Origin of the sequence: Histophilus somni (assembly GCF_014202395.1) — a bacterium.
GTDB lineage: Bacteria > Pseudomonadota > Gammaproteobacteria > Enterobacterales > Pasteurellaceae > Histophilus > Histophilus somni.
Genome location: NZ_JACHGQ010000011.1, coordinates 1 through 57671, shown reverse-complemented (window position 1 = coordinate 57671; position 57671 = coordinate 1). Strand labels below are relative to the sequence as shown.

41 protein-coding genes, 4 tRNA genes and 2 riboswitches (1 of these 47 running past the window's edge) are annotated in these 57671 nt (G+C 36.7%); of the genes, 29 read left to right on the top strand and 16 right to left on the bottom strand.

Annotation, left to right across the window (positions count from 1 at the left end):
* The 5 genes from hemH to ribA all read right to left on the bottom strand — a co-directional run.
* Window positions 1–848, bottom strand: the 5' portion of a protein-coding gene (gene hemH / locus HNR69_RS07835) for a ferrochelatase (RefSeq protein ID WP_167591114.1). The gene continues 112 nt to the left of window position 1, outside the view; 848 of the gene's 960 nt are visible here — the first part of the coding sequence; it begins with the start codon at window positions 846–848; the stop codon falls past the left edge of the window.
* An 11-nt stretch (window positions 849–859) separates the two neighbouring features.
* A complete protein-coding gene (locus HNR69_RS07830; RefSeq protein WP_081376600.1) occupies window positions 860–1411 on the bottom strand; it encodes an HdeD family acid-resistance protein in 552 nt (183 codons plus the stop codon).
* A gap of 58 nt (window positions 1412–1469) precedes the next feature.
* The gene (locus HNR69_RS07825; protein WP_075294347.1) at window positions 1470–1892 is read right to left on the bottom strand and encodes a hotdog fold thioesterase; all 423 of its coding nucleotides are present in this window, start codon (window positions 1890–1892) and stop codon (window positions 1470–1472) included.
* 16 nt (window positions 1893–1908) lie between these two features.
* The gene (ydiJ, locus tag HNR69_RS07820; RefSeq protein ID WP_075294348.1) at window positions 1909–5004 is read right to left on the bottom strand and encodes a D-2-hydroxyglutarate dehydrogenase YdiJ; all 3096 of its coding nucleotides are present in this window, start codon (window positions 5002–5004) and stop codon (window positions 1909–1911) included.
* Window positions 5005–5156: 152 nt separating this feature from the next.
* Window positions 5157–5807 (bottom strand): GTP cyclohydrolase II, encoded by a 651-nt coding sequence (ribA, locus tag HNR69_RS07815; protein WP_075294349.1) that lies wholly within the window; start codon window positions 5805–5807, stop codon window positions 5157–5159.
* A gap of 92 nt (window positions 5808–5899) precedes the next feature.
* On the opposite strand from ribA, the gene HNR69_RS07810 reads away from it, so the two are divergent.
* The 3 genes from HNR69_RS07810 to HNR69_RS07800 all read left to right on the top strand — a co-directional run bounded on the left by HNR69_RS07810 (window position 5900) and on the right by HNR69_RS07800 (window position 9201).
* Window positions 5900–6637, top strand: a complete 738-nt coding sequence (locus HNR69_RS07810; protein WP_075294350.1) for a phosphatase PAP2 family protein — start codon at window positions 5900–5902, stop codon at window positions 6635–6637.
* 35 nt (window positions 6638–6672) lie between these two features.
* Window positions 6673–7590, top strand: a complete 918-nt coding sequence (gene nagK, locus HNR69_RS07805) for an N-acetylglucosamine kinase (RefSeq protein ID WP_012340658.1) — start codon at window positions 6673–6675, stop codon at window positions 7588–7590.
* Window positions 7591–7761: 171 nt separating this feature from the next.
* The gene (locus tag HNR69_RS07800; RefSeq protein ID WP_075294351.1) at window positions 7762–9201 is read left to right on the top strand and encodes an alanine/glycine:cation symporter family protein; all 1440 of its coding nucleotides are present in this window, start codon (window positions 7762–7764) and stop codon (window positions 9199–9201) included.
* A gap of 73 nt (window positions 9202–9274) precedes the next feature.
* On the opposite strand, the gene znuB is transcribed toward HNR69_RS07800, so the two are convergent.
* Window positions 9275–10060, bottom strand: coding sequence for a zinc ABC transporter permease subunit ZnuB (znuB, locus tag HNR69_RS07795; protein ID WP_012340656.1), 786 nt, complete (start codon window positions 10058–10060; stop codon window positions 9275–9277).
* 9 nt (window positions 10061–10069) lie between these two features.
* A complete protein-coding gene (gene znuC, locus HNR69_RS07790; protein WP_075294352.1) occupies window positions 10070–10864 on the bottom strand; it encodes a zinc ABC transporter ATP-binding protein ZnuC in 795 nt (264 codons plus the stop codon).
* 191 nt (window positions 10865–11055) lie between these two features.
* Between znuC and mepM the strand changes: the two genes are divergently transcribed.
* From mepM to cysB, 4 genes are all read left to right on the top strand, one after another.
* The gene (gene mepM / locus HNR69_RS07785) at window positions 11056–12429 is read left to right on the top strand and encodes a murein DD-endopeptidase MepM (RefSeq protein WP_462345223.1); all 1374 of its coding nucleotides are present in this window, start codon (window positions 11056–11058) and stop codon (window positions 12427–12429) included.
* Window positions 12430–12571: 142 nt separating this feature from the next.
* Window positions 12572–13600 carry a porin OmpA gene (gene ompA, locus HNR69_RS07780; RefSeq protein WP_135026485.1) on the top strand — a complete coding sequence of 343 codons (1029 nt, stop codon included), beginning with the start codon at window positions 12572–12574 and terminating at the stop codon, window positions 13598–13600.
* Between the two features lie 101 nt (window positions 13601–13701).
* A complete protein-coding gene (grxD, locus tag HNR69_RS07775) occupies window positions 13702–14028 on the top strand; it encodes a Grx4 family monothiol glutaredoxin (RefSeq protein WP_012340652.1) in 327 nt (108 codons plus the stop codon).
* Between the two features lie 61 nt (window positions 14029–14089).
* Complete coding sequence (gene cysB, locus HNR69_RS07770; protein WP_012340651.1) at window positions 14090–15061, top strand: HTH-type transcriptional regulator CysB; 972 nt, start codon at window positions 14090–14092, stop codon at window positions 15059–15061.
* Between the two features lie 50 nt (window positions 15062–15111).
* Here the strand turns inward: cysB and purR are convergent, their stop codons facing one another.
* Complete coding sequence (gene purR / locus HNR69_RS07765) at window positions 15112–16113, bottom strand: HTH-type transcriptional repressor PurR (RefSeq protein WP_075294355.1); 1002 nt, start codon at window positions 16111–16113, stop codon at window positions 15112–15114.
* Window positions 16114–16261: 148 nt separating this feature from the next.
* A riboswitch (molybdenum cofactor riboswitch) is annotated at window positions 16262–16396 on the top strand.
* Between purR and moaA the strand changes: the two genes are divergently transcribed.
* The 6 genes from moaA to nagA all read left to right on the top strand — a co-directional run bounded on the left by moaA (window position 16385) and on the right by nagA (window position 20806).
* Window positions 16385–17401: a GTP 3',8-cyclase MoaA gene (gene moaA / locus HNR69_RS07760; RefSeq protein ID WP_075294373.1), complete on the top strand. Its 1017-nt coding sequence runs from the start codon at window positions 16385–16387 to the stop codon at window positions 17399–17401. (Overlaps the previous riboswitch by 12 nt.)
* A gap of 9 nt (window positions 17402–17410) precedes the next feature.
* On the top strand, window positions 17411–17887 hold the full coding sequence (gene moaC, locus HNR69_RS07755; protein ID WP_075294356.1) for a cyclic pyranopterin monophosphate synthase MoaC: 477 nt from the start codon (window positions 17411–17413) through the stop codon (window positions 17885–17887).
* A 21-nt stretch (window positions 17888–17908) separates the two neighbouring features.
* Window positions 17909–18154: a molybdopterin synthase sulfur carrier subunit gene (moaD, locus tag HNR69_RS07750; protein ID WP_075294357.1), complete on the top strand. Its 246-nt coding sequence runs from the start codon at window positions 17909–17911 to the stop codon at window positions 18152–18154.
* Window positions 18155–18607, top strand: coding sequence for a molybdopterin synthase catalytic subunit MoaE (gene moaE / locus HNR69_RS07745; RefSeq protein WP_075294358.1), 453 nt, complete (start codon window positions 18155–18157; stop codon window positions 18605–18607).
* A 231-nt stretch (window positions 18608–18838) separates the two neighbouring features.
* Window positions 18839–19645 carry a glucosamine-6-phosphate deaminase gene (gene nagB, locus HNR69_RS07740; RefSeq protein ID WP_012340645.1) on the top strand — a complete coding sequence of 269 codons (807 nt, stop codon included), beginning with the start codon at window positions 18839–18841 and terminating at the stop codon, window positions 19643–19645.
* Window positions 19646–19657: 12 nt separating this feature from the next.
* A complete protein-coding gene (gene nagA / locus HNR69_RS07735) occupies window positions 19658–20806 on the top strand; it encodes an N-acetylglucosamine-6-phosphate deacetylase (protein ID WP_012340644.1) in 1149 nt (382 codons plus the stop codon).
* Window positions 20807–20903: 97 nt separating this feature from the next.
* Here nagA and folK read toward each other — a convergent pair whose 3' ends face one another.
* The 3 genes from folK to dksA form a co-directional block, all read right to left on the bottom strand.
* Entirely contained in the window at window positions 20904–21380 is a 477-nt protein-coding gene (gene folK / locus HNR69_RS07730; protein WP_012340643.1) for a 2-amino-4-hydroxy-6-hydroxymethyldihydropteridine diphosphokinase, read from the bottom strand.
* Entirely contained in the window at window positions 21377–22750 is a 1374-nt protein-coding gene (gene pcnB / locus HNR69_RS07725; RefSeq protein ID WP_232451468.1) for a polynucleotide adenylyltransferase PcnB, read from the bottom strand. The genes folK and pcnB overlap by 4 nt, the downstream gene beginning before the upstream one ends.
* Window positions 22751–23051: 301 nt before the next feature.
* Complete coding sequence (gene dksA, locus HNR69_RS07720; RefSeq protein WP_012340641.1) at window positions 23052–23489, bottom strand: RNA polymerase-binding protein DksA; 438 nt, start codon at window positions 23487–23489, stop codon at window positions 23052–23054.
* 298 nt (window positions 23490–23787) lie between these two features.
* Between dksA and HNR69_RS07715 the strand changes: the two genes are divergently transcribed.
* The 8 genes from HNR69_RS07715 (at window position 23788) to HNR69_RS07680 (ending at window position 32316) form a co-directional block, all read left to right on the top strand.
* Complete coding sequence (locus HNR69_RS07715) at window positions 23788–26214, top strand: DNA internalization-related competence protein ComEC/Rec2 (protein ID WP_075294360.1); 2427 nt, start codon at window positions 23788–23790, stop codon at window positions 26212–26214.
* Between the two features lie 51 nt (window positions 26215–26265).
* Window positions 26266–28014 carry a lipid A ABC transporter ATP-binding protein/permease MsbA gene (gene msbA / locus HNR69_RS07710; protein ID WP_041605303.1) on the top strand — a complete coding sequence of 583 codons (1749 nt, stop codon included), beginning with the start codon at window positions 26266–26268 and terminating at the stop codon, window positions 28012–28014.
* Between the two features lie 46 nt (window positions 28015–28060).
* A complete protein-coding gene (gene rlmKL, locus HNR69_RS07705) occupies window positions 28061–30217 on the top strand; it encodes a bifunctional 23S rRNA (guanine(2069)-N(7))-methyltransferase RlmK/23S rRNA (guanine(2445)-N(2))-methyltransferase RlmL (RefSeq protein WP_075294361.1) in 2157 nt (718 codons plus the stop codon).
* 160 nt (window positions 30218–30377) lie between these two features.
* Window positions 30378–30454, top strand: a tRNA-Met gene (locus HNR69_RS07700).
* 5 nt (window positions 30455–30459) lie between these two features.
* Window positions 30460–30544: transfer RNA gene (locus HNR69_RS07695), tRNA-Leu, on the top strand.
* Window positions 30545–30571: 27 nt separating this feature from the next.
* Window positions 30572–30646 (top strand) — tRNA-Gln (locus HNR69_RS07690).
* A gap of 46 nt (window positions 30647–30692) precedes the next feature.
* Window positions 30693–30767 (top strand) — tRNA-Gln (locus tag HNR69_RS07685).
* 283 nt (window positions 30768–31050) lie between these two features.
* A complete protein-coding gene (locus tag HNR69_RS07680; RefSeq protein WP_075294362.1) occupies window positions 31051–32316 on the top strand; it encodes an NRAMP family divalent metal transporter in 1266 nt (421 codons plus the stop codon).
* Between the two features lie 101 nt (window positions 32317–32417).
* Here HNR69_RS07680 and msrQ read toward each other — a convergent pair whose 3' ends face one another.
* The gene (msrQ, locus tag HNR69_RS07675) at window positions 32418–33017 is read right to left on the bottom strand and encodes a protein-methionine-sulfoxide reductase heme-binding subunit MsrQ (protein WP_075294363.1); all 600 of its coding nucleotides are present in this window, start codon (window positions 33015–33017) and stop codon (window positions 32418–32420) included.
* Window positions 33017–33970 (bottom strand): protein-methionine-sulfoxide reductase catalytic subunit MsrP, encoded by a 954-nt coding sequence (msrP, locus tag HNR69_RS07670; RefSeq protein WP_075294364.1) that lies wholly within the window; start codon window positions 33968–33970, stop codon window positions 33017–33019. Before msrP ends, msrQ begins: the two co-directional genes overlap by 1 nt.
* A gap of 79 nt (window positions 33971–34049) precedes the next feature.
* Here msrP and HNR69_RS07665 point away from each other — a divergent pair, with 79 nt between their 5' ends.
* Both HNR69_RS07665 and HNR69_RS07660 read left to right on the top strand, forming a co-directional pair.
* Window positions 34050–34628 carry a sigma-70 family RNA polymerase sigma factor gene (locus HNR69_RS07665; RefSeq protein WP_075294365.1) on the top strand — a complete coding sequence of 193 codons (579 nt, stop codon included), beginning with the start codon at window positions 34050–34052 and terminating at the stop codon, window positions 34626–34628.
* Window positions 34629–34802: an anti-sigma factor family protein gene (locus HNR69_RS07660; RefSeq protein WP_011609170.1), complete on the top strand. Its 174-nt coding sequence runs from the start codon at window positions 34629–34631 to the stop codon at window positions 34800–34802.
* 23 nt (window positions 34803–34825) lie between these two features.
* Here HNR69_RS07660 and priC read toward each other — a convergent pair whose 3' ends face one another.
* Both priC and HNR69_RS07650 read right to left on the bottom strand, forming a co-directional pair.
* A complete protein-coding gene (gene priC / locus HNR69_RS07655; RefSeq protein WP_075294366.1) occupies window positions 34826–35419 on the bottom strand; it encodes a primosomal replication protein PriC in 594 nt (197 codons plus the stop codon).
* A 47-nt stretch (window positions 35420–35466) separates the two neighbouring features.
* Window positions 35467–36825: a Na+/H+ antiporter family protein gene (locus HNR69_RS07650; protein ID WP_075294367.1), complete on the bottom strand. Its 1359-nt coding sequence runs from the start codon at window positions 36823–36825 to the stop codon at window positions 35467–35469.
* A 343-nt stretch (window positions 36826–37168) separates the two neighbouring features.
* Here HNR69_RS07650 and HNR69_RS07645 point away from each other — a divergent pair, with 343 nt between their 5' ends.
* The 6 genes from HNR69_RS07645 (at window position 37169) to bioB (ending at window position 55658) form a co-directional block, all read left to right on the top strand.
* Window positions 37169–38929, top strand: a complete 1761-nt coding sequence (locus tag HNR69_RS07645) for a ShlB/FhaC/HecB family hemolysin secretion/activation protein (RefSeq protein ID WP_075294368.1) — start codon at window positions 37169–37171, stop codon at window positions 38927–38929.
* Between the two features lie 24 nt (window positions 38930–38953).
* A complete protein-coding gene (locus HNR69_RS07640) occupies window positions 38954–50845 on the top strand; it encodes a YopT-type cysteine protease domain-containing protein (protein ID WP_135026487.1) in 11892 nt (3963 codons plus the stop codon).
* A 383-nt stretch (window positions 50846–51228) separates the two neighbouring features.
* A riboswitch (TPP riboswitch) is annotated at window positions 51229–51319 on the top strand.
* 64 nt (window positions 51320–51383) lie between these two features.
* Window positions 51384–52400, top strand: a complete 1017-nt coding sequence (gene thiB, locus HNR69_RS07635; RefSeq protein ID WP_011609167.1) for a thiamine ABC transporter substrate binding subunit — start codon at window positions 51384–51386, stop codon at window positions 52398–52400.
* Window position 52401: 1 nt separating this feature from the next.
* Entirely contained in the window at window positions 52402–54006 is a 1605-nt protein-coding gene (thiP, locus tag HNR69_RS07630; RefSeq protein WP_075294370.1) for a thiamine/thiamine pyrophosphate ABC transporter permease ThiP, read from the top strand.
* Window positions 53999–54643 carry a thiamine ABC transporter ATP-binding protein gene (gene thiQ / locus HNR69_RS07625; protein ID WP_011609165.1) on the top strand — a complete coding sequence of 215 codons (645 nt, stop codon included), beginning with the start codon at window positions 53999–54001 and terminating at the stop codon, window positions 54641–54643. The genes thiP and thiQ overlap by 8 nt, the downstream gene beginning before the upstream one ends.
* A gap of 31 nt (window positions 54644–54674) precedes the next feature.
* Window positions 54675–55658 carry a biotin synthase BioB gene (gene bioB, locus HNR69_RS07620; RefSeq protein ID WP_075294371.1) on the top strand — a complete coding sequence of 328 codons (984 nt, stop codon included), beginning with the start codon at window positions 54675–54677 and terminating at the stop codon, window positions 55656–55658.
* A gap of 128 nt (window positions 55659–55786) precedes the next feature.
* Here the strand turns inward: bioB and HNR69_RS07615 are convergent.
* A partial coding sequence (locus HNR69_RS07615; RefSeq protein WP_183405664.1) for a YadA-like family protein occupies window positions 55787–57671 on the bottom strand: 1885 nt, incomplete at its 5' end.

The window sequence follows — 57671 nt, the reverse complement described above, 5'->3', positions numbered from 1 at the left end:
TTTTCTTCATTAATTTCTTCGATTGTTTCTAAACAATCTGCGGAAAATCCGGGACAAACCACGGCAACTTTTTGTATATTTCGTTGATAAATATTTTCCAACACTTTATCCGTATAAGGTTGCAACCATTCTTCTTTTCCGAATCTTGATTGGAACGTCATTTGCCACTGATTTTCACGCAAGCCTAAACGTTCTACTACAGCTAAAACTGTTTCATGACAATGTTTACGATAATAATCTCCTTCATTTTCATAGCGTAACGGTATGCCATGAAAAGAAAAAATTAAGTATTCATCCGGTTTGTGTTTAGTGTTAATACTATTTACCAGTGCCTCGATATAATCTTCATGTAAATGGTATGAATGAATAAACTGAAAAGGCACAATGTTGCGTTGTTTTTTTAATGCCTGTGCAAAAGCATCAAAGACAGCACCGGTAGTTGTACTGCTATATTGTGGGAAAAGGGGTAACAAGATGATTTCATTCACGTGCTTTTTCAATAGTTTTTCAACCGCACTTTCCATTGACGGGTTTCCATACGTCATTGCAATTTCTACTGTTGCATTAATACGGTGTTCATCGAAGTGGGATTGTAACGCTTGCTTTTGCTGATTGGAAATGACAAGTAAAGGAGAACCTTTATCTGTCCAAACGGTTTGATATATTTTGGCGACCCGAGCTGATCGGCGAGGCAAAATAATGCTTTTAAGTAACGGATACCAACGCCATTTAGGTAGATCCACTACACGTGGATCAGTCAAAAATTGCCATAAATAGCGAGATAATGCTTTAGGAGTAGGTTCATCGGGTGTACCTAAATTGGCAAGAATAATACCGATTTTTTTCATTCGGTGGCCCTCTATTTCTCTTTCATCAGTTGAACGGTTAGGAGTTGAATCCCGTTGGTTACTACTGCCAATCCCAACAATAGATTGAGTGCCAATATAGCTCTGAGAGGTTCTACTGAAATGGATAAGCCAAAAAATACGAGAAAAATCCCCAGCACAATGCCTACCCATTTTGCTGCATCTTTTTGTTTGGCGGCATAATATATACCGACAATCCCCTCAAATATAAACCAAAAGGCGACTAAATAAAATACAAGTGTATTGGTAAATGAAGGGTTGGTTAAGAATATCACGCCAAGAATCATTAAGACGATGCCAGCGGCTAATTCTGTTTTATCAAATGGTTGGGTATTTTTATGTGATTTATAACATTTAAAGAGGGAAAATAACCCCCTGAGCAAAACTGCCCATGCAAGGTACGAAATAATTGTCAATAAAGTCAATAAGGGACTGTTTAATATAAATATCCCCACTAAAATAAGCCCTATGCCTAGCACTACGCCGAGTATTTTATTGTCTTTTTTCACTATATAACTTCCTAAATTATTATCTTGTGATGTCAATGGTAAATCATGCGTTGTGGATTGGTGTTAATAGCCAACGAGCAACGTTATTTAATTGTTAATTAATTGCTATCACACTTAATGTTAGTCTTGAGCTACAACAAATTTTCCGTTCTTCATCGTAAAGATTGATTTGCCAAACGTGAATATTTTTTCCTATCCGAATTGGTGTTGCTCTCGCCGTAACTTTTCCTCTTGTAGCAGGGCGTAAATGGCTTGCATTGATTTCTGCACCAAGTACCGCTTGATTTTCATCAACACAACAAAAACCTGCCGCTGACCCTACTGTTTCGGCTAATGCACAGGATATACCGCCGTGTAAATATCCCATAGGTTGAGTTGTTCTATGATCTATGGGGAGAGTTGCTTCAAGCCAATCATCACCTTGAGCAGTGAATTCTATACCTAAATGTGCAACGGCACAATTGGCGGTTAATTGGTTAAGCTGGTCTAATGTGTAGTTTTTTTTCCAAATTTTCATAACAAGTTCTTTCTATTTAAATAATTGATAATAGGGCTTGAATAGGATGCTTAGGTTGCCAATGGAGCATACGTTTAACTTGACTGCGACAAGAATACCCCGTAGCTAAACAATAATCAGGATTTTTTCCTTGTAATTTTTTAGCCCAGGATAAATGGTAAATTTCTTTTGACATCTCTAGGTGCTGAATTTCATGCCCAAACGTTCCCGCCATACCGCAACAACCAACATTTTTTGTTTGTAATTCTTGTCCAAAAGCTGAAAAAATTTGCTGCCATTCTTTTGCACTGTTCGGTAGTGTAGTACTTTCCGTACAATGTGGAAATAAATACCATTTTTGTTGACTTTCTTTATTAAAAGTGCAGTTATTTTTTTGCATAATTTGTGTAAGTTTATGCTCAAGTTTCCCTGAACTTAATTCTTGTTTCAACCACTCATGAGCAGTGATAACATTAAAATCTCCTCTTTCATCACCGAGAATTTCTTTATATTCATCACGATAAGAAAGAACAATGGCAGGATCAACACCGACCAGAGATAAACCGAGTTTACTTATCTTATTGAGGAAGTCCGCTTGATTTTTTGCAGTTTTGGCAAAACGTGCTAGGAATCCTTTTATATGCATTGCTTTACCATTAGGTTTAAAAGGAAGAACAATCGCTTTGTAACCTAATTTTTGACAGAGTGCTACAAAATCAGCGACGACTTTTGCATCGTAAAAAGAGGTAAACGGATCTTGAACAATCAATAAAATATTTTGTTTTTCTACCGCACTTAGATTTTCCAGTTGCTCCAATGAATAACCTTGATAATTTATTTCAACTAACTGTTGTTGCAAAGAGGGAACAGACAATGAGGGTAAATCAGTCATCCCTAGCAGATTTTCAGCCAAAGATTGAGTGAGTTTAGCCGTTGTAAAAAAGTTGAAAAATTTCGGTGCTTTTGCCATTAAAGGTGCCATCATTTCTACATTTGCAACCACATAATCTTTCAATGGGCGTAAATAGCGGTTATGGTAAAAATAGAAAAACTTGGCACGAAAGCTGGGCACATCAATTTTAATTGGACATTGCGTAGCACAAGCCTTACAGGCTAAACAAGTATTCATAGCCTCTTTAACTTCGTGAGAAAAATCGTATTCCCCTTGTTTTTGGGCAACCGTATTGCGAATTTTTTTGACAAGATCTGTTAATTTCACTTCGACTTTACGAAAATTCAGCTGTTCAGGCGAGATATTTTCATTTGCCATCAAACGCAACCATTCACGAATTATTGCTGCACGCCCTTTGGGCGAAAATAGCCGGTTTTTGCTGACTTTCATAGACGGACACATGGCACTGTGAACATCAAAGTTAAAGCATAATCCGTTACCATTACAATTCATCGCACCGGAAAATTCCTCTCGCATTTGAATGGGAATTTGACGATCTTGATCTGCTCGCATTGGCGACAAAATGGAGTAGAGTTCTTGTTCAGAATAAAGTGCGGTACAAATTTTACCCGGATTTAAACGATTATTCGGATCGAATAAAAATTTAATGTAGCGTAATTCTTGCCATAATTCCGGAGTAAAGAATTTTTCACCGTATTGTGAACGCATTCCTTTTCCATGTTCTCCCCAAATTAAGCCACCATATTTTTTTGTTAAATCTGCTACTTGATCAGAAATAGTTTTGAATAGCAAAACTTGTTCTTTATTACATAAATCTAAAGCGGGGCGTACATGTAGAACACCTGCATCGACATGTCCAAACATACCGTAATCTAGGTGATGTTTATCTAATAATTGACGAAACTCACTAATATAGTTGGCTAGATTTTCAGGCGGTACGCAACTGTCTTCCACAAAAGGAATAGGTTTTTTATTGCCTTTGCTATTACCTAATAAGCCCACCGCTTTTTTTCGCATAGCATAAATTCGTTCGATGGAAGGAAGATCTGAGCAAACTTGATAACCGATAATGTTATCTTGTTGTTGAGCTATTTTATCGTCTAACAGTTGGCATAAGTGAGATACTTGTTTTTGAATTAAGGTGAGGTCGTTTCCTGCATATTCAACGATATTTAAACCTAAAATTGGGTTTTCTTTTTCTTCCGTAAGTAATTCATGTACAGAATGCCAAATAATATCTTGTTTGGCTAGATTCAGTACTTTGCTATCAATGGTTTCAACGGATAATGCTTCAACCGCCAGCATGAAAGGTGCATTGCGTAATGCTGCATCGAAAGAGCTATATTTGATGTTGATTAAAGTGCGGTATTGAGGAATAGGTTTTAAGTCTAAAACCGCTTCGCAAATAAAAGCTAATGAACCTTCAGATCCGGTTAAAATACGACTAAGATTAAATTCGCTTTGATCTTCGGTAAATACATTTTTTAAATCATAGCCGGTTAAAAAACGGTTTAATTGAGGCAAATCAGTGAGAATTTGTGAGCGTTTTTGTTGACAGCGTTGAAAGATTTCTTGATGAAGTTTTTGTCCTGTTGATGATAAATGCTGAATATTTTGTAAAAGTTCATCAGATTTGACCGCACTTGTTTCTAAAATTTCTCCATTCATTAAGACAGATTTTAGCGCTAGTACATGATCTGAAGTTTTACCATATTTTAGAGAGCCTTGTCCGGAAGCATCAGTATTAATCATTCCGCCAATAGTAGCTCGATTACTGGTAGAAAGTTCCGGTGAAAAAAACAACCCGTAGGGTTTTAAAAATTGATTGAGCTGATCTTTAACAACACCGGCTTGTACACGAACCCACCGTTGCTCCACATTGAGTTCCAAGATCTTTGTCATATAACGAGAAAGATCAACGATGATATTATGGTTAATTGCTTGACCATTGGTTCCTGTACCGCCGCCTCTTGGCGTAAAGGTAAGAGATTGGAAATTTTTTTGTTGAGCCAGCTTTGTAAGGCATACCACATCGTTTGTTGTTTTAGGAAATAAAATAGCTTGTGGAAGTTGTTGATAAACACTGTTATCGGTTGCTAAACTTAAACGTTCTGCATAATTTGTCGCTATATCACCTTCAAAATGTTGCGTTTTTAATTTTTCCAAATAGGCAGAAACTAAAGGATCAAGTTGAGGAATATCTTTTAATCTAGGGAGCATTATCTTACCTATATTTGTTCGTAACCGTTGTATCGGGTTAAAAATGCAAAATGGATTTTAACACAGAATTAAGTGAGAAAGATTAAATAGAAAAATAAATTATTGGACAACTTAGTTAAAAATATAGGTTGGGGAATGCCAACCTATGAAAATTATTTTTTCGGAATTTCTTCTTGGCAATGCGGACAAGTGATTAAATGTGGTTCATTATTATGCACAATAAAGTGTCCCATTTTTTTTGCTTTCGTATCTAGATATTCTGTGTTATAGCGGTTTTCACCTACATTCAATGGCACTCGCTCCACAATATTGATACCGGATTTTTTCATGGTTTCAATTTTATTCGGATTATTTGTGAGCAGACGTACTTGTTTCACCCCCAGTAATGCAAAAATGTCGGCACAAACCGAAAAGTTGCGTTCATCAGCAGCAAAACCTAAAGCAAGGTTCGCCTCAATCGTATCCAATCCTTGATCTTGCAAAGCGTAAGCTCGAATTTTATTAATTAGTCCAATACCACGCCCTTCTTCACGATGATAAATCAATACTCCTCGTCCTGCTTCGCTGATTTGGCGTAATGCGGTCGCCAGTTGGAAACCGCAATCACATTTTAAGCTATGTAAAGCGTCGCCGGTTAAACATTCTGAATGGATACGTGCAAGAACAGGTTTATCATCATTAATATTGCCCATTACAAGAGCAACATGTTCTTTTTGAGTATCTGGAAACTCAAAGCCGACAATACGGAAAATTCCGAACTCGGTGGGTAATTTAGCTTCAGCAACTAACTGAATTTTGGACATAATAAAATACCTATACTTATTTTTAGCTTTTTATAACTTGATAATGTTAAAATGTAAGAGCCTTATGTAAGTTCATTTTATGAGTTATCAAGATGTTAAAACGTTTTTCATTATATACTTTATTACTTTGCGTTGTACCAATTTTTACTTACTTCATTGATTGGCACTGGCAATCTAATGAAGTTGCCTCGCTTGATTATTTTTTATATTTTTTAACAGAAACGGGTAGCACACCTTATGCAATTATCACTTGTATTGCATTTGCTTTATTTTATTTCGTTGCAATTCGGGATAAAAAACAGGCAATATGGGCAATTGTGATTATGGCATGTTCAGTTATTTTGACTCAAGGCATTAAGAGCGGTTTAAAAACAATGTTTTCTGAACCTCGTCCTTTTGTGCAAGAAATAGTGCAGAATTCAGACATGAGTACAGATGATTTTTATGCACAAAAACGCCATGAGCGGAAAAAAATGGTGTATCAATATTATCAAGAAACAAAGACAAAACAGACCGCACCTGATTGGCTGATCGAACATCATGCTAATGAAACAGGTTATTCTTTCCCTTCCGGACATACAATGTTTGCGGCAACTTGGTTGCTATTAGTTGTTGGATTTGCACAATTACTTGGTCATCGCAACCCTAAAATTAAATTGTTAGTACCTGTTGTAACTGTGTGGGCGGTGTTAATGTTGGTGAGTCGATTACGCTTAGGTATGCATTATCCTATTGATCTATTGGCTTCTATTTTAATCGCTTGGTTTGTGCATTTGATTATATTTGCTTATTTACAAAGAAAAGATATTTTTGTTTTTGACAAGATATAAAAGTGCGGTTGGTATTGGTTATATTTGGAGGATTTATGTATTACGGATTTGATATTGGTGGCACAAAAATTGAGCTTGCTGTATTTAATGAAAAATTGGAGAAACGTTATTCCGAAAGAGTGGATACACCCAAAGACAGTTATGATGAATGGTTAAATGTCATTACCCATTTAGTGCAAAAAGCCGATGAAAAATTTGCCTGTAAAGGTACAGTTGGCATCGGCGTTCCCGGATTTGTTAATCAGGAAACCGGTATTGCAGAGATTACAAATATTCGTGTTGCTGACAATAAACCTATTTTAAAAGATCTATCTGAGCGTTTAGGTAGAGAAGTGCGGGCGGAAAATGATGCAAATTGCTTTGCCTTGTCAGAGGCTTGGGATAAAGATAACCAGCAATATCCTGTCGTATTAGGTTTGATTCTAGGTACCGGTTTTGGCGGCGGTTTGGTATTTAACGGCAAAGTCCATTCCGGGCAAAGCGGTATGGCGGGCGAATTGGGGCATTTGCAACTTAATTATCACGCCTTGAAATTGTTAGGTTGGGATAAAGCACCTATTTATGAATGCGGTTGTGGCAATAAAGCATGCTTGGATACTTACTTATCCGGTCGTGGTTTTGAAATGTTGTATCGTGATCTACAAGGAAAGGCGTTATCCGCTAAAGAAATTATTCGGTGCTTTTATGACAAAGACGAAAGTGCGGTTAAATTTGTTGAACTTTTTATTGAGCTGTGTGCGATTTCAATTGGCAATATTATTACCGCACTTGATCCGCATGTGATTATCTTAGGAGGAGGCTTGTCCAACTTTGATTATTTATATGAAGCATTACCTAAAGCATTACCGCAGCATTTAATGCGTACAGCGAAAGTACCGTTAATTAAAAAAGCAAAATTTGGTGATTCCGGCGGTGTACGAGGTGCGGCGGCACTCTTTTTATCACGAGATTAGTATTTTTTCAAAAGTAGAACCTCCTTTTATTGTTTTTTATTTAATTAAACGCTTTAATATTAGATTTTTTCTAATTGAAGAGTATTTGTTTTATATTTTAATTATTTTTGTTTTTGTTTTTTTTAAATTTGTATTTAAATACTCACGTTTCAATTTAATGGGAGGTAGATTATGTTTTCAACTATAATAATAAACATTGAACAAGCACTAAGTTGGTTTGTTGATAAATTTGATGGACCACTATGGGATTTAGCGACTATTACATTACTTGGTGTAGGTGCGTTTTTTACGTTAGCAACCGGCTTTATTCAATTGCGTTTATTTCCACAAAGTTTGCGTGAAATGTGGTTTGGACGGGCAGTTCAAGGACAATCTTTAACGCCATTTCAGGCATTTACTACTGGTTTAGCCAGCCGTGTAGGTGTGGGTAATATCGGAGGCGTTGCAACGGCAATAGCACTTGGCGGGGAAGGTGCTGTCTTTTGGATGTGGGTAACGGCGTTGATTGGAATGTCCAGTGCATTTGCTGAATCTTCTTTGGCTCAGTTATTTAAAGTTAAAGATAAAAACGGGTTATTTCGTGGCGGACCTGCCTATTATATTACAAGAGGATTGAAAGCTCCTTGGTTGGCAGCATGTTTTGCAATTGCTTTAATATTTACGTTCGGATTTGCGTTTAATGCAGTTCAATCCAATGCCATTGTTGAGGCAACAAAAAATGCTTGGAAATGGCAACCGCACTATGTCGGGTTAACTCTCGTTATCGTAACGGGGTTAATTATTTTTGGTGGAGTGAAACGTATTGGTAAAGTTTCTGCTCAGATTGTTCCTATGATGGCGTTATTTTATCTCATTGTTGCGGTGATTATTTTAGGTATGAATATTGAAATGGTACCGACAGTGATAAGCCGTATTATTCAAAGTGCTTTTAATTTTGACGCAATGGCTGGTGGTATGTTCGGTGCAATTTTTTCTAAAGCTATGTTAATGGGAATTAAACGAGGACTTTTCTCTAATGAGGCAGGTATGGGGTCTGCACCAAATGCGGCAGCATCGGCAGATGTCAAACATCCGGTAAGTCAAGGGTTGATTCAAATGCTTGGTGTGTTTGTAGATACCATTATTGTGTGTACTTGTACTGCGGTGATTATTTTATTGTCAGATAATTATGGTGGCGAACAACTGAAAAACATTTCATTAACCCAATATGCTTTACAGTACCATGTCGGTGAATTTGGCTTACATTTCTTAGCTTTTATCCTATTGTTATTTGCATTTTCTTCTATTATCGGAAACTACGCTTATGCAGAAAGTAACATTCGTTTTATTCGCAATAAACCATTGTTTATTCTCACTTTCCGTTTAATTGTGTTGTTCTTTGTGTATTTTGGTGCAGTCAATTCAGGAAATATTGTATGGAACTTTGCAGATACGGTGATGGCGATTATGGCATTAATTAACCTTGTGTCTATTGTTTTATTGGCACCGATAGTTATGTTGTTGCTAAAAGATTACCGCCAACAGCTCAAAGCGGGTAAAGATCCTGAATTTAAAATTGAACAATACCCTCAATTACTTCGTAAAGGCGTTGATCCTACTCTCTGGAAATAAGTTAATTTTTCAATAATAAAAAGAAAAGGCGTAAGGTATTTTGGTTACCTTGCGTCTTTTTATTGTAATTTACCTAATTATTTTCTTTTTTAAATAAAGAAAGAATAAATAAGAACGTAGAGCTAATAACAACGGAAGGACCGGAAGGCGTATCATAGAATGCTGATAATGTTAATCCTAATGTGATGGAAATCATACTCACAAAAATAGCAATAATCACCATCATTTCCGGACTTCTTGCAAAACGTTTTGCCGTTGCCGCCGGAATAATCAGTAATGAAGTAATAATTAAAGCACCTACAAATTTCATACTTAATGCAATGGTAAGTGCGGTTAAAATCATTAATAGAAACTGCATTCTTTTGATATTAATGCCTTCAACTTGAGCAAGTTCAGGACTGACGGTAATTGATAATAAAGGTTGCCAAAAAAAGATTAAAATTCCTAATACGATGCTTACTCCGATGGCAATAAAATAGAGATCATCAAATCCCAGTGCCAATAAATCTCCAAACAAGTAAGCCATTAAATCTACACGAACATTTTGCAGTAAAGCAACGGTAACAACTCCAAGAGATAAGCAACTATGTGCAATAATACCTAATAATGTATCTATGGAATATTGCGTATTACTTTCCAGCCAAACCATTAAGATCGCTAATAATACGGTTAATATTAGAATAGCAACATATGGATTGATGTGTAAAAAAATGCCTAAGGTAACACCAAGTAAGGCAGAGTGTGCCAATGTATCACCGAAATAAGCCATCTTCCTCCAAACAACGAAAGAGCCTAAAGGTGCGGTAATTAATGAGAGTAATATTCCGGTTAGCCAAGCAGGAAAGAGAATTTCAAGCATTTTTATTCCTTAATTTATTTTGTGTTTACATTGTGTAGACCGGAAATCTTGACCACAACAAATATCACCATGAATATTATGTTTATGATTATGGTGATGAGTATAGAAAGCGATATTTTTTGCGAATTGATTGCCAAAGAAACGAATAAAAACAGGATCATTGGATACTGCCTCAGGAGAGCCTGCACAGCAGATGTGTTGATTAACGCAAAGAACTTCGTTTGTGTCTGCCATGACAAGATGTAGATCATGGGAAACCATGAGAATGGCACAATTGAGTTGTTGTTGAGTTTGCTTTATCAGTTGATAAAGTTCTGCTTGTCCTGTTATATCTACTCCTTGAGTAGGTTCATCCAATACAAGTAAATTAGGCTTATTCAAAATAGCCCTAGCCAGCAAAACACGTTGCATTTCGCCGCCAGATAGTTTTTGCATAGCGTTCAAACGTAAATGTCCAATGGAAAGTAATGTTAACGCATCTTTTATATCTTGTTTATGCGTCCCTTTTCTTAAAGATAAAAATTTTTCTACGGTAATAGGCAAACTTTTGTCCAAATAAATGTTTTGTGGAACATAACCGATAACGACATTTTTGCTATAAATAACTTCACCGCTTGTGGCGGGTAACAGTTTTAATAGTACTTTGAGTAATGTTGATTTTCCGCCTCCATTCGGTCCTACAATGGTCATAATGGAATTGGGATAAATCGTTAAATTAATATCGCTTAGAATATTCTTTTGTGCGAATGTTACATTAACGCCTTTTAATTCGATTAATGGATATTTTAGAGAGTGAATTTGCATAATAAACAAATGTCTGAGGTAAAATTGAAGTAGAAAAATAGCTTATTTTTTTTATTTTAACAAGGTGTAGTAATTATTTATGTCTATAAATTATGCGGGTGTATAATTTTTTTTATGAAATGAAATGAATTTTTAGTACAATTCTCGGTCTTATTGAAGTTCTGAAATTTTATAGAGTTGTTATTAGAATGGTGCAGCACATTAAATTAGCTAGAGATAGACGCAAAAAGAAATTCTACATAAAAGTTGCCGTTTTTTTTGTAGCTATTTTATTTATTTTAATGGGTATAGGGTTGTTCTTGAGAAACGATGTTTCTTCTCAGAAGCCTACATCCGTTGATATGCCAATTGCAAATGAAAAAAATAACAGTGAATTGTCTTATGATGATTTAGACGGTTTGGATGATGAAGCGGATCAGGTTAATTTGGATGATGAAATGTCATCATTGCCCGATAATGCCAAAGATGCCTTAAATAGTTTATTAGATGCTGCAGATCAAGCAATGCGTATTAAAGATCAATTTGCACATACAGTTGTTCGTGGCGATAAATTGAAAGATGTATTGGAACATTCAGGGTTGGATGAGGAAATCAGTCGTCAAATGATGGCGAGTTATCCGGAATTAAAAAATCTGAAAGCTGGCCAACAAATTTATTGGATATTGGATAATGATGGAAATTTGGAATATTTAAATTGGCTTGTTTCCGAACGTGAAGAACGTATTTATGAGCGAGTTAATGAATCTCAGTTTAAACGTCAAATTTTAGAAAAGAAAAGTGTTTGGAAAGAAGAGGTTCTAAAAGGACAGATAGAAGGATCATTTTATGCCAGTTTGAAAGCCTTGGGCTTGAGCAGTAAACAAATTGCTCAATTAACTACCGCACTTCAGTGGCAGGTAAGTCTTAATAAGTTAAAAAAAGGGGATAAGTTTGCCATTTTAGTTTCGAGAGAGTACTTAGATAATAAATTGACTGGGCAAGGCAAGGTCGAAGCCATACATATTATGTCCGGTGGAAAAAGTTATTACGCAATCCAAGCAAATAATGGACGCTATTATAGTCGTCAGGGAGAAACTTTAGGGAAAGGTTTCGCACGTTATCCTTTATTACGTCAAGCTAGGGTGTCTTCTCCTTTTAATCTTGCTCGCCGTCATCCCGTTACAGGAAAAATACGACCGCACAAAGGGGTTGATTTTGCTGTACCTGTAGGCACGACTATCATCGCTCCGGCAGATGGAGTAGTAGAGAAAGTCGCTTATCAGGCTAACGGTGCCGGACGTTATATGATGATTAGACATGGCAAAGAATATCAGACAGTCTATATGCATTTAAGTCGCTCATTAGTCAAACCGGGGCAATCGGTAAAAAGAGGACAACGTATAGCATTATCGGGAAATACCGGACGTTCAACCGGTGCTCATTTACATTACGAATTTCATATTAACGGTAGACCTGTTAACCCGTTAACAGTGAAATTACCGGGAACAAGTAATCAAATGGCAAGTCATGAAAGAAAAGAATTCTTAGTTAAAGCAAAAAAAATGGAAAACCTGCTTAAATTTTAGTCTTTAATAAGATAAATCAGAGAAAAAATTTATCTTTTTTGTAAAATTAGGTTAAAATCCCACCTTAATTCCTAGAGATGTTTAAATCTTCGGAATACATGTAGTGCTTAATTTCTTGATAATTAATATAGAGGAAATTCAAATGAAAAAAACAATTATTGCATTATCTATCGCAGGTTTTGTTGCTTCTGTGCAAGCGGCACCTCAAGCAAATACGTTCTATGCCGGTGCGAAAGCCGGTTGGGCATCTTTCCATGACGGTCTTAATCAATTTGAAAATTCTGCAGAAAAGAAAGGAACAGTTCGTAATTCAGTAGCTTATGGTATTTTTGGTGGTTACCAAATTACCGATCATGTCGCTGTAGAGTTGGGTTCTGAGTATTTCGGTCAAGCAAAAGGTCGTAAAGATAAAGACGAAGCTAAACATACCGCTCAAGGGATGCAATTAGGCTTAAAAGCCAGCTACCCTGTATTAGAAGGCTTGGATATTTACGGTCGTGTAGGTGCGGCGTTAATTCGTTCTAATTATCTTAATGTTGAAAAATTCGAAAGTGATAAAGATGTAAAAAACACTTTAAAAGTTTCTCCGGTTTTCGCAGCGGGTGTTGAATACAGCCTACCTTCTTTACCGGAATTGGCATTACGTTTGGAATATCAATGGGTTAAAGGCGTTGGTAAAGCACTTAAGAAAAGCGGTGGTGAACGCTTAGATTATACACCAAGTATCGGTGCAGTAACACTTGGCTTATCTTACCGTTTCGGTCAAAAACCGGTTATGGCACCTGAAGTAGTAAACAAAGTGTTCAGCTTAAATTCAGATGTGAATTTTGCCTTCGCTAAAGATACATTAAAACCTGAAGCTCAACAAACATTGGACGGTGTTTATGGTGAAATCGCACAATTAAAAACTGCACAAGTTTCTGTTGCCGGTTATACAGACCGTATCGGTTCTGATGCGTCAAACTTAAAATTATCACAACGTCGTGCGGATACTGTAGCAAATTATTTAGTCTCTAAAGGTGTTGCTCAAGATGCCATTAGTGCGGTTGGTTACGGTGAAGCAAATCCGGTGACTGGTATGAAATGTGATGCGGTTAAAGGTCGCAAAGCATTAATCGCCTGTTTAGCAGAAGATCGTCGTGTTGAAATCTCAGTGAAAGGTAGCAAATAATATCGTTATCCTTTAGTAGATTTTATAAGCCCTAAATATTTATTTAGGGCTTTATTGTATTATGCTACAATTCAGCCCGAATTTACCTTATAAGAGATATTATGGAAACTTTAGACAAAATTAAAAAACAAATCAGTGAGAATCCAATTCTTATTTATATGAAAGGATCGCCTAAATTCCCGTCGTGTGGATTTTCTGCAAGAGCGGTTGAAGTATTAATTAATTGTAATGTCCCTTTTGGTTATGTTGATATTTTACAACATCCGGATATTCGAGCGGCATTACCGAATTATGCTAATTGGCCTACTTTTCCGCAATTGTGGGTAGAGGGGGAATTAATTGGTGGTTGTGATATAATGCTAGAAATGTTTCAACAGGGAGAGTTGCAACCTCTATTATCTGAAGTCGCAGCTCGTTATCCACAATAAATTTTTTATCGAAGGTGTGTTTTGACACACCTTTTTTCTCATTGAGATTTTAGGTATTGCTATGAAAATTCAGCAATTTCGTTATATTGTTGAAATTGTTAATCAAAATATGAATGTTACTGATGCGGCTAACGCATTGTTTACTTCTCAGCCCGGTATCAGTAAACAAGTTAGGTTGTTAGAAGATGAGTTGGGTTTAGAGATTTTTGAACGCAATGGTAAACATATTAAAGGCCTAACACCGGCAGGGGCAAGAATTGTCGCCGTGGCAAGGGAATTATTAGTCAAAACACAAAATATTAAAGCAATTGCCAATGAATATACTCGTCCAAATTGTGGAGTTTTACGTATTGCGACAACAAATACGCAGGCTCGTTATATGTTACCTTCCGTCATTAGACGTTTTTCTAAACAATATCCGGAAGTAAGTTTACATATTCATCAAGGTTCTCCTACGCAAATTTATGACGCTCTTTTATTCGGTGAGGTTGATTTTGCAATTACAACAGAAGCACAATATCTTTTTGATGACGTTGTTTTATTGCCTTGTTATATGTGGAATCGCTCAGTAATTGTCAAACCGGAACATCCTTTGGCTCAATGTAAGAAATTGACAATTGAAGCACTTGGTCAATATCCTCTAGTGACTTATACCTTTGGTTTTACAGGGGGATCTGATTTAGACTATGCTTTTAATAGTGCGGGGTTATTGCCTAACATTGTTTTCACAGCGACAGATGCCGATGTTATCAAAACCTATGTCCGTTTAGGGTTAGGCGTAGGAATAATGGCATCAATGGCACATACTGAGGCTGACAATGATTTAGTTGCACTTGATGCAAGCCATTTATTTAGATCGAGTATGACACAAATAGCGTTTAAACATGGTATTTTTTTAAGAAATTATATGTACGATTTTATTCAATATTTCTCACCGCACTTAACCCGAACATTAGTTGAGCAAGCTGAACGTTTAAGAGATAATAATGCGGTAAAGAAATTGTTTGAGCATATTCAATTAGATAATAGATAAAAAATAAATACCTACAAAAATATTATGGAGATTTATTTTTAAGATAGATTTTATAGCGTTTTCACTGATTTGCGAATAACAAGCTCAGGATAAATTTCTATAATTTCATGTTCTTTCCCCTTTTCACTAATCCGTTTAAACAATAGGTTAATTGCCTGTACCCCTAAACGGGATTTTGATTGATGTATCGTTGTTAAAGGGGGAGAAAAGAAGCGTGAGGCATGAATATTATCATAACCAATAACTGAAATATCATCAGGCACTTTCAAACCTTTTTCTCCAATTGCTGAAATTGCACCCAATGCCATAACATCGTTACAACAAAAGACCGCAGTCGGCAGTTTATCTTGCACAAGAATTTTATTCATACATTCATAGCCATCTTCCGGTTCAAAGAAGCCCTCCATGATCCAGTCAGGATTGATAGCCAGATTTGCTTCTTGCATTGCTTTTTCAAATCCCTGATAACGCATTACTGCGGTAGTTTTTTTTAATTCTCCGGAAATAATCGCAATATCTTTATGACCATTATCAATCAGATATTTGGTCGCAATATATCCACCGGAGAAACTGTTATCTTGGATAAGATCCGTATTTTCATTAAATGGTCCCCAATCCATGACAACCATCGGCAAATCTTCGAATGCGGCAAGGAGATTAAGAGAGTTTTGAGTATATTCAGCACACATAACGAGTAAGCCGTCAACACGTTTTTTAGCCAGCATGTCGAGATGGTTTTTGATTTTCTCCGGATTATTTTGCGTGTTGCATAGAAATAGAGAATAACCTTGTCGATAACAAAGCTCTTCCACGGAATGAATAATTTCTGCAAAATAGGGAGTTTCACAGGTTGTAACAATCATTCCTATAGATTTTGTTGTATTGACTTTTAAACTCCTGGCAACCGCACTTGGTGAGTAGTTGAGGTTTTTTATTGCTTGCAAAACTTGTTGTTCAGTTTCTTTTGCAACAAAACGTGTTTTATTGATGACATGGGAGACCGTTGTTGTGGATACTCCTGCCATTTTTGCCACATCTTTAATTGTTGCCATAATATCTCTCCATAAAATTTCACCTATTATAAAGATTGAAATGCTTAAGGTGAATGTTTATCACTTAAATTTATGTACTAAATTACAATTTTTTAATTTCATTCATTTAAGACTAGGCTAATGAGTTAAATTTCTTTAAAATACGAGCGTTATCGCATAACTCCGAGCTTGTTTACCTAAGTTGAAAAATAAGGAAACAATGCCAGCAAATATAATTGCTCAGGGATAATATTGGAAACGACTTATCCTTTCTTATTTAAAAAGGTGTCTAGTGCAAAGATCTATTTCTATTCATAATGTTATTGAAAATCATCTTATTGATGCGTTTCAACGTAAATACTATTATTTACGCTTGTCTGTCACGGATATGTGTAATTTTCGTTGTAACTATTGTTTACCTCATGGCTATCGAGCGGAAAGCACAAAACCCAGTTTTCTGAATCTGGTTGAAATTAAACGATTGGTGAATGCCTTTGCACAATTAGGTACAGAAAAAGTTCGTATTACCGGTGGTGAGCCGACTCTTCGTAAAGATTTCCTGTCCATTGTTGAAAATATTCGTGCTATTGAAACAATAAAAAATATTGCATTGACGACTAATGGCTACAAAATGGCTAGACAAGTTGAGGATTGGAAAAAAGCGGGAATCAGTGCAATCAATGTGAGCGTGGATAGCCTTGATCCTAAAATGTTTCATGCGATTACCGGCGTTGATAAATTTCACGATATTATGCGAGGAATTGACCGTGCTTTTGAAATTGGTTATGAAAAAATTAAAGTGAATTCAGTGTTAATGAAATCCCTCAATGATAAGGAGTTTGATCAATTTTTAATGTGGGTCAAAGAGCGTCCTATTCAAATGCGATTTATTGAATTGATGCAAACCGGCGAAATGGCTCAATTTTTTCATCAATACCATTTATCAGGTCAAATTTTAGCGGAAAAACTTATAAGAGAAGGGTGGAGCATACAGAAAAAAGAACGTGCGGATGGACCGGCAAAGGTATTTGCACATCCTGATTATAAGGGCGAAATTGGATTGATCATGCCTTATGAAAAAAATTTTTGCACAAGTTGTAACCGTCTAAGAGTTTCGGCAAAGGGAAAATTACACTTGTGTTTATTTGGTGAAGAAGGAATTGATCTACGAGATTTATTGCAATTTGATGAGCAGCAGAACCAGTTAAAAAGTCGAATTTTTACAGCATTGCAAAGTAAAAGAGAACATCATTTTTTACATATTGGCGATAGCGGTGTTCGAAATCATTTGGCGAGTATTGGAGGATAAAAGGAAAATATGACAACATTTACGCATATCAATCATCAAGGTGAAGCGAACATGGTAGACGTATCTGCTAAACAAGATACTGTTCGTGAAGCAAGAGCGGAAGCATTCGTTCGAATGTCGCCGGCAACATTGGACATGATCCTGTCAGGGCAACATCATAAAGGTGATGTGTTTGCTGCTGCACGTATAGCCGGAATTCAAGCGGCAAAACGTACTTGGGAACTTATTCCCTTGTGTCATCCATTGTTATTATCAAAAGTTGAAGTAAATTTGACCGCACTTCCTGAGATAAGTAGTGTTCGTGTTGAAAGTATATGTAAATTAAGTGGAAAAACCGGCGTTGAAATGGAAGCATTAACAGCAGCCGGTATTGCTGCATTAACTATTTATGATATGTGCAAGGCAGTACAAAAAGACATTGTTATTGAACAGGTTAGATTACTTGAAAAGAGCGGTGGAAAATCAGGGCATTTTATTGCTGAATAGACAAGAAGTGAATTTATAAAGATGTTAAAAGTATTATTTTTTGCACAAACGAGAGAGTTAATCGGTGTTGATGAATTAGACGTTAAAGCGGAATTTGCAACAGCAGAGCAGTTACGTCAACATCTCAGCCAAAAAGGTGATAAATGGGCATTAGCTTTAGAGAAAGGGAAGCTATTGGTTGCGATTAATCAAACGCTTAAACCGTTGGAAAGTGCGGTTCGTTCCGGAGATGAAATTGCATTTTTTCCACCTGTTACGGGAGGATAAATGACAGATATTAAAATTTCCGTTCAAGAACAACATTTTGATCAAAATGCAATTTACCAATGGTTGACCGAGCCTCATAGCGTAGGTGCTGCGGTTATTTTTATCGGTAAAGTAAGAGAGATGAATTTAGGCGATTCGGTTTCCGGTTTATATTTGGAACATTATCCGGCAATGACAGAGAAAGCCTTGCAGGAAATTGTTGTCGAGGCAAAAAAACGTTGGCAACTTTATCGAGTTGCAGTTGTGCATCGTGTCGGTTTGTTAAATACGGGTGATGAAATTGTCTTAGTGGGTGTCAGCACAGCTCATCGAGGTGATGCTTATCAGGCTAATGAATTCATTATGGATTATTTAAAAAGCAAAGCCCCTTTTTGGAAAAAGGAACAAACTTGCCAAGGTACACGTTGGATTGAACATCGAGAATCCGATCAACAAGCGTTGGAAAAATGGTAAATCAAAAGGTTTATATTATCCTTTATACCGACACCATTAATGTTGCTCAATAATATGTTTCACAATGTGGAACAATCCAAATGTAGCGGTTATTTATCTGTGATTGAGATCACTATTTTAAGAAATAGGCTAATTATTATTAGATTTAGTGTATAATTTTATTTATTATTCTATTTCTGAAATAACACTTCATTTTGTACATGACAATATTGAAATAATTAAGGTGATTTTATGCGTTTAATTCCATTAAAAACAGCACAACAAGTCAGTAAATGGGCTGCAAAATATATTGTTGACCGTATTAATACATTCGCTCCTACTGCAGAACGTCCGTTTGTACTAGGTTTACCAACGGGAGGAACGCCATTACAGACATATAAAGAGTTAATTAAACTGTATCAAGCGGAGGAAGTGAGTTTTAAATATGTTGTAACTTTTAATATGGATGAGTATGTAGGTCTACCTAAAGAACATCCTGAAAGTTATCATTCTTTTATGTATAATAATTTCTTTAATCACATCGATATTCAGCCACAAAATATTAATATTTTAGATGGGAATACAGATGATCATGATGAAGAATGTCGCCGTTATGAAGAGAAAATTAAATCTTACGGTAAGATTAACTTATTTATGGGCGGTGTAGGGGTTGATGGGCATATTGCCTTTAATGAGCCGGCATCTTCTCTTGCCTCTCGTACTCGAATTAAGACATTAACAGAAGATACATTAATTGCCAATTCTCGTTTTTTTGATAATGATGTAACTAAAGTGCCTAAATATGCACTTACTATTGGAGTTGCAACTTTATTAGATGCGGAAGAAGTTATGTTGTTGGTAACAGGACATAATAAAGCCTTGGCTTTACAAGCTGGTGTTGAAGGAAATGTTAATCATTTTTGGACAATTAGTGCATTGCAATTACATCGTCATGCTATTTTTGTTTGTGATGAACCGGCAACACAAGAATTAAAAGTAAAAACGGTTAAGTATTTTACTGAACTGGAACAACGTGCTATTCATAGCGTGCTTGATTAAAAGGACGAAAAAATGAAATATGCCTTTATAAATTGTGTGATCTATACGGCTAAAGAAGTGCTGTACGGACATGCAGTAGTGGTTGAAAACGATAAAATTTCAGCCATTGTTTCCGAAGAACAGCTATGTAATGAAATTCAACGTATTGATTTAAAAGGTAATAATTTAACCGCTGGTTTTATTGATTTGCAGTTAAATGGTTGTGGGGGCGTAATGTTTAATGAAGATATTAGTGTCCGCACATTAGAGATTATGCAAGAAACGAATTTACGCTCCGGTACGACAAGCTATCTTCCGACTTTTATCACTTCACCTGATGAAGGGATGAAAAGTGCGGTGCAAGTCATGCGAGATTATTTGGAAAAATATCAAAATCAAGCATTGGGTTTGCATTTAGAAGGACCTTATCTAAGTGTTGAGCGTAAAGGTGTGCATCGTGATGAATATATTCGAGAAATTACGCCCGAGATGAAATCTTTCTTATGTGATAATGCGGATGTCATTACCAAAATTACTTTAGCAGCAGAAAATCCAACCGCAAAACATATTCCTGAGTTTGTAAAAAATGGGATCTTGGTTTCTTTAGGACACAGCAATGCAAGCTATGAAGTTGCAAAAAAGGCTATTCAACTAGGAGCAGGTTTTGCAACACATTTACATAATGCTATGTCGCCAATTAGTTCCGGACGTGCAATGGGTGTCGTTGGTGCAGTATTAGATAGTGATATTTATAGCGGTATTATTGCCGATGGTTTACATGTGAGTTTTGAAAATATCAAACTGGATAAAAAGTTGAAAGGCGATAAACTTTGTATTGTGACTGATGCGACAGCTGCCGCCGGAGCCAATATTGAATCTTTTCAATTTGTTGGAAAAACAATCTATGTGCGAGATGGAAAATGCTATGACGCTAATGGTACATTAGGCGGTGCGGCGGTCACTATGATAGAGTCGGTAGAAAATATGGTGAAATATGTTGAAGTTCCTCTAGATGAAACTTTACGTATGTGTAATTTATATCCGGCTCGTGCAATCGGCGTTGATGATAGATTAGGTTCGATTGAAGTGGGCAAGATTGCAAACTTAACTGTCTTTGATAATCAATTTAACGTGATTGGTACCGCAGTGAATGGTGAGTGGAAAACTTATTGTAATTTATAGTCAACGACGTCAAATCCTTCGAAAAAAAATTCAACAATGTTTAAGTTGAAAATTAGTTCAGCAAATAAGGCAAATATTATGATATTTGCCTTAAATTTTATAATTTTTGCATTTGATGATGAGTGAAATTGAGCATTATATCCGCTAATTTTTCGCCATGAGGTAAAATGAGATGTGGTGCAATTTCATAAAGAGGAATGATAACAAATTCACGATTTTTCATATCGTAATGAGGAATTGTTAAGCGTTCATTTTGGATAATTTCATTGCCATATAACAAAATATCTAAATCTAAAGTACGTTCACCCCAACGACGTAACCGCACTCGTCCTTGTTGGTTTTCTATATGTTGTAATTGATCCAATAGGGCTATGGGATCTAATTCGGTTTTTAAACAAGCAACCGCATTCACGTAATCCGGTTGATCTTGTGGACCAAGAGGTTTACTTTGATAAAAAGAACTTACCGCACTTAATTTACAACTTTTGAGTTGAGCTAATGAACCTAGTGCCAGATTTAGTTGTTGTATAGGCGTATCAAGGTTACTTCCTAAAGCGATATAAACAGTCTTCATGATGATAGCGTAGATTTCCGATGTTTTTTTGAACGATAAAATTTCTTCTTCGGTTTCGGATTAAGGCGTTGTTGTTCTTTTATTAAACTTTCACGTTGATCTTGGTTACTAAGTTGATATTCATGCCACCAAGTTGCCAATTCAATTGCCTCACCCCCCTCTATTTGTGCACGCATAACGAGGAGATCAAATGCCGCCCTAAATTTGGCATGTTCCATGACTCGCATCGGAGCAGAACCGGTGCGTTTAAGCAGTTGAAGCTGTAGAAACCAAATATCTCGGATGACAGTTGTATGACGACGTGGTGCGGCAAGTGCGGTACAAAAAGCATCTAAAATATCATTACTTGCTAGAGCATAAGCATCATGATTATTGAAACTACCTTCATTTTTGAGTATTTCAACTTTCTCTCTTAGCGGATACCAGAAGAAAGCGGCAAACAAGAAGGCAGGATTAATTGGTAAGTTATCGGCAACTCTTTCATCTGTAGAGGTAAGAGCGGTAATAATCATTTTTTCTGCAAAGCTATCCGCTTTATCGGTGAAATAAGGTGTAAGCGTGGGAAATAATTGATCAAATAATCCATATTCACGTAACAACTGATAAGTTTTTATACCATAACCCGCTTGTAAAAGTTTTACACTTTCGTCAAAAAGTCTTGCCGGAGGAATATTTTTTAATAAATGAGCCATTTTTTTGATAGGTTCTTGGCTAGGCTTATCCAAAAACATATCCAGTTTTGCCATAAAACGAATAGAACGAAGCATGCGTACAGGATCTTCTTGGTAGCGTTTAACTGGATCGCCAATTAAACGTAACTTTCCGGCTTTGAGGTCTTCAATGCCGTTGAAATAATCACGTAATGTATTATTTTGCGGATTATAATAAAGGGCATTGACGGTAAAATCACGGCGTTCGGCATCTTGTTCAATAGTTCCATAAACATTGTCACGCAATAGCATACCGGCATTATTTTGTTTTGCTTGGCGTTCATTATGATTGTCCGAGTGTGCTGCACGGAATGTTGCCACTTCAATAATATCACGTCCAAACATAATATGAGCTAAACGGAAACGACGCCCCACTAAACGACATTGTCGTTGAAAGATAGCTTGAACTTGCTCAGGTTTAGCATTAGTTGCAACATCAAAATCTTTTGGCTTTTTGCCTAATAATAAATCTCTTAAACAACCGCCAACAATATAAGCTTCATAACCATTACGATGTAATTTTTCTACAACTGACAGTGCATTACGACTGATCATACGTGGCATAATTCCGTATTGAGACGCCTTGACAACATATTTATTGTGTTGATTTTTGTGTATCGATCGCTGTTTTGTTGCAATAAAAGGCGACTCAGTTCGCATTTCCTGAGAGATAGTTTTATGTTTTGAAGTAGAAACTGTTAGAGGCAAATTTGAGCTTGGTAATTTAGCTACTTTATTTTTTTTTCTTAACAGATTTTGAATAAATTTTAAAATAATAAACCCCTTTTTTAATATCTTGTGGTTTTATAAAAATTCAAAAGTGCGGCAGAGAAGACCGCACTTTATTCGTATGAACACTAACAATTGATTTATGTTCTAAAATTTCTTTTAAGCTAACAAACCAACTATCAAAAAACGTTTCCAAAATTTATTTTTACATTATCCAAATTTGATCAATTGGTTAACCGATCATTTGTTTTTCACGAATTTCAGCTAACGTTTTACAATCAATACAAAGATCTGCTGTCGGGCGAGCTTCTAAGCGACGAATACCGATTTCTACACCACAGGAATCACAATAACCGAAATCGTCTGTTTCTAATTTTTTCAATGTATGTTCAATTTTTTTCATTAATTTACGTTCACGATCTCTCGCACGTAACTCCAAACTAAATTCTTCTTCCTGTGTTGCACGATCAGCAGGATCCGGAAAGTTCGAAGCTTCATCTTGCATATGTGCTACAGTACGAGATGTCTCTTCCTGAATTTGTGTTTGCCAAGCCTGCAAAATTTTTCTGAAATGAGAACGTTGCTCATCGTTCATATATTCTTCGCCTTTTTTTTCTTTATAAGGGTCAACGCCGGCGAGCACTAATAAACTTAAAGATGACTTAGACATTTAAATCTCCTAATAATTATTCATTCTGTGGCTTACAATTGATTGTAACTTAAGAAAGCACTTTGCAAACTGGTTATGATTGTTCAAAAACTCCAAAAAATGGAACAGCTGATTTTAAAGGCGCTATAAATATCAGAAGTTGCTCAAATAAGCAAATAAATTTATGTTAACTCTTCATTTTTTTCTATTATTTTGTTGATTTTGTGATTTGTATTCCAAGATAAGTTTATCTGACTTGGTTTTTATGGGTATTTTTTTCATATTGTAGATTAAGAATTAATTAATCTTCAATTTATCAATGAAATTCAACCTTGATCATTACCTTTTTGTTATTTTAGCGAGTGCAATGACATTGCTAATTTCGCCTCGTATTTTTTTATTGAATTGGCAATGGATATTGATCTTATGTCTTGTTCTTGGGTTAGGATATATTGGTGTTAAAGCAGTATTTTTTCGCTGTGTTCTAAAGCTATTTTTCATTTTTGTTCTTGGGTTGGGATTTTTTCATTATCAAGCATTAAACTTGTTGGAACAAAGTGAGCATATTACCCGCTTACCTAAAAAAGTACAAACTAACGTTAAAATAGCTGAAATTATTCAGCAGAAAGACTATCAAGCAGTGATCGCAGAAGGAAAATTCACCTCATCTTTGCCAACACAGCGAATTTATTTAAATTGGCGTACTGAGCAAGAAGTTCAAGTTGGTGAAATTTGGCAAGTAAATATGCACATTCGTCCGATTTCTTCTCGATTAAATATAGGAGGATTTGATCGTCAAACCTGGTATTTAGCAAAAGAAATTACAGCTTATGCCACAGTAAAAAGTGCGGTGAAAATTGGTGAGGATTTTTCTTGGCGAGCTACTCGACTGAATCAAGCTTTACAACAAACTTCCAATTTAGTTTCACAAGGTTTATTGCTTGCATTGGGTTTTGGTGAAAGAGCATGGCTAGACAAGGAATTATGGCAACTCTATCAACAAACCAATACCGCACATTTAATTGCAATTTCAGGGTTGCATATTGGGTTAGCTATGTTCATCGGTTTTACATTAGGGCGAGCTATTCAATTATTATTCCCTACTCGTTATATTGAACCTTATTTTCCTTTAATATTAGGGCTTTTTTTAGCATTCTGTTATGCAGAATTGGCGGGATTTTCAATTCCTACTTTTCGTGCGATTGTCGCTTTATTTATAGTTTGTTTATGTCGTATATGTCGAGTTTCCTATAATGTTTGGCAACTATTTTTGCGGGTTATTTGTGTTTTACTGATACTTAATCCATTTATGTTATTGTCAGCCAGTTTTTGGCTATCAATCGGAGCGGTAGGTTGTTTGATCATGTGGTATCAATGGATACCGCTAAATTTATTTTTATGGAAAGAAAAGCCTTTGGCACAATCTTCCTTGAAAAAAGTGCGGTATTTTATCGGTCTTTTTCATTTGCAATTTGGGCTTTTGTGGTTTTTTACACCTATCCAACTCTTAATTTTTAACGGTATTGCCTTAAATGGATTTTGGGCTAATTTATTATTGTTGCCTTTGTTCAGTTTTTTGTTAGTTCCACTTATTCTTTTTGCTGTACTGACGGAAGGTGCGTTAAATAGTTGGAATATAGCTAATCAGCTTGCTATATGGATCAATCAATTGTTAAAGCTGTTACCAAATCAGTGGATCAATATTTCTCTTGCAGAAAGCTATTTTATTTCAGCTATATTAGCTTTGCTCTTCACCTTATGCTGTAAATGGATTATTAAGTGTTCAACCGACGATGATTTATCTTTATTGAGAAAAGTTAGAAAAAAAAGTTTTTACCCTATACGGTTGAATTTTTCGGACGGTTTTTCACATAAAAAATATCAATATGGTATGGTGGTCAGTTCAGCTATGTTTGTTATTTTTTTATGTCTGTGGTTTTTTTCGCTATATGAACAAGGGCGATTAAAAAACACACAATGGCAATTTGATACTCTAGATGTTGGTCAAGGATTGGCAAGTTTATTGGTAAAAAATCAACATGGAATTTTGTATGATACGGGAGCAAGCTGGAAAAATGGTAGTATGGCAAAAATTGAGATTATTCCTTATCTAAGAAGACAGGGTATTATTCTTGATAAAGTTATATTAAGTCATGATGATAATGATCATGCAGGTGGAGTAAAAGATATTTTCCAAGCTTATCCTAATGCTGAGTTTATCAGTCCCTCATTAAAAAAGTACGAGAATTCTCCAGAAAATAGACCGCATATTGCTTGTCAAAAAGGAAAAATATGGCATTGGCAGGGGTTATATATTGAAGCCTTATCGCCAAGTAAAATTGTGATGAGAGCCAATAATCCGGATTCTTGTGTGCTGATAATTTCAGATGGACAGCATAAAATATTATTAACAGGAGATGCTGATGTGGCGACTGAATATAAAATTTTGTCTGACTTGGGTAAGATTGATGTGTTACAGGTCGGACATCATGGTAGTAAAACGTCAACCGGTGAGAAATTACTACAGCATATTCAGCCTAAAATTGCTTTAATTTCCAGTGGACGTTGGAATCCGTGGGGATTTCCGCATCAAGATGTCGTCAAACGCTTAAATGCGGTTGAAAGTGCGGTCTATAATACGGCCATTTCCGGCCAAATCCGTTTAACATTTAAAGGAAAAGATATTCAAATTCAAACCGCAAGGACAGAGTTTAGCCCTTGGTATAGAGGATTAATTGGCTTGTAATTTAAATAAATGTATAATGCCACTCAATTTTTTTACGATAGAAGTATGAATATGCAAGATAAAGATCTTTCTACATTACAAACATTTAAACGGCTATGGCCAACAATAGCACCTTTTAAATTAGGCTTAATTGCTTCTGCTGCAGCATTGGTATTTAATGCTTTAGCTGATGCGGCACTCATCCAAATGTTAAAACCGGTGTTGGATGAAGGTTTTGGTAAAGTTGACAATTCGCTCTTGAGAATAATGGCTATTGTGGTGGTTTTGTTAATATTTGTTCGTGGGGTCACCAATTTCATTTCAACTTATTGTCTAGCTTGGGTTTCGGGTAAAGTTGTGATGGTGATGCGTCGTAGATTGTTTAGGCATTTAATGTATATGCCCGTTACTTTTTTTGATCAGAATTCGGTAGGGAGGTTACTGTCACGTATTGTTTATGATAGTGAACAAGTAGCAAATTCTTCATCAGGTTCGCTAGTTACAATTGTACGTGAGGGGGCTTACATCATAGCTTTACTCACGGTCATGTTTTATACCAGCTGGCAATTGGCTTTGGTGCTTTTTATTATTGGTCCAATTATCGCGATTATCATTCGTATAGTGTCAAAAAAATTTCGTGAATTGGGAAAAAATTTACAAAACTCCATGGGAGATTTAACCTCTTCAGTAGAACAAATGTTAAAAGGCCATAAAGTTGTTTTAGCTTTTGGCGGACAAAAAATTGAAGAAGAGCGTTTTGATCAAGTAAGTAATAATATGCGTCGTAGAGGCATGAAAGTTATGGTAGCTAGTGCAATTTCCGATCCGGTTGTACAAATAATAGCCTCATTTGCACTTGCTGCCGTTTTATTTTTGGCAACGCTACCGGAAATCATGACACAAAATCTCAGTGCGGGTTCATTTACTGTCGTTTTTTCATCAATGCTTGCTATGATGCGACCACTAAAATCTTTAACTAACGTAAATGCACAATTTCAGCGTGGAATGGCGGCTTGTCAGACTTTATTTGCATTATTAGATCTCGAAACTGAAAAGGATACAGGGAAACATGTTGTAGATACAGTTAAAGGGGAAGTGCGGTTTGAAAATGTTACTTTCAGTTACAGTGGAAAAGAACATCCGGCATTGAATAATATTTCTTTCACTATTCCGCAAGGTAAAACCGTTGCATTAGTGGGACGATCCGGTTCAGGTAAATCGACTATAGCCAACTTGGTTACTCGTTTTTATGATGTTGAACAAGGTAAAATTACTTTAGACGGGGTGAATATCCAAGATTATACTTTGGCAAATTTACGTGAACATTGTGCGGTTGTTTCACAGCAAGTTCATTTGTTTAACGATACTATTGCTAACAATATTGCTTATGCAGTTACAGAGAAATGTACTCGTGAGCAAATTATTGAAGCGGCTGAAGCGGCTTATGCTATGGAGTTTATCGAAAAATTAGAAAATGGTTTGGATACCGTGATTGGTGAGAACGGTGCGAGTTTATCAGGCGGACAGCGTCAACGTTTGGCTATTGCTCGAGCCTTATTACGAGATTCTCCGGTTTTGATTTTAGATGAAGCAACTTCTGCTTTAGATACAGAGTCGGAACGTGCAATCCAAGCCGCTTTGGAAACTTTGCAGAAAGATAGAACAGTATTGGTTATTGCACACCGCTTATCAACTATTGAGAAAGCAGATGAAATATTAGTGATTGAGCAGGGTGAAATCAAAGAGCGAGGTTCTCATCAAGAGTTACTAGCCTTAAATGGTGCTTATAAACAGCTACATAGCACGCAATTTAATCATTAATGTTAATTGGGCTTTTCGCCCAATTTTTACTTTATAGAGAGATAGAATGAAACAACTTTTTGCGACTACGTCACGTGGTTTTGAAGAACTTTTAAAAGTTGAATTAACGGATCTTGGTGCTCAAGAATGTCGAGTTGTACAAGGTGGAGTTCACTTTATTGCGAATGATGAAACGCAGTATCGCATTTTATTATGGTCAAGATTGAGTTCTCGGATTTTGTTACCGCTTATTACAACAAAAATTTATAGTGATTTAGATTTATATTCTGCTATTGTTGGACAAAATTGGTTGACTCATTTTGATGAACGAGTCACTTTTTTGGTAGATTTTAACGGTACTAATAGAGAAATTCGCCATACTCAGTTCGGTGCAATGCGTGTTAAAGACGGTATTGTAGATTATTTTGAGCGTCATGGAAAAACACGTCCAAATGTGGATAAAGAGTATCCCGATATTCGTATTCATGCCTATTTAAATCAAGATGAGTTAGTTGTATCTCTCGATTTGAGCGGAGAGGCGTTGCATCTGCGAGGTTATCGTGAAGATACAGGGAAAGCACCTTTAAGAGAAACATTAGCTGCTGCAATTGTTTTACGCTCCGGTTGGGAAAAAGGGACACCTCTTGTTGATCCTATGTGCGGTTCCGGTACTTTATTGATTGAAGCAGCACAAATGGAAGCTCAGATAGCACCACAATTACATCGTTTACATTGGGGATTTGATTTTTGGAAAGGTCATAATCAAGTTGTATGGGAAAAAGTAAAGCAAGAGGCGGTTGAGCTTGCAGAGCAGGCATTTAATCGAAAATTAACACCGCACTTTTGGGGCTTTGATTTGGATCATCGAGTATTGAAGAAAGCACAGAAAAATGCTCAAAATGCAGGGGTCTCACATCTCATTAAATGGCAACAAGGTGATGTTGCAGGATTGAAAAATCCAACTGAACAAGAAATAGGAACAGTGATTTGTAATCCGCCTTATGGTGAAAGATTAGGCACTACTCCGGCTTTAATTGCTTTATATTCTGTATTCGGTCGTCAATTAAAAACAGAGTTTGCAGATTGGAACGTTTCAATTTTTAGTGGAGAACCTGCATTGCTGGATTGTTTACGTTTACGTGCGTATCGTCAATTTAAGGCAAAAAACGGTCCTTTAGATTGTGTCCAAAAAAATTACCATATTGCTGTTCGTAAACAGGTAGAAAGTGCGGTTGAAAATTCGCAAGAAAAAACATTGACTTTTGTATCGGAAAATACACAAGTTGCACAAGATTTCGCTAATCGTTTACGTAAAAATATCAAGAAAATTGATAAATGGGCTAATCAACAAAAACTGGATGCTTATCGTTTATATGATGCCGATTTACCTGAATACAATTTGGCGGTTGATCGCTATGCGGATCATATTATAGTACAAGAATATGCGGCACCTAAAAATGTTGATGAAAATAAAGCTCGTCAGCGTTTATTGGATGCTGTAAGTGCTATTTTATCGGTAACAGGTATTGAAACGAATAAATTAATTTTAAAAGTACGTCAAAAACAAAAAGGCACCAGTCAATATGAAAAACTCGCTAATAAGGGAGAGTATTTTTATGTGCATGAATATGGTGCAAAATTATGGGTAAATTTAACTGATTATTTGGATACAGGGTTATTTTTAGATCATCGTTTGACCCGTAAAATGCTGGGAGAAATGGCTGTCGGGAAAGATTTTCTTAACTTATTTGCTTATACAGGATCTGCAACGGTTCATGCTGCGTTGGGGTTGGCAAAATCAACAACCACGGTAGATATGTCAAATACTTATTTAAATTGGGCAGAACAGAATTTGTTGTTAAATGATATTGAAGGTAAACAGCATAAACTAATTCAAGCGGATTGTTTGCAGTGGTTGAATAAATGTGATCGTCAATTCGATTTGATTTTTGTTGATCCTCCCACATTTTCTAATTCTAAAAGAATGGAAGATAGCTGGGATGTTCAACGTGATCATATTAAGTTAATGGCAAATCTAAAGCGTATCCTACGAACAAATGGAACTATCGTTTTTTCCAATAATAAACGAGGTTTTAAAATGGATATAGACGGTTTGCAAGAATTAGAGTTAAGTGCGGTAGAAATTTCTGCTAAAACTTTACCTTTAGATTTTGAACGGAATAAACAAATTCATAATTGTTGGATTATTCGACATCAATCATAAACGGTTATTAAAAACAACATAAGATGCTTTTTATCTGAATTGTATAATCTATATGCGAACAACACTGAAATCAAAAAAAACATTAAAAAATAGTTGACGAGTAAGGTATATATCAGCATAATTAGCCCCGCAAAGCCGATGAGGGTAATGCAAATAATATGGCTATGTAGCTCAGTTGGTTAGAGCACAACACTCATAATGTTGGGGTCACAGGTTCGAATCCCGTCATAGCCACCATGTTTGCGGGACTGGCGAAATTGGTAGACGCACCAGATTTAGGTTCTGGCGCCGCGAGGTGTGTGGGTTCAAGTCCCTCGTCCCGCACCATTCATTAGCTTGCAAGTCTTTAGTTGGTGGGGTATCGCCAAGCGGTAAGGCACCGGGTTTTGATCTCGGCATTCCTAGGTTCGAATCCTAGTACCCCAGCCATACTATCTTAAGCACTTCTTAGTTAATTCAGATTTAGAATATCTATTGGGGTATCGCCAAGCGGTAAGGCACCGGGTTTTGATCTCGGCATTCCTAGGTTCGAATCCTAGTACCCCAGCCATCTTATTTTTCGGTTTTTCATCTTGTTACAGAAATTGTGTTCTTTGCTTTTACTTTTTATATGTTTTTTTATTTGTTTGCTAACTTCTTAATTTCTAGAGTTTATTTCTTTTTATTTTTTAAAAAATAGCATTAAAATCTAGTAAAGTTAAATATTTTGGATTTATATAATTATTTTTTGTTTATAAATCTTCTTTATTAGAATTTTATTTTTTATTTTTCTCTTGTTTTTATATTTAAATATTTTAGAATTTTAATTCGTTAGATGGTTAGTAGGAATTTTTATGAAAGAAAATCAACAAGTAAATCAATCTTTTTGGGCAAAAAAATTAAGTGCACTGGGTCCTGGTATTTTAATGGCTTCAGCGGCTGTTGGCGGTTCGCATATTATTGCGTCGACACAGGCAGGTGCTATTTATGGTTGGCAATTAGCCATTATTATTCTTTTAGCGAATTTATTTAAATATCCATTTTTTCGTTTTGGTGTGCAATATACTTTAGATAGCGGTAACACGTTACTTGAAGGTTATCGCCAAAAAGGGAAATCTTATCTATGGGTATTTTTCTTATTAAATGTTTTTTCAACGGTTATTAATACTGCCGCAGTAGGCTTGCTTTGTGCGGCGATTTTAACTTTTGTATTACCGATTTCTGTTCCGGTTCCTACATTGAGTCTGATTGTTATTGGCGTTAGCTTATTTATTTTGTTATTTGGGCAATATCGTTTGCTAGATAGTTTATCTAAACTCATTATGATTGCATTAACATTGACAACATTAACTGCTGTAATTATTGCATTAATGCGTAATGGTATTAATGGCGTTGCTTCGCAAGATTATATTGCCCCAAATCCATGGAGTCTAAGTGCACTTGCTTTTATTGTTGCATTGATGGGCTGGATGCCTGCACCAATTGAAATTTCTGCAATCAATTCAATGTGGGTAGTCGCTAAACGCCGTATTTCAAAAATATCTTATGAGGACGGCATTTGGGATTTTAATGTCGGTTATATTGGTACTGCAATTTTAGCCATTGTATTTCTTGCACTGGGTGCACTAGTCCAATTTGGTTCAGGTGAAACGGTTCAAATGGTTGGTGGAAAATATATTGCACAATTGATTAATATGTATGCTTCAACGATTGGTGAATGGGCAAAGGCACTTATTGCATTTATTGCTTTTATGTGTATGTTTGGTACAACAATTACGGTAATTGATGGATATTCTCGCTCAAATGTGGAATGTTTACGTTTAATTTTAAATAAAAAACAAAGTAGTTTAAGAACATTAAATTTAGCGATATTATTTGCCGCACTTTCCGGATTAGCGATTATTTTCTACTTCAATAATGCTGTCGGTCCAATGTTAGAATTTGCCATGATCGCTTCTTTTGTTTCAACGCCTATTTTTGCGTGGTTAAATCTTTCGCTTGTATTAAAGGGCGAACATCGGATAAGAGGCGGGTTATTTTGGCTTTCTATAATCGGTTTAGTGTATTTAACTGCATTCACATTATTATTTATTGCCTATCAAGCAGGATGGTTTGCTTAAAGGTAGAAAGCGACACTTAGTTGTCGCTTTTTGTGTGAAATGATCATTCAATTAGCGGAAAAGTGCGGTGAAAATCAGGAGAGTTTTATACAATAAAATGTCTATTTTTTATGCAAAAATGTTAAGAGATATTTTCCACTATATTTCCAAATAACGATCCCAATCACTGCTAGGCTTACCACAATCGGTGCTAAAGTTACACTTTTTGATGACCAATAATAATGGATTGCTGCACAGATAATTGCTATATAGGCAAGCTGGTGTATTTGAAACCAACGTTTACCAAGCCATTGTTTTATTTGGGGCAACGATGTTATTGCCATTACTGACAAAATGAGAAAAGCAATGCCGCCTAAAATCAGATAAGGACGAGTTATAATTTCATTTATGAATAATGAGAAATCAAATCCTAATTCCAAGAAAAGATAGCTGGCAACGTGCAATAATGCCAATACAAATGCCCATAAACCAAGAGGACGGCGTAAAATTTGGTATTGGTTTTTATTCAATAGTTGCAATAGGATACTGAGTAAAAACATAGCACAGAAAATCAAAATAGCTGTATAGCCTAAGAAATGTTCAATTTCTTTGATCGGATCGGCACCAAGTGCGGTTTCATTTCCTGAGAAAAGCACGAAAAGCAACCACACCAATGGGGCGAAACAGCACAAGTGAATAATGATGCGTAATAATGCCAACATTAGTAATTGCTCCTTAAATCCAATCCCTTGTATAAATGTGCCACTTCCTGTTCATAGCCATTAAACATAAGTGTAGGCTGGCGTTTTACACTTAATAATCCGCCGGCACCAATAACCCGTTCAGAGGCTTGAGACCAACGAGGGTGATCTACTTTAGGGTTTACATTGGCATAAAAGCCATATTCATTCGGTGCAAGGCTTTCCCAAGTAGTGCGTGGGCGTGTTTCCGATAGAGTAATTTTGACAATAGATTTAATACTTTTAAAGCCATATTTCCAAGGTACAACTAAGCGAATTGGTGCTCCATTTTGCGGTGGTAATGCTTTTCCGTACAAACCTACCGACATTAACGTGAGAGAGTGCATTGCTTCGGCGAGGGTAAGTGCCTCAATATAAGGATAATTAATACCGCCCCCAAAGAAATGATTTTTTTGCCCCGGCATTTGCTCGGGATCATACAAAGTATGAAATACCACATATTTCGCTTTACTTGTCGGTTTTGCTTTTTCTAATAATTTATTGAGTTCAAAACCAATCCAAGGCACAACCATCGCCCAAGCCTCCACGCAGCGGAAACGATAAATACGTTCTTCTAATGGAAATTGAGTGAAAAGCTGATCATAGTTGAGCGTAAAAGGATTTTCGACTTCTCCTCCAATTTCCAGTTTCCACGGGTTTACTTGAAATTTTTTGGCATAGTGTGCAGGAGATCCTTTATCTACACCGAATTCATAGAAATTGTTATAGCCGGTAACTTTATTTTCAGGCGTTAAAATTAAAGTTGTGGCTGTCGATTTTTTATATTCAAGGGATTTCAAGCTGTTACTGTCTTGTGCAAAACTAAACGTTGGTAATGCAGTTGCCACCGCACTTAATCCGAAGGCTTTAATAATTTTACGACGTTGGTGGAAAATTTCTTCAGGTGTAACATCGTGAGAAGTTAATTTTTTCATTCTTAAATCCTATATTATTAGCGTATAATTTGTATAGTCAGAGAATGATGAAAAATCTTACATTATTTTGTCAAGGAGAATGATTGTGAGTGAAACAAAACATATTTCTCAAGCAGATCTTGAAGAAATTCGCTTACAAATGGTTAAATTTGCTGTTTTGCAGTTGAAGGATCTTGATTTAGCTGAAGATGTGGTACAGGAAGCCTTAACAAGTGCGGTAAAAAATATCCGCACTTTTGAGGGACGAGCAGCATTGAAAACGTGGATATTTGCTATTTTAAAAAATAAAATCATTGATTTAATTCATAGTCGTAACCGCATGATTAACGTTTCTGAAATTTATGAAGAAGATGCACCGAACGCTTTTTTTAATGATAAAGGACATTGGGATTTAAACCATTTTGAACCTAATGAATGGTCAGATATTCAAAGTGCTACCTACAAAGAGGAGTTTTGGATTGTTTTTGATGCTTGTTTAAATCGGTTGCCGGCTCAGCAAGCACGCATTTTTATGATGCGAGAGTATTTGGAATTGGATAGCGAACAAATTTGTCAGGAATGTGAGATTTCTACGTCTAATTTACATGTATTGTTGTATCGAGCTAGACTTCAGTTACAGGCATGTTTATCTAAAAATTGGTTTGGAGGGAAAAAATAGATGAAAAATTGTAAAGAAATTACTGAATTGATTTCTTTGAGTAATGAAAAAAAATTAGCGTTCTATCAAAAATGTGCAATTAATATTCATTTATTATTTTGTCCTTATTGTCGAGCATTTAAAAAGAATGATCGGCAGATCAAGCGATTAATGCAAGAATTTAAACAAAAATAGTGCATACTTGTGAAATATTTTCGTTATTTCTCTGAGGTTGTATCTAATAAAGCCAAATATTCTTCCAGTTGTTCAATAGCCTCAGAACACCGTTGTTTACGTTGTTGTGTAATTGCGATTTGTTGGCTGTAGGTTTGCTTATCCTGTAATAATGTAGCCTCTTCAAAGCAATCTCGTTGTCGTTCTAATTTTGTGTTTAAAGCCTGTAATGCTTCATAATATTTGCTTAAACGCTCCCTTGGAGGAAGTTTATTCAGTGCAATTCTTTGTTTTTCCCGCCGCTCTTGTACAGATTGCAGACTTGTATCGTTATGCTGAAATTTGATGTTTGTTTTAGCATTTGTTTGTGATAACGCCTCTGAGAGAGCCTTACATTGTCCTTTTAATTTTTCACTATAAAAAGTATATTTTTGTACATTATCATCATTGATTTTTTCTAATTGAGTTAAACATTGACGAATTTCTTTCAGGTAAAACGATAAACTCTCAAAGTCTTGGCTAAATAAAGTGCGGTCAAATTTGGCATAGATTTTTTGCTTGGAAGGTATATGAGAATAACGAGAGAAAAACTCGTCAACTTTTTGTTTAAGTAAGATAATAACAGGAGATTGTTGCATAAGTTAAAAAATTTGAGTGCCATGCCATAGGCACTCAAAGTAAGTTATTAAAGGAACATTGCCGCAATCCAACCAAAAAGAATGAGCGGAATATTGTAGTGGATGAATGTTGGTACAACAGAATCCCAAATATGATCATGTTTACCGTCCATATTTAAGCCGGATGTCGGACCTAAAGTTGAGTCTGAGGCAGGTGAGCCAGCATCGCCCAGTGCGGCAGAAACACCGATAATTGCAACAGTTGCCAACGGTGAGAATCCAAAGGAAAGACAAAGCGGTACATAAATAGATGTAATAATTGGTACAGTTGAAAAGGATGAACCGATTCCCATGGTAATAAATAGACCTACAAGCAACATAAGAAATGCAGCTAAACCTTTATTTTCTGCACCCAAGCCTTGGCTGAAATTATCCACCAAAATTGTTACACCGCCAGTTGCATTAATTACCGCAGCAAAGCCCGAAGCGGCAATCATTACGAAACCGATCATTGCCATTAATTTTAAGCCTTGTTGGAAAATATCGTTGCTTTCTTTTAGTTTAAAAATACCAAATACTGCGAAAATAATGAGACCGACAAGACCAGCGATAATTGTTGAACTGGTTATCAGTTGTAAAGCGAAAGTGAGTACAATTGCGACCGCACTTACAATCACATGGAAGGGCTTAATATTTGCAATGTGCTTTTCGATTTCTTCAGTTGTAGCATTTAAACCGGCTGAAACATACTCTCGAGGTTTACGATAAGTGACGAAAACTGCGGTTAATAAACCGATAACCATACCGATAACCGGAATTGCCATTGCCAAAGAGACTTCTGCTACACTGGTTTTTAAGCCGAGTGAAGCACCTACTTGATTAATATTTTTCACTAAAACACTATCAATAAAAATTTTACCGAAACCGACAGGGAGAAGCATGTAGGTTGCAGTCAATCCAAATGTCAATACGCAAGCAACCGCACGACGATCAACTTTTAGTTTATTAAAAATTGCAAGGAGCGGAGGAATAACAATTGGAATAAATGCGATGTGTACAGGTAATAAGTTTTGCGAAGAAATTGAGAATAACACTAGTATGGCAAGAATAAAGTATTTAAATCCAGCCATTGAATTACCTGTTGGCGATTTACCTAAGCGTTTAATTACTTTAAAAGCAAGTAGATCGGTAATACCTGATTTAGAGATGGCAATAGCAAAAGCACCTAAAATTGCATAGTTCATTGCAACTTCAGCCCCCCCGCCTAAACCGCCTGTGAACGCTTTTATTGTTTCATTAATGGTTAAATCGCTACATAGCCCGGCAACTAATGCTGAGATAACTAATCCCATAACAACATTAATTCGCATAAGACTTAAGGCGAGTAACACAATAATGGAAATTACTACTGGGTTAGTTAATAACATAATGTTCTTCCTTATGGTTACTTAATTTTTTGAGGAGAACTCTTAATCTACTCGAAAAAAGGAGAGATTTAAAGAGGAAATTAGTATTATTTAATGAAAATGACAGTTATGATAAAACGAAGATAAAAATAAGAAAGTAATTACTGCGTAATTCATTCCATTCAATAGTATAAAAACTACAGTATAATCAATTTTCTTTTTAGCACAGGAAAGGGGGATTTTTTATGAAAAATTATGAAAAAGACACGATGAAATTGCTAAGAATGATTTATACTGGTATTACCAGTTGTCTAAATAGCGTATAGTATAATTTGTTCCAATTAAAGTGGAAGGACGGCGTTTTATGCCAAAATATAAATATAACAAGATAAATATCCTATTTTCATGCTGTTTACTAGTTTCTTTTGTTGCTGCTCCTTTAGTTGTGCAAGCACAAGAAGATCCTTTGGTTACGCAAGCAAGAGAAGCAGCGAAAGAGGCTAAGCCTTTGGTTCAAGAGTTATTGCATTTAAAAAATCAACAACAATTTGAAAAAGTTGAGCAAAATTTTGAAAAAGCACAACGTTTTTTGGAGGATAACCGACCAAATCAAGAGGATACCGTTACTCAACTTAAATCCACAACGGCGATACAAACAATTACGAAGATTACTATTGATTTGGGTGGAGAGGAAATCTCACTGGATTTTGATGAAGTCATAAAACATTATTTAAATCAGCCTTTATCAACGAAAACCGTGTTTGCGTTGACAAAAGAATTAACACAGGTGTTGTACAATGCCGGTTATGTAACCAGTGCTATTGGTTTAAAATCTTCAAAGATCAAAAACGGTGAAGTGGAATTTGTCGTACTTTGGGGAAAAGTAAATGACATTTTAGTGGAAGATAAACAAGCATCTCTATTTAAAGACAAAGCTATGTTATTGGTATTGCCCAATTTAAAGGGAAAAGTACTTCGTATTTATGATGTAGATCAGCTTATTGAGATCTTAAATACAGGGAATAAAACAGCGAAAGTCAATGTGATTGCATCGGACAAGAAAAGTATGTCAAATCTGAGTATTGAGAGGCACCGCACTTCTTATCCGCAGGTTAGTTTAAGCCTGAATAATTCCGGTGAAGGAAGTAATGCCGAAGGTCGAAATCAGGCAACATTAAGCATCTCATGGAGTGATCTGTTAGGAACGAATGACCGTTGGAGTTTTTCAACGGGTTATCGTATTTATAAGGATCGTCAAGCAAATCGGCAACAAAATTATTCCTTGTCTTATACTCAACCTTTCTCATTTTCGACTTTGGATATTAAGTTATCATATTCCGGTTATAAGAAACAGTTGAGAGGAATTCATACTCACGGATCCAGTGGGGAAACAAAGCAAGCGTCATTTAAGTTATCGCACACATTATTGCGTAATAAAGACATGATTTTATCTTTATATGGAGAACTTGAGTTTAAAAGGCGTCTTAGCTACTTTGGTGATATTCGCATAGGGAAATATCACAATAACAAATTGAATATAGGATTATCTTATGTGACCAATTTGGGGCATGGCAAACTTTATAGTGATCTGTCTTATTCCAATGGACTGCGGTGGTTTAATGCAAATCATTCTGCATATAATTCACATAGAGACAAAACATTAAGATTGGTTTCAGGCAGTATTAACTGGCAGAGACCGTTTGTTTTTTTTAATCGAGGAATGAGTTATCAATTTCGTTTAGGTGCACAATATGGATTTGATAGCTTATATGGAGAGAACCAGTTCTCAATTGGAGATGAATATACGGTAAGAGGATTCAAAGGTGGGGCAGGCTCAGGTGATCGTGGTTTCTATATTTCTCAAACAGTTACGATCCCTTTTTACCCTCAAAAGAGTTATTTATCTTACATTAACCCTTTTTTGGGTATTGATATAGGAAAAGTTCATGCAAAACGACCGCACCATGTTGTAGATACGTTTGCGGGGTTTGCATTCGGTGTGAAAGCTCAAATAAAATCACTTGCATTATCATTGACTTATGCTAAGCCTATTAATGGAGTGGGAACTTTTGAGGAAAGTAACAAGAAGTCGGTTTTTTATTTCACAGGTTCGGTTTCGTTTTGATTTTTTAGTTTAGAGGAAGGTATTATGAATAAGAATTGTTATAAGCTTATTTTCAGCAAGACAAGAGGTTGTTTAGTTCCTGTAGCAGAATGTATTACATCAGCTGTAGATAGTGGTTCATCTGATTCTGTTGTTGTGTCAGAAAAAACAGACGAGGAAGACCGGCAGGGAGCGATTGAAGACTACCGCTTATCCAACGTATGTTTATCCGTAAAAACCTTTTTAAATCCGGTATCTTCTGCTTTGTGCTTAAATTGGAAAAGCGTTTCTGTATTGCTGTTAAGTATGGTAGCAGCACCGAATTTTGCACAGTCAGCAGAAGTAGCAAAAACGGAGAAAAAACCTCAGCTAACTGATATTACATCAACCAACAATAATAATGATGTTCAATTGGATACTAGCTATAAGAATCAAACTGGAGCAGGAAATACTGTTGCAAACGATGTAAACAACCACCCTACTAAACTATACAAAACAGAAAATAACGTCATTGTTATCGATATTGCGAAACCGAATGATAAAGGAATTTCAGATAACCGTTTCCAAAAATTTAATATTCCAAACGGAGCGGTTTTTAAAAATAATAAAGATCAACAACGTTCTGAATTAGTGGGTTATCTAGAAGGTAATAAGAATTTAACAGAGCAGGAAGCAAAAGTTATTTTAAATCAAGTAACGGGAGCAGAGTTAAGTCAAATTAAAGGGGCGTTAGAGATTTTAGGTAAAAAAGCCGATTTGGTTATTGCCAACCAACATGGTATTAACCTAAATGGGGTGCAAACCATTAACGCAGGACGTTTTGTTGCAACGACAAGTAAGCTTATCGATCCTAAAAATGGTGTTATGGATCTAGATGTTTCAGAAGGAACAGTAACAATAGATGTCAACGGGTTTGCAACGGATAATTTACCTTACTTAGATATTATTGCGAAGAAAATTGAACAGAAAGGCACAATTAAAAATAAAGAAAGTTCTAATGTAGAAACAGAAATTACCTTTATTGCAGGGAAAGGTAAAACCAAATATAGCATTGAGAATGATAAAACGAAATTAGAAGTACAAAAAGACAGTAGTACCAGTCAGGCTTCCGACAAAGAAGAAGTCGCAATTACCGGTGCAAGTACAGGTGCAATGCACGGTAAAAGTATTAAATTGATCGTAACGGATCAAGGTGCGGGTGTAAAACACGATGGTATTATTTTATCTGAAAACGATATTAAAATTGAAAGCAATAAAGGGGATATTGATTTAGGTGATAAATTACAAGCCAAAAATGAGATTGCATTAAATAACGCCAAAAGAGTTACCATAGCAAATGAGATTACGGCAAATAACTCCATCACACTTAAAGATACAGAAGATGCCAAGTTAAAAAACAAAGGGAAGTTAGCTTCTAAAAAAGTTAAAGTGGATGCAAAAAAATCTCTTGTCTTGGATGGCGAGACAAAAATCGTTGCAACGGATCTTGAGCTTAAATCTCAAACATTGACTAACCAAGGGCGTATTTACGGAAATAAAGTAAAAATTGATACCGATAAATTAGTCAATAAAAAAGAAATTTATGCGGAAGACAATCTTGATATTACAACCAAAGGTAAGACAGTTACTGTTTCTGTAAATAAAGACAATAAACGCAAGGCGGACGTTAAAGAAGAAACCGTTGCTGATTTAGATGTTGGCTTTGAAAATACCGGTACCATTGAAAGTAAATCTAAAGCTAAATTAACTTTTAAAGATAATACAAGTTTTGTCAGCAAGGGTAACAAGTTTATAAAAGCGAAAGATGAGTTGACTATTGATGCTCAAAATGTGGTTATTAGCGAAAATGATGAACTACAAACTACTGCAAGACTTACCATTAATGCGGCAGGCAATGTTGTTAACAACGGATTATTAGCCAGCGGAAAAACGCTGACGATTAATGCTAAACAAGGGAGTATCTATAATGAAAAAGGGATTTTGGGTGCTCGTGAACAACTGACTTTATCTGCTAAAGGAAATAATAAAGAAACTGAGGGAAATATTATTAATGGAGCGGATTCTCTATTGCATTCTGAGGGTAAAATGGAACTCGATGCAGAAAATACCGTTTACAACTTGGGTAATATTTTTGCTAAGAGCGATCTTACTGTAAAAGCTAATGAACTGATTAATGATGTTCAATTGTCGGGCAAAGTCAGCAAAGGAACAAATTCTTCCGTATTAACCCGTTATCGCCGTTCTGATATTGCAAGTCATGGTTGGCATAATAACGACTATCGTCTATGGATCAATCCGGTAGAATTTGAAAAAGCAGAGGTGAAAGTCGAAAAAGCAGGCTTGATCCGTGCGGAAGGCAATTTCAAATTCGAAGGTAAGAAAAGAGATAATCAACAAGAGGCAACACTCACTAATCATGGTGTGATTAATGTTAAAAACACTTTCGAAGCCCAAAATGCAAAAGTTGTAAATAATATGAAGGCTTACCAAGCCAATTTGTTGACTGAATTTTTCAAACAAAAACAAGATATTACATTTAATTATCAGCCGAGAGCCCGTCTCTTTTTATCCGCACTTTCAGGGCAAGCAGAGAGAAAATTCAATTCTCTTGAGGAGCTTTTTGACGGTTTATTTTCTGAGCAACCAATAACAAATTCCAGTTCTTATTATGCGGATAACTCGCAAGCTATGCACTTATTAAAAGACATTAAATCGGATACTTTCCAAAAGGCTATGGTGCAAGTTTTTGGGGCGGATTGGCGAAATAGTAACCATAAAACATTGTCAGAACGTTGGAAATCATTTAAAGAAAAACAAGATGCCCACTTTGATTATCGCCCAACAGATAAAGCTAAAATTCTTGCTGGAAAAATTCAGGGAGATATGAAAGCTTTAGAAAATGGTTCAACTGGAGGATTTTCTGAAACTGAGCAAGTAACAGTAGGAAACTATAAATTTGATATCAGTAAAGCGGAATTTAAATCAGAGGTCAACGGGCAAGAAAATCTGAATAATAGCAATGTTGATTTATCCGCCTTGTCAGATCTGCTATCTATTCCAAATCTTTTTGTGGATAACAGCGTACAGTTAGATAAAACGGTCGATAAAAATATTGAGATTGATGAGGAAGATGAATTTCTATTAAAACCTCACACAGGAGAAGAACCTGATTTATTGAATGAAAACGAATTATCAGAGAATGGAAAATTCTTAGATAAGTTATTGGATGAAATTGGTGAAAAAACATATATTCGAGAGGTGTCTGATGATGGCTGGGAACGCGAACCCGATGAGCCTGACTATAAAACTGAGTCAAGGCTAGAAACAAGAGATCGTTTTGATACTTTACCTGATCATGTACAGGAAAAGTTACGTCAAAAATTCAATGAATATAAAGAGAAAGCACAAGCAGAACGCCAAAGCAAAGCTCTTGATGCAAAAACAAAAAATGAAAAAGTACAAAGTGAACTAGAAACAGGTTACAAAAAAGAGGAAGAACGCCAAGAGAAAAGTGCACTTGAAAAACAAGCAGAATTGAAACAAATTGCTCAGCAAGAAACCGAAAAACTTGCGGAAGAGAAGAAATTACAAGGCAAAATTGAAGAAGAAAAACGACAACTCGTTCTTGAGAAAGAAAAACAAGAACAGCAAAAACAAGCGGATGCAAAAGCGAAAATTGAAGAAGAAAAACGTCTTGAAGAATACAGAAAAGAGCTGGCGAAAGATCATCAAATTGAAGAAGCACTTTCGAAAAACCAATTCTTAAAAGAGGTAGATGATACACGTCCTAAAGTGGAAACCGATCCGCTTTACAGAACGAAATTGCAGTATATTAACCAAGATGAATATTTTGGATCTAAATATTTCTTAAATAAAGTAGGTTCATCTACCGATGCCGGTAAGAAAGTAGCGGTAATTGGTGATAACTATTTAGAACATCAGTTAATTACAAAATCTATTGAGAAGAAAGTAGATAACCATTTGGCATTGAAATATCAAGTAAATGATGCACAGTTGGTTAAAAAATTAATAGATAACTCTTATTTTGAATCTAAAGAGTTAGGTTTGAAAGTTGGGGAAGCACTAACAAAAGAACAACAAAATCAACTTAAACAAGACATTGTTTGGTATGTTAAAGCCAATATCAACAATAAAGAGGTTCTATTACCGCAAGTTTATTTTGCAAATAAAACATTAAGAGATGCTGAAAAATTCAGAGGACTTGGTGATGCACTTATTCGTGCTAATGAAATTAATTTGAAAACAAGAGATGTACTAAACAGCGGTACGATTTCCGGCAAAAATATTGATATTGAAGCCGAAAGTAAAATCAAAAATAGAGGCGATATTTTAAGTGAGGAAAGCACTCGCTTAGTTGGACACAAAGGAATTGATAATACTGCTCGCTCTTTTGTGAATGGAAACGGCGATGTTGAAGTTCAACGTGCTTCAATTAGAACAGAGGGACATTTACACCTTGAAGCAGATGAAGATTCAGATATTAATTCAAAAGGTTCGGATATTAAAGGTAAAACAGGTTTTGTAAAAGCACGTAATTTCAATACGACAGATACCCACAGAACTGAGCATTCCGTTGAAAAAGGTAGAATTTTCTCTAAGAAAGGCGAGGTATTGGGCTATCGTAAGGAAAGCACGCAAAAAGCGATTTCTGTCGGTTCAAATACCGAATTTGATCATGTGCATTTCGCAATAAAAAATGATGTGAATCAGGAAGGCAGTAAGATCAAGGCAAAAGTTGTTACAGGGATTGTGCAAGGTGATTATAACACCAAGGCAGGTCGCAATGCGAAACAGACGGAACGTTACATTCGCTTAGATCAAGAATATTCATCCGGTCATATTAGCGGTGCAGGGTTCACTGTAAGCCATGAACGTGATAGCCAAAACGGCGAGAAAACAAATATTGGCGGTGCATCATCTAATACTGGCACCGGTTTTACTTTGGGCGGTTCTTTCAGCGAAACGAGAGAAAAAGAAACATCATTAACTCACACCAACAGCGATTTGCAAGTCGATCATGGTATTTTACATGTATTGAAAAAAGCGGAAATCGGTGGTGTTGATATTAATAAACACAAGTTCACAGGAAAGGCAACAGAAGAAGATGAAGCGAAAGCTGAGCAACAGGCTAAGGCAAAAGCCGCACCTGATGCAACAGACAACGCAGCTCAGAAAGAGGAACCTAAATTTAAAGTCCTATCTCAAAGTGAAGTTGATGATTTGATGACAGAAAAATCTGCCAATGATTTATTCAACAAGTATAAGAAAGTTAAAGAAGATGAAGGCTTTGAACTTTCTGCAAAAGAGATTACATCGAATAAACAAAAAGATGAATATCATCTTGATTCTGAACGTTCAGTCTTGAAATTCGGTATTGAAACAGAAGGACACTCAGCTATTGCAGATGCTGTTAGCCATGTAGCGAAAGAAATTGTAGAGGCACAACGAGGCGTTAAGCAAGATGGTACAGTTGCGTTGCAACATATTAGCGATGTTGCAAATATTGTTACCGGCGAATTGGTTGGCGGTTCATCTAAGTTTGGATTTGAGCGTAATTACGAAACAAATAAGGTTAAGGAAACCTCTGACATTCGCACAAAAATTGCAGGTAATATTACGCTTTCAGCCCATGGTGGAAATCTACAGTTGAAAAATGTAGAAAGCGATGCTAACAGCAAGCTAACGCTTCAAGCCAAACGTAATGTTGATATACTTGACGGCGAAACAACAAGAGAAAGTACTGAAAGACAATCTCGTCAGAAATTTGCATTTGGTATAAATTCAGGTTGTAGCGTGATGAGCGGAGGTTGTAATGGTGGCGTATCAGGTTCTGTTGATGGCAATGAAAGTTTCACGACAGAAAAATCAGTTACACATAACAACAGCTTGCTGAGAGCGAAAAATCTAAAAATTGCAGCAGGTAAAGATCTTAATTTGATTAGCTCAAATATTAAAGCGGATCATTTGGATTTAAATATCAAAGGTAAAACGAACATTGTATCAAAACAAGATTCCTTCGATAGACTTTATAGAGGTTTTGATTTTAGTGCTTCAGCAGGTGCCGCACTTTCTAGTTCCACACTTGTAAAAGGTAATGGAAGTTTTGGGGCAGGTTATACTCATGAAGTTGAGAACAGAAAACTTCTTAATCAACAGGCAGGTATTGTTGCGAACAGAATTACCGGACAAATTAAAGATTTGGATCTTGTAGCGGCTCATTTCATCAATAAAGATGAAAATAGTGGCTTCCGTGTTTCAGGAAATGTTACGAGCCAACAACTTAATGATAGTCATCATAAAGATGGTGGTTCTGTCGGCGTTTCTGTAGGTATTAACGAGCGTGGTGCATCTTCATTTAATGTACGTGGCGGGCGTGCGGAGCAAAAACATTACGATGCGGTACAAAAATCGGTTATTTCCGGAATCAATCTTAAAGATAATAATGTAACGGGCGAAATTGTTGATGATCTAAGCAAAGCTAAGACCGTAACGAGAGATGATGTGTATGCAAGTACACAATTCAATTTTGAAGTTGCAGACTTAGTGGAGTTGGGTGAAAAAGCAAAATCTAAATTACAATCTAAGTTTAGCAAAGCAGTAAATAATGATGCCGAACAGCCGACTACAACTAGAATTTCTTCAGAAGATGTTGTAGAAATGGTAGATAATCCGCTCTACGGTTCTAGTGCTGATGTACGCAAACTAAGAACTTCTGATGAAGGCAGTGAAGGTTATAGCACTTTGGGTGATCAAAATGCCAATAAAGGAAGAAAATTGCCTAATGGTAGCGATGATATTTACAGTCTCTTAGGAAAAGTGAAAGCATTAGGAGATGAGCTTGTTTATGACAAAGTGAGTGCTGAAGGTGCTTACGATCTTTTAGGCGATAGCAACGCTAACAAAGCTAGAACGTTACGTAACAATAGCGATGATATTTACAGTACGGTAGGTGATGCAAATTCAGATATTTCTCGTATCAGATCAAATGTTTATGATGAAATTGCAGCCGCTCCTTATAGTCTTTTGGGAAGAGCAAAAGCCGCAGAGGAACATATTTACGAGCAAATCGGTGAAGGTCCTTACAGCCTTTTAGGTAATGGAAGTGCGGTTAGAAATAGAACTTTAGGCGGTGAAAGTGATAGCACTTACAGTACGGTAGGTGATGCAAATTCAGATATTTCTCGTATCAGATCAAATGTTTATGATGAAATTGCAGCCGCTCCTTATAGCCTTTTAGGAAGAACAAAAGCAGCAGAGGAGCATATTTACGAACAAATCGGTGAAGGTCCTTACAGTCTTTTAGGTAATGGAAGTGCGGTTAGAAATAGAAACTTAGGTGGTGAAAGTGATAGTCCTTACAGCCTTTTAGGTGGTGAAGGGACGAGAAATAAAGTTCTAGCAGATACTATTGAGAGCATTTACAGTACCTTGTCCCGACCGCAGGCATCTTCTAACCTTGAAATGGTGGATAATCCGCTGTACGGCAGTGTGAGAAGATCTGCGAGTGATCAATTGCCGGAATTACCGACAGTGAGAAACTTGTTGAATAGCGACACGGAAGCAGGTAATGGCACTTATTCGGAAATTACTTCTAGAACCCGCAATGCGAATGATCCGTTACCACCTCTTCCAAATGAGTTTAGAACTCGTTTAAGTCAAGGTGCGGATTTAGCTGATCATGTTTATGATACGATTGGAAGTATTTACAGCGTATTGTCCAAACCAAAAGCATCTTCTAACCTTGAAATGGTGGATAATCCGTTGTACGGCAGTGTGAGAAGAGCGGCTGGTGATCAATTGCCGGAATTACCGACAGTGAAAACCTTGTTAAACAAAGTGGAAGAAGTAGGTAATGAAATTTATTCGGAAATTACCTCTAAAACTCGCAGTGCGAATGATCCTCTGCCGGCACTTCCAAATTTCCGTTTAACTCAGGAAGTTGATACGGCAGATCATATTTATGCCGACATTAATGATGTTGTAAATAGAGCGAATAAAGCAAAACGTGATTTACCGGCAACACCGGAGGCTACACCTAAAGTTGCGGTAGATGGTGGAGATTACGCTACAATTGGTGAGGTTTCGCCGTTACAACCGAGAGCTGCAAAAGGTCAAGTTAGTGATTATGAAACAATTCCGTTAGACGAACCATCGCAAACAGCGGTGCGTACAGAACGCTTGGCTGTGGAGGGAGATTATGCTGAAATCACCTCTCCATCAATACAGCCGAGATCGGCTCGTAGTCAGTCTAGCGGTGAAGAATTTGAACCGATTCCATCGGAATTTTCTTCTGAGCCACAAACGCCGAAGCGTGCATTACCTGCGGAAAATGCGACTGACACTGTAAATGAAGTAAAAGTGCGGTCAAATTCTGAAGAAGATCGAGCAAATACGGCAAAACCAGAGGTAAACGAGCCGATTTATGCAACATTGGATAAAAGTCCGGAAGGGCTTGCGAGAGCGAAAGCAAAAGGTGATGAAGCGGCAGCGGCAAATCCGATTGTAAAAGCGAGAGTGGAAGATGATGTGGCACCTGAATTACCGCCACGCCCATCAAATTTGAGCGATCCGGTAAGCAATGAAACAGTTGCGGAAAATGGACAATCAGCTGTATTAGGTACACCAAGAAGTGCGTTGGCTGAAAGTAATCGCAACAATAACGGTAATCATAAACTCCAATCAGAAGGAGCAGAGGGCGTATCGCCAAAAGCAAAATCAGATGAGAAATCTTGGTTTGCGAAAGTAAAAGATTTCTTCTTTGCGAAATCGAATAAATCACAAGCTAAAGAGGCAAAATCTGAACAGGAAACTGTTTCTAAGCCGAATTATGATAGTTTGGAAGATGACTTAAATCTGAAAAATTTATTGGCGTTAGAAGATAAACGTGGTTCTTCTTTTGAAGAAAATGTGTTGAAAAATCCTGAATTTTTGGCAGAAGCAAGAGAGATCGCTAAGAAATACATTCCTGAAGCTACAATCAAACAAATGGGGAATTCTCCGGAGTTTGATGAAATATTGACAGAGGGAGCGAAGAAAGTAGAGAAACGCATCAATGATGCCTTAACTTTCAAGCCATCTGTTGATGAATTTAATGAAATTCAGGGATTGGTGAAAAATATACAAAAAGGAAGTGCGGTAGATGATCTCAATGCACAAACTTTAGCGATTACAGAAGCTTTAGCAGATACGTCAAAAACAATTCAACGTAATCCGAAATTGAAAGAAGAAGTTCAAGGTGCGATTGAAGAATTTTTGAAAAGTAGTCAGGGTAAAGAGTTAACTGTAGAGATGATCGAAAAGTTAAATCATGGATTACGTCCTGATGAAGGTAGCGATCGTTTGCTTTACAAAAAGGAAAATTTAACTAAAGAAAATGCAGTATTTTCCAGTCCGCAAGCATCAAAAATTCAGTTAAATGAAACAGTGGACTTTATTAACCAAGCAATCAAGCAAAATGTGGAACCAAGCGTTTTAGCGGGTCTGGTTTATCAGCGACTAATTGCTTATCATCCGTTCGCAGAAGGTAATGGTCGTATGGCTCGAGTTGTAGTAAATAAAATTTTACTTGACGCAGGTTATCCGGCATTTACTAAATTCAGTTCTGAATTTGAAACGCAGATCATTCCGCAAACAAAAGCTACCGCTAAGTCGGCGACAAGTGCTGAAGTTGTGAAAGAATTTTTGACTGAATTAGGAAAAAAATCATCTTCTCAAGAGAGCGGTGCGAATAATCAAGACGAACAAGCGACTTTGCCTGTTACGTTGAAGTCTAAAGATGTTAGTGAAGTCGAAAACACACAATCCGCAGACAGTTTGACCATTAAACAGCCGGAACAAGGTAAAGCAGGTGGTCAGTTACCATCTGTTCCGAAAGTGGAGACTTCTGTAAATGAAGTTGCATCGCTATCATCTGCACCGGCAGAACTCAAAAATGCTGCGGGAGGAAATAAAAAAGCGGCAGAGAAATCAGAGGGTGCTACAGGTGTAGAAAAAGAAAAAACCACACTTTTCCAACGAGTGAAACAATTTTTCACCGGAAGTAAGGGCGGTGCGAAGCCTGTAGCGGGAGATGAGACAGCGAATAAAGTCAATTATCAAGACTTGGAAGATAATTTAAATTTAAAAGGATTAATTTCTTTAGAAGATGATCGAAATGCTAATTTTGAAAGTAATGTATTGAAAAATGAGAAATTTTTAGATGAAGCAAGAGAGATTTCGAAGAAATCAATTCCTGAAGCGACAGTTAAGCAAATGTCTCATTTACCTGAATTTGATGATATTCTCACCGAGGGAGCTAAGAAAGTAGAAAGTCGTATTAATAAGGCAATCACATTTCGTCCTTCTGCTGAGGAGTTTTCAGAAATTCAAGATTTGGTGAAAACGTTACCGAAAACAAAGGTTATAGAGGATCTTTCAACAAAAACAAATGAAATCACAGAGGCTTTAGCTGCGACGTCGAAAACCATTCAACGTACACCGGAGTTGAAAGAACAGTTAAAGACCGCAATAGAGGATTTCTTACAAAACAGTCAAGGCAAACCTTTGACAGTGCAGATGATCGAGAATCTTAATCACGGATTACGTCCGGATGAGGGAGAAGGTCGTTTACTTTATAAAAAAGAGAATTTAACCAAAGAAAATGCGGTATTTTCTAGTCCCGAAGCGGCAAAAATTCAGTTAGCGGAAACGGTTGATTTTATCAATCGAGCGAAAAATGAAGGAATTGAGCCGAGTGTGGTTGGGGCATTAGTTTATCAGCGATTGATTGCTTATCACCCATTTGCAGAAGGTAATGGACGTATGGCGAGAGTCATAGTAAATAAAATTTTACTTGACGCAGGTTATCCGGCATTTACCAAATTTAGTGATGAGTTTGAACCGCAGATTATTCCTCAAACGAAAGCATCAACTAAATCCGCAACGAGCAGTGAAGTGGTAGTTGAGTTTTTAAAAGAGTTGGCAAAAAAAGGAAGCGAGGAAGATAACGGGCAGAATTTAGAAAAAACTGACCGCACTTCTACGGATTTGACAGAAAGTGCGGTGGAAAATTCGGCTGCTTTGAGTTCCGGAACAGTTAGATCTGCGACAGTTTCTGAAACAGTGACCGAAACGGAACAGGCAAAAGCGAAACCTGTGAGTGATTTGGTGAGTAACAAAGAGCTAGTTGAACAGCAACGCACGGTATTGCAACGCATTCAGGATCAATTTCAGCCTTTGAAAGTGAAAAGTAAAATTGATGCTGTACGTTCTTCCGTTGAAGAGTTTGGTGGAGAAGTAAGCTTTAAGTTTGCCCAATCTAAAGGGGAAGTTTACAAGGAAATTGTAAAACACATGGAAACACAAAATGGTGTATGTGAATCAACTTGTGCACATTGGATTGCAAAAAATGTTAATCCAAACGACGAGAATTTCTTTAATACCCTTTATGAGGGCGGTAAAAAAGGACACTTGAAAAAAGAAACTATTGATTCTATTAAAAAACTTCAAACTGAGTTTATTAATAGCGGTAGTGCAACTCAGCAATTCAAATTAACAGACAGTTGGTTGCAAGAGCAAGGTGTTGTTCCGAAAGAGAAAAAAGTAGCGGATTTTGTTCGTCGTGATGAAGTATCAGGAACTGTATCAAAAAATGATGTATCCTCATTAGTAAAAGCGATTTTGGATACAGGCGATGATAAAGCCGGTGTTAAGAAAATCTCCATTAATCTTGAGGGAGGATCTCACACTGTATCTGCGGCGGTTGACGGCTCAAAAGTGACTTTCTTTGATCCGAATTTTGGTGAAATGACATTCCCAACTCATCAGCAGTTTGAGAATTGGTTGAAAAATGCCTTTTGGCAAAAAAGTGGCTATGCCGGAAAACAAGAAGGAAAACGTTTCTTTAATGTGGTCAACTACAAAAAAATAATTGATTAAATAATTTCTTTTAATCAGACATAACTTCAAAACGTTTCTTTTTAGACAGGCTTGAAACTCTTCCTGCCTACTAATTGGGAACGTTTTTGTTTTGCTTAAAATTCTAAATTCACTTTTAATAAGAGGATGGTGTTCGGTTTTTGTATATGAGCAAGCAAAACGACAAATCTGATAAACATAATCTATAACTTAATTGCTCAAGTTGAGTTTTTTGATTATGTTTATTTTTTTGAATTTCTTGAAAAAGTGTAGCGTTGTATTGTGCCGGAAAATGTTTGATAAAAAATTGTACATTACATTAGATATAATAAGTTCTTGAAGTTAAGTCAAAGATTAAGAGAAAATTCCTTGTTATTTTCAACAAAAATATAATAGACTATTGTCCGACTTAGTCGGGGTGCTGATAACAGCTGAGATAATACCCGTGAACCTGATACAGTTAATACTGACGTAGGAAACTAATGGTCTTACTCCTTTCTTTTTCCAATCAAGTCAATATTACTTATCATGCTGTGTTTATTCAAACAGGAGAAAAGTAATGAACTTCAAAACCACTCTAATTTTTACCGCACTTTCTGCGATGTCTATTTGCTCTTTTGCTCAAGCGGAAGCGAAATCGGCACAAGGCTTAACCGTTTATACTTATAAAAGTTTTTCCTCCGATTGGGGAGCAGGTCCAAAGGTGAAACAAGGATTTGAGCAACAATATCCGCAATGTCGGGTAAATTATGTGTCCTTTGACAGTTCAGGTGTATTGTTCAATCGTCTGCGTTTAGAAGGTAAGAAAACCAAAGCGGATATTGTACTAGGCTTAAGTAATCATTTATTACAAGAGGCAATTAAGTCTGAATTATTTAGTGAGCATAAAGTTGATTTAAATAGACTTTCTTTACCGATTTCTTGGCAAGATCGACGTTTTTTACCTTATGATTTCGGGCATTATGCTTTTATTTATGATAAAACTAAATTAGTAAATCCACCGCAATCTTTGCAAGAGCTGGTTGAACGTCAGGATTTACGAGTTATTTATCAGGATCCTCGAACAAGCAGTGTGGGACGGGGATTAATCATTTGGTTAAATTTAGTGTATCCGCAACAAGAGGTAGATCGAGCTTGGCAGACATTAGCTAAACATACTGTTACTGTCGGTAAAGGTTGGACGGAAAGTTATGGGGCATTTTTAAAAGGTGAAGCGGATTTAGTATTAAGTTATAGCACCTCTCCACTTTATCATTTATTAAATGAACAAAAAGATCAGTACCAAGCGACGGATTTTGCTGAAGGCGGCGTTTTACAAGTTGAATTAGCAGCCAAAATAGCAAACAAAGAAAATGCCTGTGGCGATTTATTTATGGATTACTTGATTTCACCGCAAGCACAGACACATATCGTTAAAAATAATGTGATGTTATCTGTGATTTCTGACCCTATTGAGCCACATTATGATGCCTTAAAACAGTATCAGCTCAAAACAAATGTGTTTGACAGTTCCAATATTTCTGCTGAGCAACTAAAAAAATGGATTAATCAATGGCAAGCAAGTTTGGTGAAGTAATTTGTTAAAAGCATGGCGTTATTTTTCCACATTACCAATCAGCTCATTAAGTGGATTGGCAGTGTGGTTATTTATTATTTTGTTTTATGTTTCGGTCTTGAGCGGTATTTTTACTGTTGAAACTGATTATAACTGGGCGGAACTGATACGAGATGATTACGTCAAACAAGTCATTTTATTTAGTTTTGGACAAGCTATCTTATCCTCCTTACTTTCCGTCTTTTTCGGTTTATTATTCGCTCGAGCCTTTTTCTATCAAAGGTTTATAGCAAAATCTTTGATTCTTAAACTATTTTCTTTAACTTTTGTGTTGCCTGCATTAGTGGTAATTTTTGGTATTACAGGAATTTACGGGCATAACGGCTGGCTAGTCAAAGTAACAACATTTTTAGGCATAACTTGGCAACCCCATATTTACGGTTTAAGCGGTATTTTAATCGCACATTTATTTTTTAATATTCCTTTAGCTGCAAGAATGTTTTTGCAAACATTCCAAACAATTCCAACTCAGCAAAGACAGCTGGCATCACAATTAAATCTTCGTGGCTGGCAGTTTATCCGTTTGATTGAATTTCCCTATTTACGCCAACAAATATTACCGGTTTTCAGCTTGATTTTTATGCTATGTTTCACCAGCTTTGCTATTGTTCTCACTTTAGGCGGCGGTCCTCAATACACCACGTTGGAAGTTGCTATTTACCAAGCCATTTTATTTGAATTTGATCTCGCAAAATCGGCGTTATTTGCGTTGTTACAAGTAATTTTTTGTTGTGTGCTGTTTGCATTGGGTAGCCTATGGCAAAAATCGCCACAAGTGTTATTGCATAGTAAAAATATTTGGTTAGAAAAGCAGTCAAGAGCGGTACAAATCTGGCAAATTTTTTATATCAATTGCGTTTTATTGTTCATCAGCTTGCCTTTAATAAATATTGTTTTCTCCGCTTTTCAAGCACAAAGTTTATGGCAAATTTGGCAGCAATCACAACTTTGGCAGGCTTTAGGTTATTCGTTAGCTATTGCACCTTTATCAGCGATTTTAGCGATGTTATTTTCCGTTTCATTATTATTACTGGCACGCCGTTTACACTATTTGTCTTATTCATTTTTATCTCAGAGTATTTTAAATAGCGGAATGCTGGTGCTGGCTATCCCTGTCTTGGTTATTTCAGTAGGTTTATTTATTCGCTTAAGGGAAATGGATTTCTCCCACTATCATTTATTTGCTTTAGTCGTACTATGTAATGGCTTAACCGCCATGCCTTTTGTTTTACAGGTTCTAAAGTTACCGATGTACAACAATATGCAACATTACGAAAAACTATCGCAATCCTTGGCTATTCAAGGTTGGAATAGATTTTATTTAATTGAATGGCATAATTTAAACGCATCATTTAAATATGCTTTTGCACTGGCTTGTGCTATTTCCTTAGGGGATTTTACTGCCATAGCTTTATTCGGGAATCAGGATTTTAGTTCCTTGCCTTATTTGTTATATCAACAATTAGGCAGTTATCGCTCTGACGAAGGTGCAGTAACTGCATTGCTGTTACTCGTTTTTTGTACATGTATTTTTATATTAATTGAACGAATAAAAAAAGATGATTAAATTAAACACTATTTTTGATTATCCCAATATTTCTCTGCACTTTGATTTACATATAAGTCTAGGCGAAAAGATTGCTATTATTGGTGAAAGCGGAGCGGGAAAAAGTACATTGCTAAACTTAATTGCAGGATTTGAGCCGGTTAAGCAAGGGGAAATCCGGCTAAATGGTGAAAATCATACTTATACCGCACCACATCAACGCCCTGTTTCCATTTTGTTTCAAGAGCATAATTTATTTACTCATTTAACGGTATGGCAAAATATTGCTATCGGTTTAAGAGCGGATTTGAAGTTGAGCAAAGAAGAAATCAAACAACTGGAAAAAGTAGCAAGTGCGGTAGGTTTAACGGATTTTTTATCACGTTTACCTAAAGAATTGTCGGGAGGGCAACGACAGAGAGTTGCTCTAGCGAGATGTTTGTTACGAGATAAACCGATTTTATTACTTGATGAACCTTTTTCAGCGTTAGATCCTCATTTACGTCAGGAAATGTTGACATTGATTGATAAGTTCTGCAGAGAAAAACAATTAACGTTATTATTGGTTACTCATCAACTGAGCGAAGTGATAGATAAAATTGATCGCATAGTTGAAATAAAAAATGGTCAAGCAACAGAGAGGGAAATTCCTCGTTGAAATTGACCGCACTTTATATAAGGAAAAGAATATGACAATCACAACTATCAACATTCCCTCTTTAACACCGCATCCTTGCGTTAAATATTGGTCTGTATGCAAAGTTGAGGCGTTATTTGAAACACCATTTTTAGAACTTGTGTATCAAGCGGCTCAGGTACATCGAAAGCACTTTAATCCACAAACGATCCAACTTTCGACATTGATGTCTATTAAAACAGGCGGATGCCCTGAGGATTGTGGTTATTGTCCACAATCTGCACGTTATCATACCGGCGTACAAAATCAGCAATTATTATGTGTGGAGGAAATTGTCGAAAAAGCGAAAATAGCTAAATTTCGTGGTGCGGGGCGTTTTTGTATGGGAGCGGCTTGGCGTGGACCGAAGCCGAAAGATATTGAAAAAATTACTGAAATTATCAAAGCGGTAAAAGATCTGGGGTTGGAAACTTGTGGCACTTTCGGTTTATTACAAGACGGTATGGCGGAAGAATTAAAAGAGGCAGGATTGGATTACTATAATCACAACATTGATACCGCACCCGAACATTATAAAGAAATTATCGGCACAAGAGATTTTGATGATCGATTAAATACTCTTGGTAAAGTCAGGAAAGCAGGTTTAAAAGTATGTTGTGGCGGTATTGTCGGTATGAATGAAACTCGCAAAGAGCGGGCGGGTTTAATTGCAAGTCTGGCAAATTTAGATCCTCAGCCTGAATCCGTACCAATAAATCAGCTGGTAAAAGTGGAGGGAACGCCGCTTGCCGATGCTCAAGAATTAGATTGGACTGAATTTGTGCGGACAATTGCCGTTGCTCGAATTACCATGCCGAAAAGCTATGTGCGTTTATCTGCCGGTCGTCAAGGAATGTCTGAAGAAATGCAGGCAATGTGTTTTATGGCAGGAGCAAATTCTATTTTTTACGGTGACAAATTATTGGTAACAGTCAATCCTGAAGAAGATGGCGATCAATTGCTCATGGCAAAATTAGATCTTAAGCCTGAGACATAAGAGAATAAATTAGTTTAATGTTTGGGACAGTGCATTGTTCACTGTTTTGGTGAGATTTAACTAATCATCCCTACCAAACCCACCGCACTTATCAATAAGTGCGGTGAGTTTTGCTGGCGTTTAGAACCCTACCATTGATAGCCTACACCAACCGAACCGCCGACATCGCCCGTTGAAGTGCTTGTACCTTGTAGGCGTAGCATTATCTTGCCGTTATCACTCATGCGAGAATAGCCTAATGCCACCGCACTTTGCCCCTTATACGAGCCAGCCGACGCTGCCAACATAGATTTACCTGGCATCACCGTCATCGGCAATCCTCCTGTAGCCAAAGCTCCAGCGATACCCGCCTGCAAGCGTCTGTTAGTGGTACTGATCGCATTATCCAAGCGATTGACGGCGGAACCAATTTTTTCGTCCACGTAGTTTTTGTTGGTTGCCATGTCGCCTGTCGAGCGTGCGTCTAGGTCTTTTAAGCCTGTAATCACGCCTGTCCCCGCACGAGCCCCTGTTGCTGGGGCTTGGGTAGTGGCAAAATGGACACCGCCAGCGGTCACCACGGCTTTATTGTCGTTTTCTTGATTCGACAACACCATCGCTTCCGCACTGTATGTTGCTGATTTGACTTTGTTATCTGCACCTTTATTGACCACTATCAAACCATTGCTGTTTAGCGTAGATTTTCTACCGTCCACTTCACGGGTTTCAAAAGACGTCATATTTTTCAATTGATCAGACAGTTTGACTTCTAAGCCCTTGCCGTCTTGAGACATTTCCACTTTGATATTGCCGGTAGCGGTGCTGTCGCTGTTAAATGTGTCGCCCTCGCCTGTAATTGCTAAGGTTTCGCTGAGTTGTTTACGCACTTCAACACCATCATTGCCCTTGAACTTCATGCCCGATTTCGCTACCGCTTGCAAATCACCGATTGTTGCTGCGTTGGTTAAATCTATTTTGCTATCTTGTTTCGGATTTACTAACTCTGCAACTTTTTCATAGCCTCCGTAATTTTTCTCATACTCTTTATTGGTTTCTGTTAAGCCTTTTTGAGCTTCTTTTAAATCATTTCTTGCTTGTTCAAGTGCTTTTTTCGCTTCATCAAGTTTTGTTTGATTTTCTTTGAGCTTGGCTTCTGCTTGTGTTTTATCATTGCCCTCTGGCAACGCATTTATTGCTTGTTCTAAGCTACTTACCGCTAATGCTAAATCCGTGAAAGTTTGTGCTTTGTCCGAAAGTGCTTTAGCTTTCTCGCTCACCACTTTTACTTTTTCCTCAACGGTTTTGGTGAGTTCAGCCGATTTTTCTTGAGTCTTTTTCTTCTCTTCTTCGGTTTGTGCTTCTAGCCCAAGACCACTCGCCACATTGCTAATCCCAATAGGTGCGGTGCTTGGTTCGGCTTTGATCACGACTTGTTTCTTCTCTTCCTCAGAAATATCTTGAAGTGTGACGTCTTTTAATTTTTTGAAACTACCATCTGCCCCTTTCACGACTTTTTCATTGCCTAGATAAAAATCAAATGGACGGTTATTGTTCAGATTTTTAACCTGTTCATCGACATAGTTTTTATTCGTTGCACTAGTGCCATCAGCATTATCAGCCAAATCTTTCAAGCCCGTAATCGTGCCAGTGCCTGTGGACTGACCATCTGTTTTCTTGGTTGAGAACACAATAGACGGTCCCTCTGGTGCAGGTAAACTGGAATCCTCACTTGGTTCTGCAGGGGCTGTACCTGCCTTAATGGTGATGGTTGGTACTTCAAGAGGAGAGCCATTCGCTCCACTTGCTTTATGCGGTGTGAGTGCAATGCCGTCTTTATTAATCTTCACTTTCGCACCAGTGCTACCCACTTGGAAAGTCGCCCCTTTATCAGCATCTAAAGTAAGTTTGGTGACTTCTGTATCAGTACCATTTCCGCCCGCACTTCCGTTTTTAGACGGTGAAGAAATTGATTTTATATTGCTTAATTCATCAGTCGTATTAATGGTTAGCACCGCCGTTGTGTTCGATGTCGTA

Coding starts and splice junctions, on each gene's coding strand:
- HNR69_RS07825 (WP_075294347.1), bottom strand. CDS start 1,892: ATGAAAATTTGGAAAAAAAACTACACATTAGACCAGCTTAACCAATTA.
- ydiJ (WP_075294348.1), bottom strand. CDS start 5,004: ATGCTCCCTAGATTAAAAGATATTCCTCAACTTGATCCTTTAGTTTCT.
- ribA (WP_075294349.1), bottom strand. CDS start 5,807: ATGTCCAAAATTCAGTTAGTTGCTGAAGCTAAATTACCCACCGAGTTC.
- HNR69_RS07810 (WP_075294350.1), top strand. CDS start 5,900: ATGTTAAAACGTTTTTCATTATATACTTTATTACTTTGCGTTGTACCA.
- nagK (WP_012340658.1), top strand. CDS start 6,673: ATGTATTACGGATTTGATATTGGTGGCACAAAAATTGAGCTTGCTGTA.
- HNR69_RS07800 (WP_075294351.1), top strand. CDS start 7,762: ATGTTTTCAACTATAATAATAAACATTGAACAAGCACTAAGTTGGTTT.
- znuB (WP_012340656.1), bottom strand. CDS start 10,060: ATGCTTGAAATTCTCTTTCCTGCTTGGCTAACCGGAATATTACTCTCA.
- znuC (WP_075294352.1), bottom strand. CDS start 10,864: ATGCAAATTCACTCTCTAAAATATCCATTAATCGAATTAAAAGGCGTT.
- ompA (WP_135026485.1), top strand. CDS start 12,572: ATGAAAAAAACAATTATTGCATTATCTATCGCAGGTTTTGTTGCTTCT.
- grxD (WP_012340652.1), top strand. CDS start 13,702: ATGGAAACTTTAGACAAAATTAAAAAACAAATCAGTGAGAATCCAATT.
- cysB (WP_012340651.1), top strand. CDS start 14,090: ATGAAAATTCAGCAATTTCGTTATATTGTTGAAATTGTTAATCAAAAT.
- purR (WP_075294355.1), bottom strand. CDS start 16,113: ATGGCAACAATTAAAGATGTGGCAAAAATGGCAGGAGTATCCACAACA.
- moaC (WP_075294356.1), top strand. CDS start 17,411: ATGACAACATTTACGCATATCAATCATCAAGGTGAAGCGAACATGGTA.
- moaD (WP_075294357.1), top strand. CDS start 17,909: ATGTTAAAAGTATTATTTTTTGCACAAACGAGAGAGTTAATCGGTGTT.
- moaE (WP_075294358.1), top strand. CDS start 18,155: ATGACAGATATTAAAATTTCCGTTCAAGAACAACATTTTGATCAAAAT.
- nagB (WP_012340645.1), top strand. CDS start 18,839: ATGCGTTTAATTCCATTAAAAACAGCACAACAAGTCAGTAAATGGGCT.
- nagA (WP_012340644.1), top strand. CDS start 19,658: ATGAAATATGCCTTTATAAATTGTGTGATCTATACGGCTAAAGAAGTG.
- folK (WP_012340643.1), bottom strand. CDS start 21,380: ATGAAGACTGTTTATATCGCTTTAGGAAGTAACCTTGATACGCCTATA.
- pcnB (WP_232451468.1), bottom strand. CDS start 22,750: ATGCGAACTGAGTCGCCTTTTATTGCAACAAAACAGCGATCGATACAC.
- dksA (WP_012340641.1), bottom strand. CDS start 23,489: ATGTCTAAGTCATCTTTAAGTTTATTAGTGCTCGCCGGCGTTGACCCT.
- HNR69_RS07715 (WP_075294360.1), top strand. CDS start 23,788: ATGAAATTCAACCTTGATCATTACCTTTTTGTTATTTTAGCGAGTGCA.
- msbA (WP_041605303.1), top strand. CDS start 26,266: ATGCAAGATAAAGATCTTTCTACATTACAAACATTTAAACGGCTATGG.
- rlmKL (WP_075294361.1), top strand. CDS start 28,061: ATGAAACAACTTTTTGCGACTACGTCACGTGGTTTTGAAGAACTTTTA.
- HNR69_RS07680 (WP_075294362.1), top strand. CDS start 31,051: ATGAAAGAAAATCAACAAGTAAATCAATCTTTTTGGGCAAAAAAATTA.
- msrQ (WP_075294363.1), bottom strand. CDS start 33,017: ATGTTGGCATTATTACGCATCATTATTCACTTGTGCTGTTTCGCCCCA.
- msrP (WP_075294364.1), bottom strand. CDS start 33,970: ATGAAAAAATTAACTTCTCACGATGTTACACCTGAAGAAATTTTCCAC.
- HNR69_RS07665 (WP_075294365.1), top strand. CDS start 34,050: ATGATTGTGAGTGAAACAAAACATATTTCTCAAGCAGATCTTGAAGAA.
- HNR69_RS07660 (WP_011609170.1), top strand. CDS start 34,629: ATGAAAAATTGTAAAGAAATTACTGAATTGATTTCTTTGAGTAATGAA.
- priC (WP_075294366.1), bottom strand. CDS start 35,419: ATGCAACAATCTCCTGTTATTATCTTACTTAAACAAAAAGTTGACGAG.
- HNR69_RS07650 (WP_075294367.1), bottom strand. CDS start 36,825: ATGTTATTAACTAACCCAGTAGTAATTTCCATTATTGTGTTACTCGCC.
- HNR69_RS07645 (WP_075294368.1), top strand. CDS start 37,169: ATGCCAAAATATAAATATAACAAGATAAATATCCTATTTTCATGCTGT.
- HNR69_RS07640 (WP_135026487.1), top strand. CDS start 38,954: ATGAATAAGAATTGTTATAAGCTTATTTTCAGCAAGACAAGAGGTTGT.
- thiB (WP_011609167.1), top strand. CDS start 51,384: ATGAACTTCAAAACCACTCTAATTTTTACCGCACTTTCTGCGATGTCT.
- thiQ (WP_011609165.1), top strand. CDS start 53,999: ATGATTAAATTAAACACTATTTTTGATTATCCCAATATTTCTCTGCAC.
- bioB (WP_075294371.1), top strand. CDS start 54,675: ATGACAATCACAACTATCAACATTCCCTCTTTAACACCGCATCCTTGC.